Source organism: Mesorhizobium sp. 1M-11, from assembly GCF_001303895.1.
Lineage (GTDB): Bacteria > Pseudomonadota > Alphaproteobacteria > Rhizobiales > Rhizobiaceae > Mesorhizobium.
The window spans coordinates 331241-387644 of sequence record NZ_LJSD01000037.1 but is presented as its reverse complement, the minus strand read 5'-3'; the positions used below and the strand labels follow the sequence as shown (position 1 = coordinate 387644).

Sequence of the window (56404 nt, the reverse complement as noted above, 5' to 3'; positions counted from 1 at the left end):
AGCCGCCATTGGCGTCGGTCACGTTCTTGAAGGTGACGTTGCCGATCTTCAGCGGTTCTTTGTCGCCGGCAGGAGCGACCGTCACACCTTCCAGCACCATGCTGGAAGTGTCGCCGGAAACGCCGGTCCAGGCGAGGGTCACACCCTGGTTCTCGAAAGAAGCCTTCAGGCGCTCGGCCACCGCCTTGGTGTCGGCCGCAAAAGCCGAATTGAGTGGCAGGGTGAGAAGAAGCGCCGAATAGGCGAACTTGCGAAGGGTTGAGCGGTGGATAGTCATCGCGTGCTCCAAAGTGACAGAGTCTGTCTAGAAAAATATCTTCATTTTGCGCCTTCACCCGTCCGCAACGAACTGGGCCGGAAGAAGGCATTCCCGCCAGAAAGGCCGACATTCACGGAAAAAGACAGATCCGGCAAGTCAGGCAGCGGCAAGGCGCGGTCCTTACGTCATGGCAGCTGTCCACGCAACATCCCGCATCGATGCGCCGCGCTTAAACGGCTCATGTTACGGTTTCATGGCGACGGTTTGGTCGCTGCCGACTGGGAAATATAGCGGATGCGCTTGCCAACCGCTTTTCGGAACGAGACCTGGAATGACTTGACCCACGCGCCTCTTGTCGCGAATCAGCCTCTCGGTTAGTCCAAACCCATGGGAAAGAGCCTTTTGCCGCCTGACGATGGCGGCCACGACAACATCGAATCGGTCGACCTGAAGAAGGCGTTGGAAGATCGTTATCTTTCATACGCGCTTTCGACGATCATGAACCGCGCTTTGCCGGATGTGCGCGATGGCCTGAAGCCGGTGCATCGGCGCATCATGCATGCCATGCGGCTGTTGCGCCTCAACCCCGACCAGGGTTTTGCCAAATGCGCCCGCATCGTCGGCGAGGTGATGGGCAAATTCCATCCGCATGGCGACCAGTCGATCTACGATGCGCTGGTGCGTCTCGCGCAGGATTTCTCCATGCGCTACCCGCTCGTCGACGGGCAGGGCAATTTCGGCAACATCGACGGCGATAACGCCGCCGCCATGCGTTACACCGAAGCACGCATGACGGATGTGGCAACGGAACTGCTTGCCGGCATCACCGAGGACGCAGTCGACTATCGCCCGACCTACAACGAGGAGGACGAAGAACCCATCGTCCTGCCGGGCGCGTTCCCGAACCTGCTGGCCAATGGCTCTTCCGGCATCGCGGTGGGCATGGCGACATCGGTGCCGCCGCACAACGTTGCCGAGCTCTGCGATGCCGCTCTTCACCTCATCGATCACCCTGACGCTTCTGTCGCCAAGCTGGTGGAGTTCGTACAGGGACCTGACTTCCCGACCGGCGGTATCATCGTCGATAGCCGTCAATCCATTCTCGATGCCTATGAAACGGGCAGGGGTGGTTTTCGCGTCCGTTCGAAATGGAACCAGGAGGACCAAGGCAGGGGCACCTGGGTGATCGCTGTCACCGAAATCCCCTATGGCGTGCAGAAGTCGCGATTGATCGAAAAGATCGCCGAGCTTCTGATGGCCAGGAAACTGCCGCTTCTGGAAGACATTCGCGACGAGAGCGCCGAAGACATCCGCATTGTCCTGGTGCCGAAAAGCCGCACGGTCGCTCCAGGCCTCCTGATGGAATCGCTGTTCAAGCTGACTGAGCTCGAAAGCCGCTTTCCGCTCAATATGAATGTGCTGTCGCGCGGCAAGGTGCCGAACGTGCTTTCGCTCAAGGGCGTGCTGCAGGAATGGCTGGAGCATCGCCGCGAAGTGCTGGTGCGCCGTTCGAAGCACCGGTTGGGCGAAATCGAAAAGCGCCTCGAAATCCTGGCTGGCTACCTGATCGCCTATCTCAACATCGACGAGGTGATCCGCATCATCCGCGAGGAAGATGAACCCAAGCAGGTTATGATGGCCCGTTGGTCGCTGACCGACGTACAAGCCGAAGCCATTCTCAACATGCGGCTGCGTGCTTTGCGCAAGCTCGAGGAATTCGAGATTCGCAAGGAATACGACGGGCTTTCGGAGGAGAAGAAGCAGATCGAGTCCTTGCTCGCTTCGGTGGAGAAGCAGTGGAAGACGATCGCCTGGGAAATCCAGAAGATCCGCCGCGATTTCGGTCCTGAGGAAAACAAGGAACTCGGCCCGCGTCGTACCCAGTTCGCCGATGCACCCGAACACGACCTGACCGATATCGCGCATGCGATGATCGAGAAGGAGCCGGTGACGGTGGTGGTGTCGGAGAAGGGCTGGCTGCGCGCCATGAAGGGTCACCTGACCGATCATTCGCTGTTCAGCTTCAAGGAAGGCGACGGGCTGAAGCTCGCCTTCCACGCCCAGACTACCGACAAGATTCTCGTCTTCACCACCGGCGGCAAGTTCTACACGATCGGCGCCGACCGATTGCCGGGCGGTCGCGGCCATGGCGAGCCGATCCGCATCATCGTCGACATGGAGAACGACCAGGACATCGTCACGGCTTTCGTCCACGATCCGAAGCGCAAGCTGCTTCTGGTCTCGCATCAGGGCAATGGCTTCGTGGTTTCCGAAGAAGAGGTCGTCGCGAACACCCGCAAGGGCAAGCAGGTGATGAACGTCAAGGCGCCTGACGAGGCGAAACGATGCTTGCCGGCTGTCGGCGACCACGTCGCAATCGTCGGCGACAACCGCAAGATGCTGGTGTTCGCACTGTCTGAGATTCCCGAGATGGCGCGCGGCAAGGGCGTTCGCCTGCAGAAATACAAGGATGGCGGTGTTCTCGATGTGAAGACCTTCGTCATGGAAGGCGGTCTGTCCTGGCAGGACTCCGCTGATCGTACCTTCACCCGGCCACGCGAGGAATTGACCGAATGGATCGGCAACCGCGCTGCCGCCGGTCGGATGGTGCCGAAGGGCTTTCCGCGTACAGGCAAGTTCGGCTAGCCACTTTTTATGCGAAGCGCGAATCCTTTTGCCGGTTTCGCGCCTCTTGTCCCTGAAGCCGGCACGGTGCCGGTGACAGGAGAGACAAGACATGGCCTTCTACCGAAAGAATATCGGCAGCCTGCATCAGGTGGTGAGGATCGTCATAGGGGCTGCGGCCGCTGTTGCCGCGTTGGCATGGTTCGCAGCGCCCGCCAGCTATTTGGGAGCCACGGCCGGTGTCGCCCTGGCGCTGTCGGGACTGTTCGGCTATTGCCCGATTTGTGCCGTGGCAGGGCTCGGGCGGCAACGATAGGCGCCAGATGAACGGCGTGCCTTCCCATCTCTTCGATGCTGCGCGACTGGGGGATCGCGAAGCAATCGTCAAGGTGCTCGAGATCGCCCAACCCGACATTCGCCGTTATGCCCGCTCGACATGCCGGGGTTCCGCCGATGCCGAGGATGCAGTGCAGGAAGCCTTGTGGCTGCTGTCACGCAAGATTGGCACGATCCGCTCGCTGACCGCGTTCTCCGCCTGGCTTTTCACGGTGGTGCGGCGGGAGTGCACGCGGCTGGCGCGTGCCTTGCGGCTGCAACCACCGCAATCATTGGCGGAGCTCGATCTCGAGCGCTCCTTCGGCGCACGCCCGCAAGCCGAGCTCGCGCTGGATATTGCCGCCGCGATCGAAGCACTGCCGCCGCATTATCGCGAGGTCGTGCTGCTGCGCGACCTGCGCGAGATGACGATCGACGAGATCGCGGCGAGTCTTGGCGAGACACGTCAGGGCATCAAGGCAAAACTCCATCGCGGCCGCTTGTTGGTGAGGGAATATCTTTCGGACTGAAACGGTCGTTCGCACCTGGTGTACGCCCTACGCGAGCCCGGAACCCCATGCTGAAAGGTTCTGGGATAAGTCCGCGACATGCCAAAGATGCCTACAGCTTCTTGACGCTTGCGGCCGGCTCTCTACCTTGATCCGCGAATATTCGAGGGTGGAGCGTTTGTTTTATGCCGGCAGTCTTGTGTGCGGCCCTGTTCCTGGTGCTGGCCGCGTGCATGCCGGCCAGCGCTGTCGAACGGACCATCTTCCTCACTTTCGATGATGGCCCACTCAACGGCACCAGGAACGTCCTGGATGTTCTGGAAGCCCAGCAGGTGCCGGCTACGATGTTCATGGTGGGGCAGCATGTACAGGTAAATCCTGAGCGCGGAGCTCTGCTCAAGCGCGCCAAGTCGCTGCCGCTGGTGACGGTGGGAAACCACAGTTTCAGTCACGCCAACAACCGCTACGAGCGTTTTTACGCCGATACCGAGAACGTCGTCGCCGATATGCTGAAGGCGAACGCAGTCCTCGGGCTCAGCGCACCGCCGCCCATTCCGGCGCGATTGCCCGGGCGCGATGTGTTCAGGCTGCAATATATGTCGCGCGATGATTTCGGTCTCGGCCTGGAACAGGCGCAACGCGAGCAAGTGGACTTCGAGTTCGTCGCTGCGTCAGGTTTCCATCTCTATGGCTGGGACTTCGAGTGGGTTCATGACGGCAGCGGCAAGCCGGTGCAGTCGGTCGAGCGGCTGATCGATGAGATCGGACACTTGTTCGCGGCGCGCAGAACGGTCGGCAAGAACAAACTCATCCTGCTCATGCATGATGAGATGTTTCAGGACGTCTTCCAAGGCAAGGACCAGCTGTCGGCCCTGGTCACCGGCCTGAAAGCCAAAGGCTATGCCTTCGGTCATATTGCTGACTACGACACCGAGACGAGCCCGTAGAGCAATTCCAGGAAAAGTTAGAGCGTTTCCGCGTTCCTAGAAAACGGAAACGCTCCAGGCCCGTCTCGGACGAAGCATCGAGATTGCTCAGGCCGCAATGCCAGGCAGAGCGCGGACGACGGAATCGGCTTCACGTTGCTTCGATAGCGGCCCGTACTGTTCCGACCATTCGACCAGCGCCTTGAAGGCCGGCTTCAGCCGCTGTGCGACTTCGCTGACCTCATATTCCACTCTCAGTACATTTTCCGGGTAGACGGTGCGGCGGATGAGGCCGTCCGCTTCCATCTCGCGCAGTCGCAGGGTGAGCATATGCTGCGTGATGCCGGGCAGGCTGCGGCGCAATTCGCCGAAGCGATGCCTGCGTTGGGCAAGGATCCAGAGGATCTCGATCTTCCACTTGCCGGCGAGGGGACGCATCGCCTCGATAAGTTTCAAATAGGGCGCGTCGCCATTCGCGATCGGGTGGGGATCCTGATCGTGTGATGGGTGCATCGGTCTCATCTCTCGCTGCAATGGATAGAATGTAATAAGCGCTATGAACGAACTCGCGCGATTTTCGTTGCCTGACTTTTGTCAGGAGTGTTTCGCGCAGCTCAACGTTGACCGAGAATGATCGCTCGCATAAATTGAGAATGATCATTCGCATTTCGGAAATAGCAATGAAAACCGCGCTTGGCAATATCGAGATTCTGCTGGAGGCCGAGATCGACGAGGGACGGACGCTGTCACGCGCCCAGCGCCGCGAGCTTCAGGTGCAGCGTGTCCTCGATGCCGCCAAGACTTGTTTCGCCCGGGAAGGGTTTCAAGGTGCGTCGATGCAGCAGATCTGCGCCGAGGCCAGCATGAGTCCCGGTGCGCTTTATCGCTATTTCGTTTCCAAGGAAGCGATCATCGAGGAAATCTGCGCGGCCGCGCGACGCGATGACGAAGAGAAACTCGCGGAAATGCTGACGAAGCGCGATGTCATCGAGGGCATGGTTTTTGGCTCGATGACCCATATCCGTTTTGTGCATGAAACGGACGCTTCTGCGTTGATCGCGCAATTTCACGCCGAGGCGACGCGCAGCGAGAGCGTGCGCGCGATCTATTGCAACCATCTCGCCGAGGTGCGCGGCATCTTCCTCAACTATCTGGGTGCGGCCCTCGGCCGCGGCGAAATCGATCCGCTGTTCGACCTCGAAACGCTGGTGCCGGCGCTGATGGCGATCATTCAGGGAATCGCCAACAACGATTTGCCTGCAAACGGCATTGAATTGGAGAAGCTGGAGACGATCGTCCGCACCGTGATGGTTGCCATGCTGCGACCGACCGGCAAGACTGCCTGAACCTTTCTCTTGCCCGTGACGGCGATGGCTGGCAGGAATTCGCCTGCAATTGGCTTATGGTCACGATTGCTGCACTATCGTTCGGCATAATGACGAATGGCGTGGGTCTTTGCTGCGCCGTTGTCGATTCGGGGTATCTGTTTGAAAACATCGCAGACGAGACCAAAGGAGCCGCGCCTCTTCGGTGTGCCTGCGCCGATGCGGGCCGCCGTTATTCCGCCGCTGTCGGCCGCGCGCTGGCTTCTCGTCCTGGTGGCTGCCGCCGGTGTCTATTTTTTCTATGGGTTTCTGGTCCCGGTTCTGGCGGCACTCGTCATTGCCTTCGCCAGTTGGCCGCTCTACCGACGTCTGCTCGCCGCGGTCAACGGTAACCGTACCATTGCCGCGACGATCGCGTTGCTGCTTATCCTCGCTTTCCTGGTAATCCCGATCTCGTTGGCTGGAACCTATGTGATCAATGAAGTGCGCGAATGGATAACCTGGGCGGTCGGAACCAATCGCCACGGTGCTCCGACGCCACAATGGATCGCCAGCCTGCCTGTGATTGGGGAGTGGCTGAATGAGCAGTGGACGAAGAACATCGGCCATCCCGGCGGTATCGGCCAACTGATCCAACTGGTAAGCGGTGCCAACATCCGTTCAATCTACCAGACCGCGCTTGTCGCTGGAGGCAGCGCGTTTTCTCTGCTGCTGACACTCCTGTTCATGCTGATTGCGTTGTTCTTCGCCTATCGCGATGGCGAAAGCTTTGCGCGTCAGGTCGATACGCTGGGAGAGCGCATCCTGCCGGTGCGGTGGGAACGCATCTCGCGCGTGGTGCCGGCAACCATATCTTCGACCGTCACCGGCCAGACCGTCATCGCCATTGGCGAAGGCGTGGTGCTGGGCATCGCCTACTGGCTGGCCGGCGTACCGTCACCGGTGACACTGGGTGCGCTGACGGGGGTGATGGCACTGATCCCCGGCGGTGCCCCGCTCTCGTTTACGCTGGTGTCGCTCTATCTGATCGGTTCCGGCTCGACTGTGGCGGGCGTGGCACTGTTTGTCTGGGGTTCGGTGGAACTCTTCATCGTGGACAAGACGATCCGTCCCAAGCTGGTGGGCGGACCCATCAAGCTACCGTTCCTGCCGACCTTCTTCGGCCTGATCGGCGGCGTGAAAACCATGGGCTTCCTGGGTCTGTTCATCGGCCCTGTATTGATGGCGCTGCTTGTCGCCATCTGGCGCGAATGGCTGCATGAGGTGGAGGTGGTCGACAACCTGCCGGCAGAGACACCGTCCGCCGAACCGGAAGCAAACGCATCGGTCGCGGCGGAGCCAGTCGTTCTGGAAGCGAGGAAGGTTCAGGCCGGGTGACGCACGGCCAGTGCCGCGCGGCGCTGGCGGCCAAGGCGCAATTGCCAAAGCGAATGCGCAATCAGTGCAATGATCAGGATCGCGCCCCCGATCAGCGTGTCGCGTGACGGCACCTCGTTGAACACCAGCCAGACCCACACCGGCGCCAGTACTGTTTCCAAGAGATAGAACATCGCCGCTTCCGGGGCCGAGATGTATTTTGGGGCGGTTGCCAGGCAGAAGAACGAGATCGGAATGACAACGCCGCCGTTGAACAGGATCCACCATGGCGCATTGACCTGGAACCCGGTGTTCCAGACCATGTAGGTCGCCACCAGGAAGGGCAGGACCACGCCGATCAAGGCTGGAAAGCCCATATCCTTGCCGCTACGACGTGAAATCGTGATGGCGGAAGCGATGCAGAACGCCGACGTGGCGGCGAGCAGATCGCCGAACAGGTGGCCGGAGCCGATCGAGCCGCCGACGATGATGCCGACACCGACGATCATCGCCGCCATGGCTGCAAACGTGGCCGGGCGCGGGCGTTCACGAAGGAACAGCCAAGACAACAGCGCCGCGAACATGGTGTTGAAGGCGAGGATGAAGACGAGGTTGGCTGTTGTGGTGTTGAAGACTGCGGTGATGAAGGCGATCGAGCCAAGGCCATAGAGTGTGGCTACGGCAAGGCCAGCGCGGCCGGGGATCAACTTTGGCGCGCTTGGCGTCCACCAGCGCCACACGGCCCACACGATCAGGCCGGCAAGCAGCGTGGTGCCGCTGCGCAGCATCAGGATCGTCCAGGGGGCGCCGTCGGCAAGGCGGATCAGCGGGATGTCCACCGTCAGCGCCATGCCGCCGACCGCGGCAACCAGCAGACCCTTGGAATGGTCGTGAGAAACAGTCACGTGCAGCCCCCCGCCTCAAAGCAACGGCAGCGTTAGGAGCCTCGGAAAGGCTGGACGGGCCGATTGTTCAGAGCGGAATGCGATGGCTCGGCATTCCGCTTCTCTCTTGTCTTATCGCGTGACCTGGCTCCGAAAAGTCTGCAACTTCTTCTTCGCTGACCTTCGGGATCACGCTCAGCCGCCAAAGCGTTCCCAGCCCTTCGGACCGAGATGCTCTTGCGGCATGAAACGCATCTTATAATTCATCTTGCGCGAGCCGTTGACCCAATAGCCGAGATAGACATGGGGCAAGCCCATCGCCTTGGCGCGCTGGATATGGTCGAGGATCATGAAGGTTCCCAGCGAGCGCTCATCCAGGTCAGGGTCGAAGTAGGAATAGACCATCGACAAACCGTCGGCCATCTTGTCGGTCAGCGCCACTGCCACCAGTGCGCCCTGACCCTTGCCGGTGATGAAGGTATCCGGTCCGCGCCGTCGATATTCGATGATCTTGGTGTCGACATGGGTGTCTTCGACCATCATGGCGTAGTCGAGCACCGTCATGTCCGACATGCCGCCCTTGCGGTGGCGGGCATCGAGATAGGCGCGGAAAAGTGAATATTGCTCGGTCGACGGTTCGGCGTCGTGCATGACGCCAACGAGATCGGCATTATGCTGTTCGACGCGGCGCATGTTGCGGCTGGGTTCGAACTCCTGCGCAAGGATACGCACCGAAACACAGGCCCGGCAGTTCTCGCAAGCCGGGCGATAGGCGATGTTCTGCGACCGGCGAAAGCCTCCCTGGGTCAGAAGGTCGTTCATCTCCGAGGCTTTGTCACCGACCAGATGGGTGAACACTTTCCGCTCGAACTGACCTTCGAGATACGGGCATGGCGAGGGCGCGGTCAGGAAGAATTGCGGAGACTGGGTAGGATGCTGCGTCATCGCGCGTCGAAAAATGCTCCCACGAATTACCCTAGCTTGGCGCGCGCGCCAAAAAATTCAACAGGATAATCGTGCCGAACGGCCTTCTGGCCCATATATTCGATGGTTGGGCAGGACAGTGTGGACAAGTCCTGCCTCAGCGGTCGGTGCGGCTGACGACTGTGCCAAGCAGCAAGTCGTGCAGTGTGCGCTTGCGGTCGGAAAACAGCGTAACCAGAAGCACCAAGGGAGTGAGAATCACATTGGCGGCCCAGAACAGCACGGAATGCACGACCGCGGTCATGCCGTCGATCGGCGCGCCATCCAGCCTGTCCAGGCGAATGCCCATCGCTTTCATACCGAGCGTGGCCTGATCGCGGCCACCCAACGTATTCCAGATGTAGATCACGGCGACTGCTGGCACCAGGACCGAAAACAGCATCCAGCCCAGGCCCAGTGTGATGATGCCGAGCAGGAACACCAGGATGGCAAAGGGGATGGTGAGCAAGCCGACCACGAGGTAGTCGATGATGCAGGCAAAGACACGGCGCGTGCGCACGCCATCATAGGCGCGGACATCGTCCAGCCTGGAAGTGATGATCTCACCGTCAAGAACGCGCGCGTTCATATCCTTTCCTTCTCATCCTTGTCGTTGGCCGGCGGCTGCCGCTCTTACTCATCAAATGGTGTAATGGCCGCTTCGGTTCAAGTTTGAGTGGCCGATCGCAGTCCACTCAGCCACTTTCCAATGATATCGCCGTCCACTGCGCCGAATTCATGGCCCGCGGCGACGGTATGGGCGTCGATACGCGCACCATGTCCTCGCAGCAACGCAACGAGAGGCGGCGCAAACGGAAAATAGGTGACGTCATTGGCGCCGGCAATCATCAGGATCTGCGCATCCGATAAGTCGGCGGCGGGCACTTGATCCAGAACCGGCATGGCGCGCAACAGCACTGCGCGTTCAATGGGACCAGGGTGCAGCAGCATCGTGCTGGAAACCAGATTGGCGCCGTTCGAATAGCCGATGAAGACGATACGCGCCGGTTCAAGGTCGTGAAGCGCCGTCAGCTCACCGACGAAATGCGCAAAGGCAGTTGCTTCCTCACGGATGCTGGCCTGATCGAACCGTGTCGGCGTGATCCGCCTGAACCAGCGCAGATCGCCATCCTGGACGATGCGGCCGCGCACCGCGACCAGCCTTGCTCGCGGGGCGATCGACATCGCCAAAGGCATCAGCGTTGTCTCGTCCGCGGCGGAACCATGGAGCAATATCAGCGTGTCGCAATTGGCGCCGTGCGGGACATGGAGGCGATACGAGAAGGATAGGTCGCGGCGTAATGCCGCCATTTGGGCATTTTGTCGGCTATCTGTTCCAGCCATTTGTTTTTCAAACATTTTATCTCTTTTTGCCGGCTTCAAAACGAAACATTTTTGGGTCGTCCCAAAAGTGATTGAGCCTGCTCTGTTTTTGGTCGCTTTCGCACTGATATGGAATATCCAGCGGTTCCGTGACGGGAGGCGAGGATCGAACCGCTCACAGTATGAACCGTTGCGGAGTCCTAATCATGACCACGCCGCTCTCATCCGAACGAGATACCCGCATCGATGTTCTGCGTGCGCTCGCTCTTTTGATGATTTTCATCGATCATGTGCCGGGCACCGTGTTCGAACTCTTCACCTACAAGAATTTCGGCTTTTCAGACGCAGCCGAAGCTTTCGTGCTGATTTCGGGCATTGCCGTCGCGCTTGCCTATGGCCGCAAGTTCCAGCCTGGGGACCGGTTGCTGGCGACGCTCAAGATGTGGCGCCGCGCCGGTGTTCTGTATGCCTCCCACATCGTTACGACCATGGCCTCGGTTGCCATCTTCTGCGCGGCTGCCCTGTTGGCCAAGCGACCCGACTTCCTGACGCAAATCAACATCGGTCCGCTGATCGAACGCACGCCCGAGGTGCTGCTCGGGATCGCGACGCTTGGCCACCAGATCGGCTACAACAACATTCTGCCGCTTTATGCAGTGTTGCTTCTGGCGGCGCCTGCGCTTCTGTTTTTTGGCGGACGCTGGCCGTTTCCGACCCTGGTGGTTTCCGGCGTGGTGTGGCTTTGGGCCGGCCTCTATCAGGTCGCGCCGCTGAACTATCCCGAACAAGGGTTCTGGTTCCTCAATCCGCTGTCGTGGCAGTTCCTGTTCACCATCGGGGTTGTCGGCACGTTACATGTGCGCCGTGGTGGCAGCATCCCGGTCAATGGCTGGCTGCTGGGTTCTGCGGCTGTCTATGCGCTGATCGCCCTGGTCTGGGTTCGTGGCCCTTGGTGGGGCCAGGATACCTGGTTTGGCTTGCCGGCGGTTCTGGCTGGTTTCGACAAGACCTTCCTGTCGCTGTCCCGGCTGCTGCACGTGCTTTCCGTTGCCTACCTGATCGTGGCTCTGCCGGCGGTCTCGGCCTTCTTCCGCAAGCCGCTCGATCATCCGCTTGCCATTCTCGGCAAGCGTTCGCTGCCGGTGTTCATCGTCGGTACGATTCTCGCCATTGTGGCGCAGGTGTTGAAACTCGTGCGGCCCGGCGGTTTTTCCTATGACGCCATGCTCGTCGCCACCGGCATCGCGGCACAATTCGCATTCGCCTACTATCTGGAATGGCTGTCACGACTCGGATGGACGAGCCAAGCAAAGGCGTCACAGCAGAGCCGAGGTTTTGCTGGACAGCTGGTCAGCGTGCGCTGACGGGACCTGCCGATTCACGCACGACCAGTTCGATCGGCATTTCCTGCCGCCGTTCGGCCTGACCAGGGTCGAGGATAGCGTGGGCCGCGCGGCGGCCCATTTCCCGCATCGGCTGCGCGATGGTGGTCAGTGGCGGCTTGCACCATGCGGCTTCCGGCACGCCGTCGAAACCGACGATGGAGACATCGCCGGGCACCGACATGCCGCGTTCCTTCAGCCAGTCGATCGCGATCATGGCAATGCGGTCGGACATGGCGAGCAGCGCCGTCGGCGGCTCGGGCAGGCTGAACATGTAGTCGAGACTGGCATGAACAGTGGGTACATCGTTGCCGGTTTCGTAGATCGGAACGCCGGCTGCATCGATCCCGGCCTCGGCGAGCGTCTCCAGATAGCCGTAGAGGCGGTCGCGCGTACCGGAATAGGTGGCGCCTTCCGCGCGCAAGGCGGTCATAGGCCCGCTGCTTCCTTCATCAAAATTCAGCGCCAGAACGCCGAAACGGCGATGCCCGAATGCCAGAAGGTGGTCCGCTGCCAGCCTCGCGCCGGCCTTGTTGTCGATGCCGATGGCCGAAAGGGCGCCTTCATCGTAACCGAAGTCGAGTACCACGAAGGGGAGTTTTCGTTCTCGTGTCAGGTATACCGGCTGCCAGTTGCCTTCCACGCAGAAGACGATGAAGCCGTCGACCAGTGCGCTCTGGATGTTCCAGGCGAGATGTTCGCCATTGATCGCCGATACCAGCGACAGGCCGGCACCCGTGGCGTCGCAAATCTCCGAAATGCCTGACATGACCACACGGGCGAAAGGATCGTCGAAGAAATAGGAGAGGGGTTCTGCCGTGGCGACGCCAATGGCATTGACCTTGCCGGCGCGCAGCAGTCGCCCCTTGGGGTCGGGGCCGGCATAACCCAAGGCGTCCGCGGCCGCCTTGACGCGTTCGCGCACCTCCTCACGCACGATCTCGGGGTGGCTGAAAACATTCGAGGCGGTTCCGTGCGAGACGCCCGCAGCCTTGGCGACATCCGCCAATCTGACCGGTTTGATCGCAGTTGCCCGTCTTGCCATCAGCCATCCTTCTCATTGACGGACGCAGCGAAGGTCCGAGTGTCTTCCAACGGCCTGATGATCACAGGCAACTGACCTTGTATCACAATTGTTGGATCGATCCATATTTGCCTTGACTTCGTGCGGTTGAGGGATGAGGATTTGAATCGATCCAAAATTTTTTTATCTCGATCTTGGATCGATTCAATCATGATGCAAACCAAATCGAGAAGGTGAGGCAATCATGCATCCGATCGACTACCTGTTTAAAGATATCTATCGCAACTATTGGGGCATTCCGTCAGTGTCGGCCAAGCGCGCCTCGGAGCGCCACGAAAGGCAGGTCCGGCCATTCAGACTTGGCCGTGGGCCGGCACGTCGTGGGCGGAACCGGTAGATTGCTGATTGATTTGCAAGCGCGGATCGCCACTCAGGCGGCGACCCGCGCGCTACCCTTCAAGGTCAGCAGCGGGACACACAGAAGGTAAAGGGCTGCACCGCTGATCCACACCAATCCGGGGAAGGTCGAGCGCGTGGCGAAATAGGTGGTGGAAATCGCCAGCGGCGCGATGATGGAGGCGAGACTGGTCAAACCGGCAATCACGCCTTGCAGCCGGCCTTGATTGTTCTCGTCCACTTTCGCCGTCATCATCGACTGTAGCGCCGGTGCACCGATGCCGCCGAGACAGAGCATCGGCAGAAGTGCGAAGGCCATCCAGCCGTGCGTTGCCAGGCCGATCAGGACATAGGCTGTGCTGTCGGCCGCGATGGCGATGGCAAGCGCTTTCTTTTCGCCAAGTCTCTCACTGATGGGCCCGGCCACAAATGCCTGCGCCAGGGCGTGGAACAGGCCGAACAAGGTCAGCGAAATGCCGACTGTCAGCGGGTTCCAGGCGAACTTGTCTTCGACGTAGACAACCCAGATCGTGCCGCCGACTTCACCGACCATTGTCAGCAGGATGGCCGTGCCAAGCAAAGGCAGCAGCAATGGAAAGCCGAATGCCCAGCCCAAAGGAGCGAAGGGATTGAGGGAAACGGCAGTCGCTTCGCTGTTCTGACGTTTTGGCTCCTTCAGAACCAGCAGGGCAATCAGCAAGGTGACGAGATTCAACGCCGCGGCGGCAAGGAATGGCGCGCGTGTCCAGACACCGCCGAGCAAACCGCCGATTGCCGGGCCTGCGATGAAACCGATGCCGAATGCCGCCCCCAGTTGTCCAAACCGTCGAGCGCGCTGATCTTCAGATGTGACGTCGGCAATGTAGGCCGAAGCGACCGCCGAAACGGCGCCAGTGATACCGGCTATCGCGCGGCCGATGAATAACAGCCAGAGCGTGGGGGCAAATGTCATGAACAGATAGTCCACTGTGGCACCCGCCAGCGACATCAACAGCAAAGGCCTGCGCCCGAAACGGTCTGACAACGCGCCGAGCAGGGGCGAGAAGACGAACTGCATCAATGCGTAAAGCGCCAGGAATGCCCCGTAGCGCCAGCCGAGATCGCCGGTGTGGCCTACTTCACGCAGCAACTCTGGAATGACCGGCATGGTGAGTCCGATGCCGGTTGCGGTGAGGGCGACCGTGGCCAGAATAATGGCGATCGAGCGGTTCATGATCCTGTCCAAAATTTATCAGTGATAAATTCACTTATCATTGATAAATTTAAGATGCAATACGAGTGACGTCCTGAATGGAGGCGGCAATGAAGGTCGACCGCGCGCGTATCGTCGAAGAGGCGCTGAAACTGCTGAACGAAGTCGGCGTGGATGCGCTCTCGACGCGGCTGCTTGCCGAGCGGTTGCAGGTGCGACAGCCGGCACTGTACTGGCACTTCAAGAACAAGCGTGCGTTGCTGGATGCGATGAACAAGGAGATACTGGAGCGCAGCCATAATAATAGGCTGCCGCGGGCCGGCGACGACTGGCGGCAGTATCTCCTGGAGAACACGCGCAGTTTTCGGGCAGCGCTGCTCGCTTATCGCGATGCCGGCAGGGTGCATGCAGGCACCGAAGCCGAGCCCGATGAATTACAGGATGTCGAGATGAAAACCGCGTTTCTGGTCTCACAAGGCTTCGACGCGGGCGAGGCCATGATATTGTTCATAGCGCTCGGTCGCTACACGCTCGGTTGCGTGATCGAAGAACAGTCCGACTATCCAAAAGGCCCAGGCAGAGGGGCTGAGCTCGATATTGCGGCGCGCGATTATCCTTTGTTGGCAGCGGGACTGGCGCACTATCGCGAAGGTGGTCACACGGCCCTGTTCGAAACGGGGATCAGCCTTATCCTGGACGGTGCCGACATGCGGCTTCGTGGCAAGACGGCACCGTCCGGCGCTTAGGTTCTTGGTCTGGCGAATGCCGAAGCCGCGATTGTCAGCCAGCCCAGGATCAACAAAGTGCCGCCAGTCGGCGCTGCGAAAGGCAACAGCCGTCCACCCAGGAAGTCGCGGGCAAGCAGATCGCCGCAGAACAGGACCAGTCCTACCAGAAGCACCAGTCCGCCAAGGCGAAGTACCCTGTTGCCACCGACCAGTCCGACTGCGAGCAGCGCGAGCGCGTGGGTGAGCAGGAACGAAGCGACTGTGGCGGTGAAGGCGCCACCGACATGCGCTGCCGCTGCTGACAACGCCACGCCTGCGGCACCGCAGAGCCCTCCGGTCGATACGAGAGGCGCGCATGGTTCAAAGGCAAAACGGGAAGAATTCATCGTCAGTGTTCCATCGAGGTAAACGCTGAAATCTGGAAGCCAGGCTATTTCTCTGACGAAATCGCCAGGAGACCCTGCCAAGATCGCATGGTTTGAGCGTTACGCGGACTGCGGCTGTTCGTAGCGGCTGCGTACGATCCAGTTGAAAAGCGCGCCTAATGCCAGCAGCACCGCAGTGAACAGAAAAACCGCGCGCATGCCGAAATGACCGCCAATGAAACCACCAAGAACCGGGCCGGCGACCTGACCGACATATTGCGCCGAGATCGAATAGCCCAGAACGTTGCCGCCGATCCCATCTGGTATGTTGTGTCGGATGACGCTGGTGACGGAGGGCAGCAGACCACCCAGCGCGAGGCCCATCAGAAAGCGCAGGACGATCAGTTGCCAGCTTTCGGTGACGAATGCCTGCGGAATGAGCAGCAGCGCGGCAGCCAACAGCGCGCCGACAATGACGCTCCAGTGGCCGACGCGATCGGCGAGCTTACCGAGCCTTGGCGCGGACAGGATCGCGCCGAGGGCCGCTGCTGACATGACGAAGCCGGCGACCAGCGTTACCTTCGTGGAATCCGCCACCAACTCCGCGACATAGACGGTGATGATCGGTTCGATCGACATGGTGGCGAACATCAAGAGCATGCCGGTTGCCAGCATCGCCATCACCGGCCGTTTGTCGGGAATTTGTGACCAGCCCCCGCTCACCTGCTTCTTCGTGCTCGCAATCGCCGGCCGGCGATCTTCCTTGATCAGGAAGGTGGTGGCGAGAAAGGCCAGGAAGATGACGCCGCCAGCAATCAGGAAGGTCGCGCGGATACCGATCCTAGGCGGCAAGGCGCCGCCAATCAAAGGCCCGACGAGGTTGCCGGCCATGATGCCGGCCGAAAGCGTGCCCAAGGCCCAGCCGGAGCGGTCCTTTGGCGTCTGCATGGCGACCAGAATGGTCGAGCCTGACGAATAGCCACCGGCGAGCCCGACCAGAAGGCGCAAGGCAACCAACTGCCAGACATCCTGCACCATGCCCATGAGCGACATGCACACCGCCATGCCAAAGCTTGCGCGCACCAGCATCAGCTTGCGGCCGTAGCGGTCGCCCAGCCGTCCCCACAGCGGCGCGACAAGTGCTGCCGCCAGAAACGTGGCGCCGTAGGCGATGCCAGACCATTGCACTATTCCCGTATGATCGCTGACACCCAGTTCTTCCACATAGAGCGGCAGGAAGGGCAAAAGCAGCGTCATTGCCACGAGCGTGCTAAAGGAGCCGATGAAGCAGACGATGAGATTGCGACGCCAGTGGACATTGTAGCCTGCTTCCCCGGAGGTGGTGCTTTCACTCGACATGGCGTTGCTCTTCGCTGTGTATGCTTGCCTTGTATCCCGGTTTGGGATACCAAAATGGTATCCGTATCGGATGCGGACTTTACGAAGTCAATGGGCCAGTGAAAGGGAGAGCGGCTGCGATGTCGCAGATGCAGCAGGTCGAGCGCCAGCTTCGTGAAATGATCCTCGGGCTCGACATCGGCCCCGGGGAAAAGTTGACCGAGCGCTGGATCGAGAGCCGTTTCGGAGCTTCGCGCACCCCGGTGCGCGCTGCTCTGCTCAGGCTGGAGACAGAAGGGCTTGTTGCTCGAGACGGTCGGGGCTGGACGGTTTCGCCGATCAATCTTGCTGAAATCGAGCAGATTGCCGTCTATCGGCAGGCTGTTGAGGCCGCGGCGGCACGGCTCACGGCGATGCTCACCGACAAGAGTGGTCTCGATGCAATCGAGGCGATGCTTGATTCTTGCGGACCGGACACACCGAGAGAGGAATGGCATCGGGTCGGCACCGATTTCCATGTCGAACTGGCGCGCCTGTCTGGCAATGAGTTCCTGTTTCGCGCTGTACGCGACGCCATGACCCGGCTGTCACGGGCGCGCTGGCTGGAAATCCGCGATGAGGCCGCATCCGCGCGGGCCTGGGCGGAGCACGGAACCATCTTGACCGCTCTGCGGGCAGGGCGAGGTGACGAGGCAGCCGATCTTCTGATCCGGCATATCGGCGGCAGCCGTGACCGGCTGGTCGGCTCGCTGCAAACCGAGCGACGTGGTCTGCGAGCCCGTGGCTTCGCCGTCGTTGCTGCCTAGAAAAACCGTGCCTCTTGAGAGGATCCACCGTCGCTATTCTTTGATAATGTTTCGTCACATTCTTTGACTGTTTTTCACCGGGATTATCTGGCGCGGCAACGACCATGACGCTAAAAGCCTGCGCGGGCTTTTGCGTTGGAATTTCGATGCGTAATCTTCGTCGCAGGACTGGCAAGGTCTTCTATTACGCGCGCAATATTGTTCGCGACAGCGCGCCGCAATTGCTCTTCCGCCATCGGTTGGATCAGGCGCTCGCAACCGCGATACGCCGCGGCCCCGCGCTTCTTGACCGGCTCAATTACTACAACAAACTGCGGGATCCGTTCGCGCCAAGCCCGGCAGCAGTGACGGTCGCGACGCTGCCGCGCCGTCCGTCGATGTATTATTACGATCTCAAGGAGTTCGCCCGCTACTTCGATGCAGATCTGCGTCTGGACCTTGAGTTCGGTGACGTTCGCGGGCTTCCGCCGGTTCCCTCCATTGTCAAGAACCGCCCGATTGGCGCGGACAATGCCAACGGCGTTCTGTTCAAGATGGACAAACTGCGACATTTCCAGTTGCAGGCGGATCCGATGCGGTTTGCCGATAAGCAACCCAGGGTCGTCTGGCGGGGCGACATGAACAATCCGATGCGTCTGGTTTTTCTGGACGCCGCACAGGGACTGCCGTTCTGTGACGTCGGATCGCCGGCCACCCATGCGCCCGAGCGCCACCGCAAACCATTCATGAGTGTCGAGGACCAGAAGCGTTATCGCTACATCGTCTCGCTTGAAGGCTACGACGTGGCAACGAACCTCAAATGGATCATGAGCTCGAATTCGCTCTGCCTGATGCCCGAACCGACCAATGAGATCTGGTTCTGCGAGGGGCATCTCAAGCCGGATCAGCACTATGTGCAGCTCGCGCCCGATTTCTCCGATATTACCGACAAGGTCGCGTTCTTCGAGCGCCATCCCGAACAGGCGGAGCGCATCATCGCATCGGCGCAGGCCTATTGCCGCCAGTTTCTGGACGAGCCGACCGAAAGGGCTTTGTGCTTCCTCGTGCTCTACAAATATTTCGTCCTCAGCGGACAGATCGAGCCCGATGAGAAGATTTGGCGCTTCGTTTCGGCATAGACGCTCTTTGGTTTCGCAGGTGCAATAAAACCGTCATTGCCTGCGGATATTGGTCGGCTCACGGTGCGAACGCGGAGCGACATCATGACCGAACTGGAACGCAATTCCCCCGCCGCTGACTGGCTCGAGGCAGAACTGGCGGACACGCTCGATGAAGATTACGAGCTCGAACTGTCGGAACCCGCGCTTTCGGAGGAAATCGCCAAGATATACAAGCGGACGCATCCGCCGTCCGTCGAGCGCCAGGTCTATTTCCGTGAATTGCTCAGATTGCAGTCGGAATTGATCAAGCTGCAGTCATGGGTTGCCCACACGAAAGCCAAGGTGGTGGTGCTGTTCGAAGGACGCGATTCCGCCGGCAAGGGCGGTGTCATCAAGCGGATCACCCAGCGCCTCAACCCTCGCATCTGCCGTGTCGTGGCGTTGCCGGCGCCAACCGAGCGCGAGCGTTCGCAATGGTATTTCCAGCGCTATGTGCCTCACCTGCCGGCCGGCGGCGAGATCGTGCTGTTTGACCGTTCCTGGTACAACCGTTCCGGCGTCGAGCGGGTGATGGGCTTCGCCACGCCGGATCAGGTCGAGGAGTTCTTCCGCGACGTGCCGGAATTCGAGCGCATGCTTGTGCGCTCCGGCATCATCCTGGTGAAATATTGGTTCTCGATCACCGACGAGGAGCAGCAGATGCGCTTCCTCATGCGTATCCACGATCCGATGAAGCAGTGGAAGCTGTCGCCGATGGACCTGCAGTCACGCGTGCGCTGGGAACAATATACCAAGGCCAAGGAAGAGATGTTGTCACGCACCAACATCCAGGAAGCGCCCTGGTTCATCGTTGAAGGCAACGACAAGAAGCGGGCACGGCTGAACTGTATCGATCACTTGTTGCAGCAGGTTCGATATGAGGAGGTGCAGCACGATGAGATCACGCTGCCCGACCGCGTCTTCAATCCGGAATACGAACGTGCCGTGCTGCCGCCGGAACTTTACGTGCCGCAGAAATACTGAGGCCGATCATTCGGCCTTGCGCTGGGCGACAAAGAAGGCTTTCAGCGCCTCGACCTTTTCAGCCGTCCATCCGGACGGCTGGGTGACGGCCATCCAGGCGTCGATATAATGTTCTGGCGCGTAGACATGCCCATAGCCGATCGGCGTTGTCGTGCCGAGTCCGATATCGACGGTCAACTGCAACAGCGTGACGATCGGGAACCAACGGAAGCGCGGTGAGACATCCGGTCCACGTTCGCCCTTCATCCAATCTGGCCTGCTGTAGGCCGCATAAGGGTCGAAGAAGACGATCGGGTCGCTGGCATATTGCAGATAGACGACTCGTATCGGTCCCCATGGCGCACCATCGAGATCGAGGGCATTGTGCTGGCTGGTGAAGCGGATGACCGAACCGTCGCGGAAGCGTGGCAGCCATGCGGGTGAGCCGGCGACCCGGCCTGCAGTTGCAATTTTCCAGGTTCGGCTGGGGAAGGGTGGCCCCGCCCATACTGCGCCCTGGTACGGGTCGGCGACGACATCATAGATATCGCTCGACAGATCGGAATTCATCGCGCCGAGGCTAAGGCCGTAGAGGTAGAGTTTCGGGCGCCGGTCCTTCGGCAATTTCTTCCAGTATCCGTAGACCTGCGTGAAAAGCGCCCGTGAGGCTTCTGAGCCGTAACCTGGCTCGATCAGCAGCGAGAGCCAGCTCGGCAGGTAGGAATACTGGATGGCGATGCTCGCGATGTCGCCATGGTGTAGATATTCTACCGGGTCGATGCCGGCTGGATCCACCCAACCCGTCCCGGTCGGGGTGATGATGACAAGCGCTGTGCGCTCGAAGCCGCCAACGCGCACGAGTTCCTCAAGCGCCAGCCTTGCCCGCTCCTCGACGGTTTCGGCGGAGTTCAGGCCGGCATAGACGCGGATCGGTTCCTTCGCGCTTTCACCAGTTTGGGACCCGATTTCCTTGCCGGTCGGTGCCGAGGCGATGTAGCTGCGCCCCATCTTGCCGAGCCCTTGCCAGTCGATCAGCGAGGCAGAACTGCCGGTCTTTTGAGGATCGCTTGGCGGACGCAGGTCAGCATCGATGATCTGGTCCAGTTCCCGATAGGACGAGTCCATGGCCCGAATTGCGAAACGCAGGAGCACGCCATCAACCACCGACCAGAAGAGAAGGGCGGTGACGGCAAGCCCGACAACGCCAGCAACGCGGCGTGGCACATAAGGGCGCAGGCGCCCTGCAACGATGCGGAAGATGCGAGCGAGAAGCCGGGCGATGAGGATCACGAACACAAAAGTCACCAGCGCGATCAACGCGACCTGTATCGGTCCGATCTTGTCTGCCGGTTCCATGCCCATCAGGACGCGGATGGAGTCCTGCCAGCTGGACGCCTGGATCAGGAAGAAGACTGCACCGGCGAGACAGGCAAGGATGGTCACTCGTGACGCGCTGACCAGCCGATGCGGGTCCGCCTTGGGCAACTCCATATAGCTCCAGAGCGCACGCAGGGCGACGCCGACACCATAGCCGCAAGAGAAACTCAGCCCCGACAGAACGCCTTGTGTGATGCTGTCGCGTGGAATGAGGCTGGGCGTGAGCGACGCGCAGAAGAATAGCGTGGCGAGAGCCAATCCGGTCAGCGAGAAGGCGTCGATTGTCCTGGCTGCCCACCGGAACACCATGCGCGGGTTCAGCCTTTCAGGATTTCGGCCACCCTCGGCGCGAAATAGGTGAGAATGCCGTCGCAGCCGGCGCGCTTGAATGCCAGCAATGATTCCAGCATCACCTTTTCGCCGTCGATCCAGCCATTGGCGGCGGCGGCCTTGATCATCGCGTATTCGCCGGACACCTGGTAGGCGAAGGTCGGTATCGCGAACTCGTCCTTCAGGCGGCGGATGATGTCGAGATAGGGCAGGCCAGGCTTCACCATCAGCATGTCAGCCCCTTCGGCGAGGTCCTGTTCCGCCTCCCGAACAGCCTCATCGCTGTTGGCGTGATCGATGTAATAGGTCTTCTTGTCGCCCTTGAGCAGACCCTGCGTGCCGATCGCCTCGCGGTAGGGGCCGTAGAAGGCGGAGGCGAATTTGGTCGCATAGGACATGATGGCGACATCCTGGAACCCGTTGGCATCCAGCGCATCGCGGATCGCCCCGATGCGGCCGTCCATCATGTCCGAAGGGGCGATGATGTCGGCTCCGGCGGCGGCCTGCAATACGGCTGCAGCGGCCACCTGCTCGACCGTCTCGTCATTGACGATGATGCCTTCGCGCAGGATGCCGTCATGGCCGTGGCTGGTGAACGGGTCGAGTGCGACGTCGGTGATGATACCGATCTGCGGAACGGCTGCTTTGATCGCACGCGTCGCGGCGTTGATCAGGTTGTCCGGATCGAGAATGTGCGAACCAGCCTCGTCCTTGCGCCCGGCCTCGATATTCGGGAAGGTTGCGATCGCAGGGATGCCGAGCTTCGCGGCACGTTCTGCTTCACGAACCGCCTCGTCGATGCTGAGGCGGAAGACATCCGGCATGGCGTCGATCGGTTCGCGCACATTCGTTCCACTCGTCAGGAAGATCGGCCAGATCAGGTCGTCGACGGTCAGGCGGTTTTCCTGAACGAGGCGGCGCGACCAATCGGCCTTGCGCATGCGGCGCAGGCGGCGCGAGCCGGTGATCTCGTCGACGCTGCGTGCGCCAGCTGGTTTTGTGGGGGTGAACTTGTTCATGGCCAAAACTCCGATCGGTGGTTTTCTAACATGCGCTGGCCGCAGCGACCAATGCGGCATGGTTGTGCCAGCAGTTGCGCGGATGGTCGCAGTCCATTCTGTCCGCTTGCCTGGGGCCGAACCGGTCGAAAAGGGTGGGCGGCATTGACGCGCCAGAGGGGGGCGCTTAGCACTTCCAGTGCATACGAATGAGGATTCTATGGCAATGGACTTTGGCGGCGGCGAGGAAATCCGCTTCGAAAGGATGGGCCGCGCCGGCATAGTGACGATGACCCGTCCGCAGGCACTCAACGCCATCACGCACCGCATGATCAACGCGCTTTCGCGGGCGCTGGACGCCTGGGAAACCGATCCCGCGATCGATCTCGTGCTGCTGAAGGGAGAGGGCAGGGCGTTTTCGGCCGGCGGCGACATCATGGCAGTCTATGAAGGCGGCAAGGCTGGCAAGCCGCCCGTCGAGTTCTTTGCCGACGAGTACAGGCTGAACGCGCGCATTCCCCGCTTTCCCAAGCCGTATGTGTCGTTGATCGACGGGATCGTCATGGGTGGCGGCGTCGGTCTTTCCTTCCATGGCTCATATCGGCTGCTTACAGAAAACGCCCAGTTTGCGATGCCGGAGGTCGGCATTGGCTTCTTCCCCGATGTGGGCGGCAGTCACCTCTTGCCGGGTCTGGAGGATAGTTTCGGCGTGTATCTGGCGTTGACCGGCGAGCGCATCCGCTATGGCGATGCCTTGTGGTCGGGCTTGGCCACCCACGCGATCAAGGCGGCCGACCAGGCAGACATCATCCGGCGTCTGACCGAGACGGGAGATGTGGACGCGGTACTGCGCGACCATGCCGTCCGCCCTGACGCCGAAACCGGACCGCCTGCGCGCGAGGCGATCGCAAGGCATTTCTCCAAAGGCACACTGGCGGAGGTCACCGCCAGCCTCGAAGCCGAGGCCACCAGCGACGAGTTCGCTTCCAAAACGCTGGCTACCATTGCGCAGCGTTCGCCGACCAGCCTCAACGTCGCCTTCCGTCAGATCCGCGCCGGCCATTCCTTGTCGATGGACGATTGCATGCGGATGGAATTCCGCATCCTGGTGCGCATGCTGGAAGGCCACGACTTCTATGAAGGCATCCGCGCTGCGATCGTCGACAAGGACCGTCAGCCGAAATGGCGACCCGCCGGGCTTGGTTCGGTCGCGCCGGGGGACGTCGATCCATATTTCGCGTCGCTCGGCGAGCGGGAATTGGCGCTGTGAACGACGCCGCGCAAAGCCGCGTGGTTCTGGAACCCTCGACGACGGAACTCGTCTTCGAATGGTTCCAGCGCATCGTCGCCGTCTATTGCCTGATGTTCGGCGTTCTCTACTGGATTCGGCTCATCGGCTTCTACCCAGGGCCACTATGGCGCTTCGACCTGATGCCGGTGCACTGGCAACTCGCCGCCGCGATCCTGGCCGTCTTCTTCCCCTTTGCCGCCGCAGGCCTGTGGATGCTCGCGTCGTGGGGACCCGTCATCTGGTTCATCTGCGCCCTGACCGAAACGATCATGTATGTGGGTTACCCGCAGCTTTTCGGCGAACGCTGGCCGATCGTCGCAACACATGCCGCCGTGGCTTTGATCTACGTTGCACTCAGGCTCGTCGTGCATTTCCAGAGACGCCGCCGGCGCGCATGATTTCGGCCTTTTGGCCATTCGCTAAATCTTTAGGTTAATTTTCTTCCCTCGGCGGGGTTTTTATTAACCCTCTCTCGAAACCTCTTACCGGTAAGCTCTTGTTAGCCTTGGCGTTTAAGTCGAATTTTATAGGTATTCGATAGTGTCGCGATCAAGGTGACAAAAAACAAAAAATCACCGGGCGACAAACGAGAGGCAAAGACAATGATCAATTCGCGTCCAGTGGCGAAGACCGCCAACGTTATCGATGAACGCCGCGAGTCCATCCGCACGCTTTACATGGAATCCCTTCAGCTGGTCGAGCGTTTGCATCGGCGTTTGCTTGATGTGATCAAGGATGAGTTCGATCGCAATGGTCGTTCCGACATCAATGCTGTCCAGGCTCTGCTGCTGTTCAACATCGGCAACGCCGAACTGACCGCCGGTGAGCTGCGCTCGCGCGGTTACTATCTCGGTTCCAACGTATCCTATAACCTGAAGAAGCTTGTCGACCTGGGCTTCATCAACCATCAGCGCTCGCGCATCGACCGTCGTTCGGTTCGCGTCAGCCTGACCGACAAGGGCAACGAGGTGGCAGAGGTGGTAGCCGGTCTCTACGAGCGACACATCGGCTCGATCGAGCATGTCGGCGGCATCAATCAGGACGAGTTCAAGCAGATGAACCGTGCCCTGCAGCGCCTCGACCGCTTCTGGAACGACACCATCGCCTACCGTATGTGAGCGGCTGTCTTTTGGGTTTGCCCGCCGGTAAGGCCGGCGGGCTTTCTCTTGCGCGACGCTTCGGCGGCGCAGTTCAATACCACGCCAAAGAGCGGGGAGGAGGAGACCAAAAAATCTCCGGACTGGGCCGGTGCCGAAAAGGCACTGGCCCATTCTTTCGTGCAACATAGGTCTAAAGCGCGGGCTTCACGCCCAATTGCCGCCATATTCCGGTGAAAGCGAGAAATCGGACGGTGCAGTCGGGTTTGGCTGACTGGTCTGCTCTCGCGAATGTGCGTTTTCCGGCAGCGAGATACGAGATATGGTTGGCTAAATGTTAAGGATGGCAACCATAGAGTGCGGGCCGCTAACCAGGCCCAATGGCCGATCGTCGAATTGTTGAACAAGTCTGGAACGCTCATGAACACCAGCCGCCGCCTGTTTCTCACCGGAGCTTCCGCGCTCGCCGTGGCTTTTGCCGCCGGTGCCGCCAGCGCTCAGGACGCCGTTGACGGTATCCTGAAGGCGGCAGGGCAGGGCAATTGGGACGACACCTTCGATGCGCGCGCCACCCAAAGTGGCAAGGTCGCCTCGACGCTGCCGATCTTCAGCCCGCAGACCGTTACCTATACCGAGCAGGCCATCGCCCAGTATCGCGAGATCGTGGCTCAGGGTGGGTGGCCTGAAGTGCCGGCAACCAAGAAGCTGAAGCTCGGTGTTTCCGACGCCGATGTCGTGCCGTTGCGCAAGCGGCTGATGGTATCAGGCGACCTGTCGCAGAGCGCCGGTCTGTCGGAATCCTTCGATTCCTACGTCGATGCGGCACTGAAGCGGTTCCAGACCCGTCATGGGCTGCCGGCTGACGGCGTCACCGGCAAATACACCTTTGCCGCGATGAATATTTCGGCGCAGGTCCGTCTCGGTCAGCTCGAAACCAATCTGGTGCGCCTGCGCGCGATGGGCGGCTTTCTCGGCAACCGCTATGTGATGGTCAACATCCCGGCCGCACAGATCGAGGCGGTGGAGGGAGACCGCGTCGTGCTGCGTCACACGGCAATTGTCGGCAAGATCGACCGCCAGACGCCGATCGTCAATTCGAAGATCAACGAGATCATCGTCAATCCCTATTGGAATGCGCCGGTGTCGATCGTCCGCAAGGACATCATTCCACTGATGCGTAAGAACCCGGATTACCTCAAGGACAGCCACATCCGCCTGCTCGCGCCGGACGGCACAGAGGTCGATCCGACCACCGTGGACTGGTCGACGGAAGACGCCGTCAAGTATCGCTTCCGGCAGGATCCGGGCACGGGCAACGCCATGGCGTCGGTCAAGATCAACTTCCCGAGCCCGGACGGCGTCTACATGCACGATACGCCGCAGCAGAGCCTGTTCGGCAAGCTGATGCGTTTTGATTCATCGGGCTGCGTGCGCGTTCAGAATGTGCGCGACCTCGTCACCTGGATCCTGCGCGACACCCCGGGCTGGAGCCGCCAGCATTTCGAGGAGACCATCAAGACGGGTAACAGCACCCCGGTTGCCGTCACGAATCCGGTTCCGGTCTACTTCACCTACGTCTCGGCCTGGTCGACGGGTACTGGTGTCGTGCAGTTCCGCGACGACATCTATCGTCGCGACGGCGTCGATGAGTTGCAGATCACCTCGTCGCTCTAAGAAGAGCCGATCAGATTTCATCATGGCCATCGGCGGCAACGCCGGTGGCTTTGTCGTTTCCGGTACAAACGTCGCGCACGCAGCCGCGCAGCCAGCGATGCGCCGGGTCGGCGTGGAGCCGCGGATGCCACAAAAGAGAAATGGTGATTTCCGGCAGTGCGAAAGGCAGCGCGAAGCGGTACATGCCATCTCTCAGATGGCCGGTGTAACGCTCTGGAACGCTGGCGATCAGACCCGCCGCTCGCGCGAAGACGAGTGCCTCCAGGAAGCCGCTGACGGTCGTGGCAATTTCCCGCTGCAATCCCAGCATTTCCAGCGCATCGTCGATCGGCCCCTTGTCGAGATTGCGGCGCGAGACGAGAACATGCTGTCCGGTCGCGTAGCGTTCGGGGGTGACGGTGCCTTCGCACAGGGGGTGTCCAGTACGCACAACACCGACAAAACGATCGCGAAAGAGTGTCTGCGCCCGGATTTCCGGTCCGGTGGTGGTTCCGATCACACCGGTTTCCAGATCCACGCTGCCGTCACGTAGCGGTGTGCTGTCCTTGTCCGGCTTCGGCACGAAGCGCATCCGCACACCGGGTGCCTCCCGGGCAATGCGTGCAAGCAAGGCTGGGCCGAAGTTTTCGACAAAGCCGTCGGAGTTCCTCATCGTAAATGTCCGCGTGAGCCTTGTGAGATCCAGCTTTTCGGCGGGACGGAGGATGGCTTCGGCATCTTCGACGATACCGCCGACGCGTTCACGCAGTTCAAGCGCACGCGGTGTGGGGACAAGCCCGCGTCCGGCTCGAACCAGGAGCGGGTCGCCTGTCGTTTCGCGCAGCCGCGCCAGAGCGCGGCTCATCGCGGAGGCGCTGAGCCGCAGTCTCTTGGCGGCGCGAGCGACACTGCCTTCGGCAAGCAGCACATCGAGCGTGACCAGGAGGTTGAGATCCGGATGCGACATGGGGCGATCATAACGCATCTCCTTTGTTTTGATGAGGCGTCATATGCATGAATACAGTGCAAATGATGCGTCTTCCGCTATGCAATGTGCAGCGCTACCTGTCTGGCCGTGGTTTCAGATCCGGCGAAGGCAGAGGACATCATGCAATCGAATGCTGTCGAACGTGGTGCAACAACAGGACAGGCTTTTGACGACAGCGGACGCTGGGCGCTGATCAGCCTGGCGCTGTCGATGCTGCTTTCCTCGCTGGGCATCAGCATCGCCAATGTTGCACTGCCATCGCTAGCGGAAGCCTTCGATACGTCTTTCCAGCGCGTGCAATGGGTTGTGCTGGCTTATCTGCTGACGGTTACGATCACGATCGTCACTGCAGGGCGGCTTGGCGATCTGATCGGTCATCGGCGCATGCTGATTGGCGGCATTTCACTGTTCGCACTGGCCTCGGGGCTGTGTGGTGCCGTCTCTTCGCTCTGGTTGCTGATCGCAGCGCGCGCTTTGCAGGGGTTAGGCGCCGCGGTTTTGATGGCACTCAGCATCGCATTCGTGCGCGACACGGTCGCCAAGGACAGAACGGGAAGCGCGATGGGCCTGCTCGGCACCATGTCGGCGATCGGCACCGCACTTGGGCCCTCGCTGGGTGGCGTTCTGCTGGCTGCGGCAAGCTGGCGGGCGATCTTCCTGGTGATGGTGCCGCTCGGTGTGCTGAACCTTCTTCTTGCCTCTCGCTTCCTGCCCGCCGGCAAGCCGACTGGAAAGGGTGGTGGCTTTGACAGTCTCGGCACGCTGTTGCTTGGCCTCACGCTCGCTGCCTATGCGCTCGCCACGACTGTCGGTGGTGCGCATATGGGATGGCCGAATGTGGCGTTGCTCGTGGTGGCCCTTCTCGGTGTCGGGCTGTTCGTCATGGTCGAAGCAAGGGTGGCTTCGCCGTTGATCCAGCTTTCGGCATTCCGCGATGCCTCCTTGAGCGGCAGCCTGGTGATGAACGCGCTGGTTTCCACCATCATGATGGTCACCTTCGTCGTCGGGCCTTTCTACCTTGCCCGCGCACTCGGGCTGAATGCGGCCCTCGTCGGTATGGCGATGTCGGTTGGCCCGGTGATCTCCGCCCTGACAGGCATTCCGGCCGGCCGCATCGTCGACCGGCTCAGTGCTTCGCTCGTGGTCATCATCGGGCTGGCCTTGATGACGGCCGGCGCGTTTGTCCTCGTCGTGGTTCCGACGTCCTTCGGTGTCGCCGGCTATGTCGCAGGCATTGCCATCCTGACGCCCGGTTATCAGCTGTTCCAGGCAGCCAACAACACGGCGGTCATGATGGACGTCAGCCCGGATCGGCGCGGCGTCGTTTCGGGCATGCTGAGCCTGTCGCGCAATCTCGGACTGATCACCGGCGCATCTGTCATGGGCGCCTTGTTTGCCTTCGCCTCAGGTACCGTGGATGGGTCGACTGCGCATCCCGAGACCGTTGCGGCAGGGATGCGGGTGACATTTGCAGTGGCGGGGATGTTGATCCTTGCCGCAACCGTTGTTGCCCTCCTGGTGCGCGGCAGCGTTGCGAACGCGGCGACGGTAAAGGAATAGCCGCGATCCGCGACGCGCCAGGTTTTGTCGGATGCGCCTCGGTAAAGTTTCGCACGCCTGTCATCTTAGCGTTATGAGCGGCCACTAGCGTTTTTTCACGGACGTAGGGGACGCTCGTGAGACATTTTTCAGGGGTATGGGCATTTTGCCTGGCGATCTTGTCGGCGTTGCCGGCGGACGCCGAACCAATTCGCGGCGCGGGATCGACTTTCGCTGCGCCGGTGATCTCGGCCTGGGGACGGGCCTACAAGGATGCAAGGGCAGATGGGGGTGACTATTTTACCCTCGACTGGACTGTCGACTACGAGCCGGTCGGCTCGCTGGCCGGCGTCATGCGACTTTCGCACCCGGATATGGATTTTGCCGCAACCGACGCGCCACTTTCGCCGGAGGAAGTTGCCAGGCGCAATGTGGCGCAGTTTCCGATCGTCATGGGCGGTATCGCTGTGGTCGCCAATGTCGCTGGTGTCGAGGCCGGCAAGTTGCGACTGGATGGTCCAACTCTGGCCGACATCTTCTCCGGCCAAGTCAAAAGCTGGTCCGACCCGGCGATCGCCACGCTCAATCCGGACATCCAACTGCCGGACCGCGTCATCAAGGTGCTGCGGCGCCAGGATGGTTCCGGCTCAACATTCGTCTTTACCAGCTATCTATCGAAGACCAGTTCCCAGTGGCGCGAGAAATTCGGTGCGGCAACGCTGATCAATTGGGTCGTCGGGCAGGGCGCGGAAGGTACCGGCAGTCTGGTCGCCTTGGCTGGGACGACGGCCGATAGCATCACCTATCTCGAATATGGTCAGGTGGCGCGCGCGGGCTTGCCAGCTGTGCAGTTGCGGAATGAGACAGGGGCGTTTGTTGCGCCCACTGCCGAAAGTCTTGCCGCTGGGCTGTCGAGCGTCGGATGGAATGCTTCCCGGCATTTCTTTGCCGATACGACCAACATGCCGGGCCCCGCTGCCTACCCGATGGCCGCCGTCACCTATGCGGTGGTGCCGAAGGATCGCGGTATGGAGCGGACCAAGCGCGTGCTTGACCTGTTCCGGCTGGCTTATTCGGCGGGCGCCAGCGACGCGCGTGCACTGGGTTACATCCCAGTGTCGCCCGAACTCGCCGACCAGGTCGACCGCTATTGGTCGCAGACCCTCACGAACCTGAACAACTAGAGCGCCCCTAAGGCGTCGGCATTGTCCACACAGGAAGGCACACCGACATGCAGGTCGACATCTTCAAGGACATCCTCGTTCCCGTCATCGGCGGTCTGGGCATCTTCATGCTCGGCCTGGAATTCATGGCCAACGGCATTCAGGCACTTTCCGTCAACAAGATGCGGGATTTCCTGGCCAAGGCGGCCGGCACGCCGATCAAAGGTGTGCTTGCCGGTACCCTCATCACCGGTGTGATCCAATCGTCGACGGCGATGACCGTGATGGTCGTCGGCCTGGTCAATGCCGGGGTGGTGGCGCTAAGGCCCGCCATCAGCGTGATCATGGGCGCCAACATCGGCACCACGCTGGGCAACGGTCTGATCGCCCTGCCGCTCGGGCCGCTCGGGCTGATCCTGGGGGGCATCTTTGCGCTCATCTATTGCTTCGCGAAGAGCGAGAAAGTGCGCAACATCGCGCTTGCCTGCATGGGCTTCGCGCTGATCTTCTACGGCCTCAACCTGATGACCGGCGGATTGCGTCCACTGCGCAACATGCCTGAAGTGATGGAACTGCTGCAGACGCTGAGGGCGGATTCCTACTTCAATCTGCTGAAATGCGTCCTGATCGCCGCCGGCGTCACTGCAATGATCCATTCGTCGTCGGCCACCATTGGCATTGTCATGGGCCTGGGCGCTGCCGGTGTGCTCGACTGGACCACTGCCGTCGCTTTTTCGCTTGGTGCCGATCTCGGCACGACGATCACTTCGTGGATGGCCTCGCTCAACCTCTCCAAGAACGCCAAGCGCGCGGCCTACGCGCATATGTCGTTCAACGTGATCGGGGTTTTCGTCACCGTCCCGCTGTTTTTCGTCTCGATCGAGGTGCTGCGCTGGGCCATGCAATGGTTTGGCGGCGATCCGAGCGTGCCTGTGGTGGTGGACGGCAAGGACACGTTCCCGCTGGTTCCCGTTGCGGTCGGCCTCTATTCGACCTTCTTCAACGTTTTCAACACGGTTCTGCTGTTTCCATTTGTTGGCGTGTTCGAACGTGTTCTGTCGCGCATCGGTCACACAGAAGCTGATGACGTTGAAGATTTCTCGGTGCCGAAATACCTCGATCGCCGTTTCTCGACCGATCTCGGCCAGGCAGTACCTGCGGTGGAGCAGGAGACGATGCGTCACCTCAAGGCGGGGGCTCTGTTCCTCGATATTGCCCGCTCCAGGGCGAGCGCGCCGAACGATCCGGGCGAGCACTATCTGGCGACCGATATCCTGTCGCGCGATATCCGCTCCTATTCAGCCGCACTGCTGTCGTCCGATATGCCGATGGACCAACTCGACCTTGTCGCCAGCCTGATCGAAGAGGCGGACTTCACCGCGGCGCTCGCCGAGCAGCTTCATCAGGTGGCGCGCCGGGTCCGTCGCGAGACTTTCGGCCAGCAAGGCAAGGTGATCGTCGACACCGCGCTCGACAAACTGGATTTCGACCTTCGCGAGATCCTGCCCGACTTCGGCGTGAAGGCGCCGCAAATGCCGGCCGGCCATGTCAACTTCCCCGAGGTCGAGCAGCTTCGTGGCCAGACCTTGACCGCGGGCGCAGGGATCGCTCCCGGTGAACGCGGCGCGTTGCTGGCGCTGCTGGGCAGCGTCGAGCGCGCCGATCTGTTGATCAAGCGCATCGATGCCGAGCGCAAGTCTGTCAACCGCCGGGCGGTCATCGCGCGTGCGAGGACTCAACGTGAACAGCGCGATGAAAAGGGTGGTGCTTTTGGCGGCGATCTGGCGCCGGTGCCGGGCGAGTAGCAGGTCTCTCGCCTTGCGTCAGCCCGGCGCATATCCGGGCGTGGTGACGTGCGGATTAATCAGGGAAGTCTGCGCTGAGCGTCGTTTCGGCCCAGGCGTCGAAATTCTCCCGCAGCACATCGAGCCGCTGTCGGGCGATCTTCAGGGCGGCGGCGCCGAGCAAGAGCCGCAAGGGCGGTTCGCTTGCTTCGAATGCCGAGATGATCGCCGTGGCCGCGCGCACCGGGTCGCCGGGTTGCCTGCCTGACACGGCGCGGGTCGCTTCACGGCGCTTCCCAGCCGTTTCGGCATAGTCGTCGATGATCGTCTCGGATTCGACCATCGAGCGGCCAGCCCAGTCGGTGCGGAACGCGCCGGGTTCGAGGATGGTCACGCTGATCCCGAGCGGCTTGACCTCATGTGAAAGCGATTCCGAAAGCGCTTCGACAGCAAATTTCGAGGCGTGGTAGTAGCCGGTAGCGGCGAAGGCCACGAGACCGCCGAGCGACGAGACGTTGAAGATGTGTCCCCGGCGGCGGTTGCGCATGCCAGGCAGGATGCGCTTCGTGACAGAGACAAGGCCGAAGACGTTCGTTTCGAACTGGTCGCGGATTTCGCGATCAGCGCCTTCCTCTATGGCGGCCAGATAGCCATAGCCTGCATTGTTGACCAGTACGTCGATCACGCCGAATTTTGCCTCTGCGGTTGAAACGGCCCGCTCGATTGAAGCCTTGTCGGTGACGTCAAGTTGCAAGGCGAGTGCGCGTTCACCGTGCCTGGATGCCAAAGCGGTTAAAGCATCGGGACTACGGGCGGTTATCGCGGCGCGCCAGCCGCGTTCCAGCACTGCTTCGGCGAGCGCCTTGCCGAGCCCGGAGGATGCTCCGGTGATGAACCATACGGGATTGGTCGTCGTCATGGTGGATTCCTTTCAGCCGAGAGCCGGTCGTCTCTCGGCATTCATTGGCGGCGCAGGATCATGCCGCCGTGGTGGAGGGTGTTTTCGTCGACGAAGTCGCCGTCGGCGGTGAAGCCGGTGTCGTCCCAGTATTCGATATGGGTGCCGGTCACTTCGTAGCGGCCCCGATAGGCGCTTTGCCTGCTGCCGCGCGCTTCGTCATAGCGCCCGTCGGGCAGCAGTTCGTGGCGGATCCGGCCATCATCGGTCACCCACATGCCGACATAGGGATGTTGTGTCATCTGTCGTTCCTCGACCTGGTTGCTTGAGTTGACGGTGCTTTCGGATGCCTGTGCCGGCGGCGCCGAAAGTGCCGCCAGGATCAGGAAGGGCAAGACATGTCCTTTGCTGCGTGCCGTCATCGTTCGATCTCCGGTTCAGCCTTGCGTCATGCGACGTTGCTTACGTCCTGACTGGTACGGAGAACATAGGAGCGTTGATTGGCGTGATCGACTTGCCAATGCGAAACAGCTTGGTTAGTAATGCTAACCAATGGTGGATGATTTCGAAGGCATTTCGGTGTTCCTGGCCGTGGCGGAAGTGCGCAATTTCCGCCTCGCGGGAGAGCGCCTTGGCGTCACCCGCTCGGCCGTGAGCCAGGCATTGCAACGGCTTGAGGATCGGATCGGCACCGCACTGGTGCAGCGGACCACCCGCAGCGTCAGCCTGACGGAGGCCGGGGAGATGTTCTACGACATGGTCAGACCGTCAGCGCTGGACATAACCGAGGCCGTGCAGGCGGTTCGCGAGACGCAAATGCGTCCCTCCGGCCTGCTGAAGGTTGCCGTGTCCTCGATTGCCGAACGTTTCATTTCCGGGCCGTTGCTTGCCGCTTTCCTCGCTGCCCACCCGCAGGTGAGGCTGGATATCACCATCACAGACGCTGAGTTCGATATCGTCGCCGAGGGTTACGACGCCGGTGTCAGGTTGGGCGAGGTGATCGAACAGGATATGGTCGCGGTGCCGGTTTCAGCGGAACAGCGGCAATGTGCTGTCGCTTCGCCCGGCTATCTGTCCCGGTATGACCGGCCACTTCATCCGCGCGATCTGGTGGATCATGTCTGCATAGGCTGGCGACCGCGGCCCGATGCAGCACCATATCGCTGGGAGTTCACCGAAAACGGCCGTGATTTCGAACTGGCGGTCGAGCCGGTGATGACTACCAACGAGATGGGCATGATGATCCGCATGGCTTGTGCCGGCGCGGGCATCACTTTCGGCATGGTGGACACGTTCGAACCCTATTTTGCACGCGGCGAGTTGGTGCCGCTTCTGGAAGACTATTGCCCGCCCTTCGCCGGGTTCTATCTCTATTTTCCAAGGCGCCATCGCCAGCCGTTAAAGCTGCGGGCGCTCGTGGACCATGTCCGCACTTTTCGGAGAGGCGAGGTCTAGAGCGGATTGGCTGCTCGAGTTGAGAACTTGAATCATCGTGCAGGTTCAAGCCATTGGGTGGAAAAAGGAAACGGGCTTCGAGCCCTTTGCCGAAAACATGAGGAAAGTCGGTGCCGTTGTTCCTTGAGCTTTCCTCGTCATGCCAAACGGTCTAGGTCGGACCGGTCACTGTTGGAGAAATGCTTGGCCGTCGCGACCCTGATTCTGTTGCTTCTGGTGCTGGTCGCCGCATCCGGCGTGCTGGTGCGCTTCCTGCCATTGCCTTTGCCGATCATCCAGATCGGGCTGGGTGTTCTGCTGGCATGGCCGATCGATGGATTGCGGGTTGAGCTCGAGCCGGAGCTGTTTCTTCTGGTATTCGTACCGCCGCTGTTGTTCATAGACGGCATCATGCTGCCGAAGCGCGAATTCGCCGAGCTTGCGCCGCGCATCTTCGGCCTGGCTTTCGGTCTCGTCTTCTTCACCGTCGTGGTCTTCGGTTATGCGCTGAACTGGCTGCTGCCGCAGGTGCCGCTGCCTGTCGCCTTCGCGCTTGCCGCCGTGCTCTCGCCGACCGATGCGGTCGCGGTTTCGTCCATTGTCGGGCGCGATCTGGTTCCGGCACGCGTGCGCCACATCCTGGAAGGCGAGTCGCTGCTCAATGATGCCTCCGGCCTTGTCGTGTTGCGGTTCGCGGTCGCTGCCGCACTCACCGGCCAGTTCTCGCTCGGCGAAACGGCCCTGACATTCGTGCTGGTCGCAGCCGGCGGTGCGCTGGCCGGTTTTGCGACACTGTGGGCGACGGCCAAGGTGCTGCGTATCGTCGCCAAGATCGGCGACGTTCGACCGGAGGTGGAGGTGGTCATTTTGATCCTGCTGCCTTTCGCAGCCTATCTTCTGGCCGAAAAATTCCATCTTTCCGGCATCCTGGCGGCAGTGACTGCCGGTCTCTTTATCGCCCGCGCCGGCTTGTTCGGCTCACTGTCGTTTCCGGCGCGCATGCAGAACATGGCGCTGATCGAGATGCTGTCGTTTACCTTCAATGGCGTCATCTTCCTGCTGCTCGGCCTGCAATTGCCGACCATCATCCGCAACGTGCCGCCGGAACTGTCGCTCTACGGCACGGTCTGGGAGCCGGTGCTGGCGGTGATGACGCTGACACTTATCCTGCTTGCCATCCGCTTCGCCTGGATCGTCTTCGGGTCGACGGCGCGGGGTATCGTCGAGCGCTGGCGCGGCCACAAGACATTCAGGCTCACCACGCGGTTGAAGCTGGTCATGACATTGGCCGGTGTGCGTGGCGCAATCACCCTCGCTGGTATTCTCTCGCTTCCGCTCGTCATCTCCGAGAATGGTCCACCATTTCCGGCGCGCGATCTCGTGATTTTCATCGCCGCCGGCGTCATCATCTGCTCGCTTGTGCTGGCCAGCGTGACGCTGCCGATCGTGGCGCGTGGCATCCCGCTGGACGAGGACGAGGAGAGCGCCATCGAGGAAAGGATGGCGCGACAGGTCGCGGCGGAGGCAGCGATTGCGCGCATCGAACAGATGGTGGATGAGGCGCGCGCGACCCCCGCACTCTATGAGGCGCGTTTGGCCGCCGCGCAGCAACTCATCCCGGCCTATCGACAACGCATCGTTGCGGGAGAGGAGGAGGATACGACCGTGAAGGACATACAGCCGGCCTTGCAGTCGATGCTGGACGCTGCTTTCACCGCCGAGCAGGCCGCCCTGCGAGGACTCCTGCGCGAACGCAAGATCGACGAGACCACCATGCGCGCGGTGGCCGGTGAGGTGATGCTCAATCAAGCGCTGAACGCTCGCCAGCAAGCGAACAAGCGGGCCAGTTCGAAAAAGCCGTCCGCAAAAAAGGCGGGCGCCAGGAAATAACGGCGTCCGCCCAGTTAGAGCGTCTCCGTTCACGGAAACGCTCTAACTCCTTGTTTTTACGCAATTCCGGACGAAAAGCCGTCACGCACTTTTCCTGGAATTGCTCTAGCTTCAGTTCTCGTCCCCGGACACGGCTGCAAAGAAATTCTCCGGTCCATCCACTTCGATCAGCTTGCGATTGTCGATCTGCCAGAAGCGATTGCCGACCGTGCGCACGAAGCTGCGGTCGTGCGAGACGAGCAGGCAGCTTGCCTCATGCGCCATCAGTTCGGTTTCCAGCGCCTCCTGGCCCTCGATGTCGAGGTGGTTGGTGGGCTCGTCGAGCAGATAGAAGTTGGGATTGGTAAGCCTCAGCACCAGCATTGCCAGCCTGGCCTTCTGCCCACCGGACAGCCTGCCAATCGCTCGCTCCTGCATGTCGATGCCGATGCCGGCACCCGCCAGCAGCGACCGGAGCCGCTGATCGCCGAATTCGAAGCGGCGACCAATAGCAGCCATGGGCGTGTCGGTATTGCCGAGATCCGCCAGTGCCTGGTCGACATGGCCCAGCGCCAGCGACGGCGTGGCACGAATTCCGGGTTGGACCCCACCACCTTCGGCAATAGCGTCGCGCAGCATGCCAACCAGTCGCGATTTGCCGGAACCGTTGCGGCCGAGCAGCACGATGCGGTCGCCCTGGCAGATCCAGCGTTTGCCTGTCTTGAACAGCAGTGTTCCATCGGGCGTTCTCACTTCGGCATCGTCCAGCATCACCAACTGCCTGGCATGAGTGCCCCGATTGGCAAGGCGGATGGCGCCGGCAGAGCGTTCCTGGTGGGCCGGGCGGGCAGCATCCTCCAGCCGTTCGGCACGGTCCTTCAACTGCCTGGTTTTGATGACCAGGAGATCGCTGCCGGAATTGATGCCGATGTTGTTCAATTTGGCTGCCTGCCGGCGAAGTTGCTGCGCTGCCTTCATGTCACGCTGATATTGCCGCTCCTGCGAGGCGTCGATCTCGTCCAGCGCCACCCGAGCCCTCGAGTAGGGCAGGGCAAAGGTCTGGCTCCGGTCAGCGCGCAGGAACAGCGTGCGGTTGGTGACGGCGTCGAGGAAGGCGCGGTCGTGGCTGGCCACGATCAGTGGGACGCTCTGCGGCAGGCTGTTCAACCAGTCTTCCAGCCAACGGATACGGGCGAGGTCGAGGTGGTTGGTAGGCTCGTCGAGCAGCAAAGCGTCGGGGTCGTTGACCCAGGCTCGCGCCAATAGGGCCAGCCGCTGCCAGCCACCGCTCAAGGCGCCGAGCGGACGCTCGCGCAGTTCATCGGGTACCTCGAAGGTCTCCAGTACCACATCGGCACGCCAGCTTTCGCTTTCCGCTTGTTCCGGCGGCAAAGCCTGCCGCACGGCTTCATGGAAGGGCAGGGTAAGCAGCGCCGGCGCCATGTCCTGCTCGACGTGGCCGATGGTGAGGCCGCGCGCTTTGGTGACGTCGCCATCCGTGGGTTCAAACGTTCCGGCGATGGTGCGCAGCAGCGTCGACTTGCCCCTGCCGTTGGCGGCGACAATGCCGATGCGGTCACCGGCCTCCACGGAGAGGTCGAGATTGGAAAACAGGCGAGCGCCAAGCGTGACGCCGAGTGCCTTGAGATTGATCAGTGCCATTGGGTGTTCTCTGGTCTGTCGCGAGCTTCGCCGGTGGCCGGGCATGTCCGATGCCAGGCAGGTCGTACCGGATTGCGTTGGCTCGTTGTTGCAACGATGGGCGAACAGGCCGGCATTGAGCCGGTGTCGCGCTACCCCTTGGGGCAGACCAGGTAGAGATGCTTAGGTGCGATCGTCTCTTGGTCAGCCCTGCAAACGCATTTGCAGGGCCTGGATCGGGCCACGCTGACGGTGTTGATCATGTCTGAACACGCAGCCCTCCTTTCTTCTCGACGGTTGCTTGGCCTAGATAAACGCGGCTGCGTGTCGATGCAAGCGGGCTGCGGGCCGATCAAGCCGCAGCATAGCGCAAAAGCACGACATCCTGCGGCAGGATTTGCTGCCCGAGGAACCGGAGTTTCGGCGTCGTGCCGGCGAAGAACGGTTTGCCGCCGCCAAGCACCACAGGGTAGATGTAAAGGTGGTACTCGTCGATCAGGCCCAGCCCCTCCAGGCTAGCGGCGAGCTCGGCGCCGCCGACATCGATGATACCTTCTGTCTCATCTTTGAGATGCTTCAGCGCTCCGACGGCATCTTCGCTGACCAGCCTTGCATTCGGGCCGACTTCGCGCAGCGTCGTGGAGCAGACGAGCTTGGGTGTCGCGCGCCACAACGGCGCGAATTCTCGCGCCTCGTCAGGCCAATCAGCCTGATCTTCTTCCCAGTAGCGCATCACATGATAAAGCTTGCGGCCGCAGACGCTGATCTCGGTGCCCTGCATCAACTGGTTGAAATATCGGTGCAGTGGCGCTTCCGGCACTGGCAGTTGCGGACCGCCTTCCGGTCCAGTGATGTAGCCGTCCAGTGACGCCATCATGCCGAAGATCATCGTGGCCATAGCTTTCTCCAATCTGATTGCATTTTGCAATCAGATTGTGTGATTGGCAAGGGCGAACCAAGGGTACCTGACTCGCCTGGTTTTGCCGGGCTTGGCGGTTCAAAGAAACGGCGCGATCCGGCCAGAGGATTTCGCAGCGTAAACGTGGCAGGGCCGGGACAACTGTGTTAATGGCGCCATGTCTTTTCCGACTGTGAGGATCCCAAGTCCATGGCGACAACAACGGCCGTTTCGAACTCTCTCGAAGCCTTCTTTGGAACACCGCTCGCGGAGGTCGATCCGGAGATCTTCGGTTCCATCCGCAACGAGCTCGGTCGCCAGCGTCACGAGATCGAATTGATCGCCTCGGAGAACATCGTCTCGCGCGCCGTCCTGGAGGCGCAGGGCTCGATCATGACCAACAAGTATGCCGAGGGTTATCCGGGCAAGCGCTACTACGGCGGCTGCCAGTTCGTCGATGTGGCCGAAGAACTGGCCATCGAGCGCGCGAAGAAGCTGTTCGACTGCAAGTTCGCCAACGTTCAGCCGAATTCCGGCAGCCAGATGAACCAGGCAGTATTCCTGGCGCTGCTGCAGCCGGGCGACACTTTCATGGGGCTCGACCTCAATTCCGGTGGCCATCTCACCCACGGCTCGCCCGTCAACATGAGCGGCAAGTGGTTCAAGGTCGTCTCCTACGGCGTGCGCAAGGACGACCATCTGCTCGACATGGACGAGATCGAGAAGCTCGCTCAGCAGCACAAGCCCAAGCTGATCCTGGCCGGCGGCACCGCCTATTCGCGCGTCTGGGACTGGAAGCGCTTCCGCGAGATTGCCGATTCGATCGGCGCCTATCTGATGGTCGACATGGCCCATATTGCCGGGCTCGTTGCGGGCGGCGTACACCCGAGCCCGCTGCCGCATGCGCATGTGGTGACCACCACCACGCACAAGTCGCTGCGCGGCCCGCGCGGCGGCATGGTGCTCACCAATGACGAGGATATCGCCAAGAAGATCAATTCGGCGGTGTTTCCCGGCCTGCAGGGTGGTCCGCTGATGCATGTCATCGCTGCAAAGGCGGTGGCCTTTGGCGAAGCGCTGAAGCCGGATTTCAAGGTTTATGCGCAGAACGTCGTGGCCAATGCCAAGGCGCTGGCGGAGAGCCTTAAGGAAACTGGGCTGGATATCGTCTCGGGCGGCACCGACAATCATCTCATGCTGGTCGACCTGCGGCCGAAGAACGCCACCGGCAAGCGCGCGGAAGCGGCGCTCGGTCGCGCCAACATCACTTGCAACAAGAATGGCATTCCGTTCGATCCGGAGAAGCCGTTCGTCACCTCGGGTGTGCGTCTCGGCACGCCGGCCGGCACGACGCGCGGCTTCGGCCAGGCTGAATTCCGGGAAATCGGCAAGCTGATCGCCGAGGTGCTGGACGGTCTCAAGGTGGCCAATTCCGACGAGGGCAACGCCTCCGTCGAGGCTGCTGTGAAGGCCAAGGTGGTGTCACTGACCGGACGCTTCCCACTCTATCCCTATCTCGGCTGAACGAAAAAATAGAGAAAACCCGCCGGGCAACCCTTTCAAAGGGCTGCCGGCGGGTTTTGTTGTCGTGGCATATGATCTGTCGAAGGACCCGGGATCGCAAATCCGACAAAAGATCGGAAATGCCGATCCGGCCTTTCATTTTGCACATTCATCGCGAAAATGACGCCCAACTCGTTCGGAGGATTCGGTATGCGCCCTAACAGGCTGTCTCTCATTCTGTTTTCCGCCTTGGCGGCGCTGTCGCTCGCTTTCGGGCCGGTCAGCTCGCTGGCGCAGGAGAATGCGCAGCAGCCGCCGGCCAAGAGCGAGCCCGGCCTTTCCGATGTGCTGACCGACCTCCTGCACGGCGTCGAAGGCGAGAACCCGACCGCCGGCCCGGACAAGCGTGTGCCCTTCGGCCGCGAGGAGGTGCAGCTCTCCTTCGCGCCGCTGGTCAAGCAGACAGCGCCCGCGGTGGTCAACGTCTATGCCTCGCAGACCGCGCGGGTACGCTCGCCTTTCGACGGCGATCCCTTCTTCGAGGAATTCTTCGGCCGTTCCGTGCCGCGTGCGCAATCTTCGCTGGGTTCCGGCGTGCTGGTCGATCCGAGCGGCATCGTCGTCACCAATTTTCACGTCATCAAGAACGCCGATGAGGTCAAGGTCGCCACGTCGGACGGGCGCGAATTCACCTCCAAGGTCATGCTGAAGGATGAAACGCTCGATCTCGCGGTCCTGAAGATTTCTGCCGACAAGCCGTTTCCGGTGGTTCCGATCGGCGATTCCGATGCGCTTGAGGTCGGCGATCTTGTGCTGGCCATCGGCAATCCGTTCGGCGTTGGCCAGACCACGACCTCCGGCATCGTTTCAGCGCTTGCCCGCAGCCATATCGGCATTTCGGATTCCGGCTATTTCATCCAGACCGACGCCGCCATCAATCCCGGCAATTCCGGTGGTGCGCTGATCAACATGGGCGGCCAGCTGGTTGGGATCAACACCGCCATCTACAGCCGCAGCGGTGGTTCGATCGGTATCGGCTTCGCGATTCCCGCCAACATGGTGCGCGCTTTCGCCGAGGCCGCCAAGGCAGGCAGTGATTTCTTCGAGCGTCCCTATATCGGCGCCGAATTCGAGGCTGTGACGCCGCAGATCGCTGAATCGCTTGGGTTGGAAAAGGTCGGTGGCGCGTTGGTCTCCTCCGTGGCCGAAGGTGGCCCTGCGGCCAAGGCCGGCCTGAAGCCCGGTGACGTCGTCCAGACGCTGAATGGTGCAGTGATTGAAGGCATAGAAGCGCTCGACTACCGTATGGCGACACTGACGATCGGCGCGAACGCCACGTTCGGCGTTCTCACCAAGGGTCAGCAACAGCAGGTGGCTATCGCGCTCGAACGCGCGCCGGAAGGGCTAACCACCGCGCAGATCCTGCTGCGTGGGCGCAGCCCCTTCGCGGGCGCCAGGGTAGCGGAACTCTCGCCGCGTCTCGCTCAGCGGCTCGGCCTGCGCAGCGACGCCAAGGGCGTGGCTCTTGTCGATGTCGCAAGCGCGTCGCCGGCGTCCGATTTCGGCTTCCAGCCGGGCGACATCGTGCGCGAGGTGAACGGCGTCACCATCGATTCCGCCAAGCGCCTGGAAGAGGCTGCACTGCAAAGCACGCGCTGGTGGCGCTTTACGGTCGAGCGGGGTGGGCAGACACTGCGGCAAGTCCTACGTTATTAGGCTTGCCCCTGGAGCGTTTCCGTTTTTCACGGAGACGTGAAACGCTCTACCTCTTTGTTTTTACGCAATTCCGGACGGAGAACCGTTGCAGACTTTTCCTGGAATTGCTCAAGGAGCGTGGAAACACGCCTGACGTTGCCCCATGGCCGATCTGTTCGGAAGCGATGAAGTTGAGAAGGCTCCACCCGGCCGGCCGCTGGCCGACCGGTTGCGGCCGAAGACACTTGCCGAGGTTGTCGGTCAGGAGCACCTGACCGGATCGGACGGCGCACTCTCGCGCATGATCGCGTCGGGCTCACTGGGCTCGATGATTTTCTGGGGACCACCCGGCACCGGAAAGACGACGGTGGCGAGGCTTCTGGCCGGCGAAACCAGTCTGGCCTTCGAACAGATTTCGGCGATCTTCTCCGGCGTAGCGGATCTGAAGAAGGTGTTCGAAACCGCGCGCCTGCGTCGCTCCAACGGGCGCCAGACCCTGCTGTTCGTCGATGAGATCCATCGTTTCAATCGTGCCCAGCAGGACAGCTTCCTGCCGGTGATGGAAGACGGCACCGTCGTGCTGGTCGGCGCCACCACGGAAAACCCGTCCTTCGAACTGAACGCAGCTCTTTTGTCACGTGCCCGCGTACTGGTATTCCAGTCGCTGGGCGAAGACAGCATCGCCAAGCTGCTGGCCCGGGCCGAGGAGACGGAAGGCAAGCCGCTGCCGCTTGACGGAGAGGCGAGGGAGGCGCTTATGCGCATGGCCGACGGCGACGGCCGCGCCTCATTGACCCTGGCCGAGGAGGTATGGCGTGCCGCCAAGCCCGGCGAGGTTTTCGATGCTGCCGGCCTGCAAGGCGTGGTGCAGCGTCGTGCGCCGATCTACGACAAGGGCCAGGACGGCCACTACAATCTGATCTCGGCGCTGCACAAATCCGTGCGGGGCTCCGATCCGGATGCCGCGCTCTATTACCTGTCGCGCATGTTCGACGCTGGGGAGGATCCGCTCTATCTCGGCCGCAGGCTGGTCCGCATGGCGGTCGAGGACATTGGCCTGGCCGATCCGCAGGCGCTGGTCATCGCCAATGCGGCGAAGGATGCGTACGACTATCTCGGCTCGCCGGAAGGCGAACTGGCGTTCGCGCAGGCCTGCGTCTACCTTGCCACCGCGCCGAAATCGAACGCGGTCTACAACGCCTTCAAGGCGGCGACGCGCGCGGCCAAGGAAAATGGGTCGCTGCTGCCGCCCAAGCATATCCTGAACGCGCCGACCAAGCTGATGAAGGAAGAGAGCTACGGCGCCGGCTATCGCTACGACCATGACGAGCCGGACGCCTTTTCAGGCCAGGACTATTTCCCCGAAAAGATGGGCCGGCAGACCTTCTACGACCCGCCGGAGCGCGGCTTCGAGCGCGAGATCAGGAAACGGCTGGAGTATTGGTCGAAACTGAGGAAGGAGAGAGGTGAGTAATTCCTCGCAGCGGTGGCACGCAAGCTAGGCTAACCGGCCGCTTTCCTTCCTGAACCTCGCAGTCCATTCGCTGCTTGTACCATCGGCCAGTTTCGCCGTTCCGACCCTGACGGCCTTGGCAAGTTCTGGATCCTTGCCAAGCGCCGACAGCACTTTCGACAAGGCCAACTGCGGGTCGGCGGACATCGTCTCGTATGTCAGCCGCAGTGGGTCGATGCTGCGGGATTTGAAGAAATCCGCCCAGCAAGCATCGTCTTCTTCCAGTTCCTTCACGACCCGGCCGATATGCTCGCCATCGTAGGCGACTGGCCGCTGCGTCTCTTCGCCCTCGAGCACGGTGCCGTCGCTGTTCCGATGCCATAGGCCGCTCTGCTGGGCGCGGATCAGGGAAACGGCTTGCGCAACCTTGTCCAGGCGTGAAAGATGGATGTAGAGCGTCGGTCCGAAGGTTTCTTCCAACCTCGCAGTTATATCCGCCCTGTCGCCGGCGATGTTGTCCAGTCGTCGCGAAGCTTCAGCGACACTGACCCACATCAGGCGAAGGCCGAAAGTGCCCGTGTCGTCTGTGCCGACCCGCCGCATCGCGGCAACGTAGTCCCTGTCGAAACGCACGTCGTCCGGATCTCGTGCCGGCTCGACACCCCATTCCTGTGCCCACTCCGCGATGTCCTGCTGCCGGAAATATGAATGAGGTCGTCCCGCCACGCGGGTTTCGGTCAGCATGGTGCAAAGCAGGGTGCTGCCTGAACGGGGTGTGCCGCAGATGATGTAGGAGGAGAACTGCATTGTGGCGACACCTGTAGCGTGATCGCTCAGGCCCGCGCGACTTGAGCGAGATGGCAATTATCCTGACGCTACGAACAAGTCATGGGGCCAGCAGATGGTCGAAGAGTATCTTCGCGCCAAGGCCGATGAGGGCAAGGCCGCCAACGATTTCGGCATACCGGCCGAATCGCGCTCCCAGATATCGTCCGGCGAGCACGCCGCCTGTCGACATCACCATGGTTGCCAGCCCAATCGCAGCCGCGATCACGAAGATATTGACGTTCAGAAAGGCCAACGAGACGCCGACAGCCATGGCATCGAGGCTTGTTCCGACAGCTGTTGCCAGCAGACCAAACGCCGAGGGGCTGTTTTCTTCCCGAGCGGTGTCCTTTCGCGACAGGGCATGGATCGTCATCCTGCCGCCGACGGCTGCCAGAAGAATGAAGGCGACCCAATGGTCGATCGCCTGGATGTATTGGCTGGCGGCAACACCAAGCGCCCAGCCAATGATGGGCGTCAGCATCTCCACGATGCCAAACACAAGTCCGGTTCTAACCGCTTGCGACAATGTCGGGCGTACAGGTGAGGCGCCGCGCCCCAGCGCGGCAATCAAGGCGTCGACAGACATGCCGACAGCCAGCACGGCAATGGAAACGGGTGACATCGCTGATCCCGGAGTTAGGACGTTGGCCGGACGAGCAGGGCTTTCCTGTCCAGGAAAAGCTTTCGTCACGGTCTTGCCGAGCGTCAAAGCGCCGGCCGCACCACGCGAGAACGCGAGTATGTTGATGCGGCCCCGTTTCCGGTGGCTACTCCCCGATGGCCGCTGACCTATCAAAGGGGATTTGGATCGTCAATGTCTTCTGAGATTTAATTAATAATTTTCAATGGTTTAGCTTTGGCTATCTTTGCATGACGAAGACAAGAAACCTCGACATGGTGAAGCGGAACCGCGTCAGGAAACGGGTGGAACGTCAAGCAAGCGTAGCCGAGGATCGGGCCTTACTCGCAAAGGAGCCCTCGCGATGGAAGCCTTCGTGTCACTGCCGGAGCACGCGACCTTGAAACACCGCCGCTTGCTTGCCGCGCGCCGGGTCGAGCGCGAGCGGCTTCGGATGGAGTTGCTGAGTTCTTGCTTGAACAGCCTCAATCGGGCAGCGGAGCTTCGCGCGTGGATTCAGTGGGTCGGTGATAGAGATCGCGCGGAGCCGACGGTGCAGCGCATGCTGGCATGGGCAAAAAGCCAGGCATCCATCTTGGAAGCACAAGCAGCGGTGGAGGTCGATCAAACGAGGTTCGGTGACCTCTTCCCCGAAGCTGACGATCTGCACGATCCGCTTGGCGATCCGGCGCCGAAACATGCCTGGGGCGCCTGAAGCGGCTTTGAAACGCAGTCACCGCTCCGGCTGCCGGAGCGGCGGCTGCGCGCGTGGGGTCAACTCGGGGCTCGTTGAGGTAGGTCGTGGGCTTCCCGAACTTTAACTCTCGCCTGGAGCGTCTCAGGGAATACGCGCGATGACTTTGATCTCGAAATCGAAACCGGCCAGCCAGTTCACGCCAACCGCGGTCCAGTTCGGATAGGGCGCCTTGTCGAAGATCCGGTTCTTGACGGCCATGATGGTCTCGAACTGGTTCTCGGGATCGGTATGGAAAGTGGTGACGTCGACAATGTCGTCGAACGTGCAGTTCGCTGCCTTCAACGTCGCCCGCAGGTTTTCGAAGGCCAGTTCGACCTGGCGCTTGAAATCGGGCTCTGGAGACCCGTCGGGGCGGCTGCCAACTTGTCCCGAGACGAACAGGAGGTCTCCGGAACGGATCGCTGCCGAATAGCCGTGCGCTTCGTAAAGCGCATGTCGGTCAGCCGGGAAAACCGGGTCGCGTTGTGCCATCTTTTGTCCTCTTCCAGTTTGTCGCGCAGCACCATCAGCAAGGGTGCGGTTCGCATCAATTGACATACGGAGCGTATGTAAGGCCTGCGAGGAGTGTTTCAATACACATACGCTACGTATGTGAGGACACGGGCAATTGGCTGGGTGGTTTTAGGATAGCCGGGGCCGCGAACGGCTCCGGCTTCCGTACGGCTAAAATGTCAGTCCGCAAGCTTGGCGGATGGCGATCTGGACCGGCGAGGGTGGCAAGGCCGGATCGAACTCGCCCCTGGGCAGCAGAGGCGGTTGCGCCAGGAAACGCGGTTCCTTGCCCCGGTGCGGCTGCGCGGCATGCACGAGGAAGGGGTGGCACAGATAGACCGTGCCCGCCGCACCCGTTGCCAGTTCGATTTCGCAGTCTTGCGTGGATGCGTAGCCTTCGACGGAAAGCTGCCGCAAAGTGGCGCCCGCTTCGCCATAAGGCAACAATTCGCGGGCGATTGTGCTGTGGGAGCCCTTTCGGATCTTTGTCGGCGCATCGTCCGGTCCGACATCCGAGAACAGGAACAACATCAGCAAGGCGCGGCCGCTGCTTTTCACATTCACGCGCCATTCCATGAAATCCGGATTGTCGGTGCCGAAGCTCACGTCCACGTGCCAGCCGTCGTCGACGGGTGCCTGTAGCGACGGGAAGCGGATTGGAAAGGTCCCGAGCGCCTTGGGTGCAACCCAGCGGCCTTCGCCGACGATCTGGTCGTAAGCGCGGTGCAGGCGAGGGGTGTTGGCCGCCTTGACAAATGTCGGCGAAGCCATCGCCCCTACACGGATCACCGGTCTTGTCCACGTTTCGGGTTCATGTGGTGAGAGGCCGATTTGAGCCCATAACTCGTCCCGGCATTGCTGGGCGAGGTCGGTGTTGAAAGCGTTCTCTATTCTGATGAAGCCATTATCGATGAAGTTCTGGACCTGACTGGTCGTCAGGCCAATGGGTTCGGTTTTGGGCATGACATTCTCCGTTCGCCACCGTATCGGCGGCGTTGTGATCCGAGCGGCGCGGATGCGCCAAGCGACCATGTCGTTCAGAAACGACCGGTGCGGCTCAGATCAGCGGGAAGAATGTGGACATGAACATTGTGACCGGAACCTATGGCCTATCGCGCCGGAGTGCAAGATCGGCGTGTGACCCTCGGCGGAAGGCTGTCGCACTCACTCACGGTAGCCGACCAGCAACCCAATCAGCCTGGAGGATCGACCGCTATGGCGTCGCACCTTGCCATCGCCCACTGCAAGTCGGTCGTGTCACCTGCTACGGCGCATTCAAAAACCTGCTGCAGGCCGATGCGAAGCTGATAGCAGCGCAGGGCTTGCGCGTTGCTCATTATGTCCAACCGGTGCTCTTCGAAGAAGCGCGCCTGCGCTTCCATGCAGGCAAGCCAGGGACGCCAGAAAAAGATGTTGGCGACGTCGTAGAGCGGATCGCCGAACAGCGCCTCGCTCCAGTCGATGACACCGGTAATGGCCAGGCTGTCGGTCAGGACATTGTTCGAGCCGAAATCGCCATGCACGAGGCCTCTGGTTTCCGGACACTGCGAGATGAGAACGCCGAGCAGGTGCAGATGCCGATCGACCCAGCGCCTTTCGACCGCCGGTTCGCATCCTTTCCAGTCATGACGCCGCGGATCGGCAACGGCCGCCAGGAAGCCGCGCCAGCTCTCGTGCTCCCCAATGCCGTTGGCATCGAAACGGCCGAAACCTTCGGTTCCGTGCAGCGGCGCTTCCGCAATGGCTCGCATGACTTCATCGACCCGCGCAACCACCGGCGGCAGCTCAGCCGGCGACAGATCCTGCAGGGTTTTGCCTGCGGCGCGCCGTGATACGCAATAGGCATGACCGTCGACCTCGCCGATCGACAGGATTTGCGGGATCGGCAAGCTGGCGGAGGTGAAGTGCCGGTAGCAAAACGCCTCCTTTTGAAAGCCTTCGGTAAGCCGATTGATGCGCAGGATGAGGTCTTCATCAGCAAGCCTGATGCCGAAAGCCTGTGATTCCTCGCCTTCGGACACCGAGGTCCAGGTCGAGATTGGTCCCAGGTCGCGTTCTACGGCCGATGCAATGGCTTGAGGGGACAGTTTTGGCTTCATGTTCTTCCCGGTTTCTGGGTGCTCGACGTCGACCCCACCAATGCGATGCAATCATCTGGAGGAAAAGGCGGAAGTGGCTATTATGGTTTTGGTTGACTCTGTGAACTAAATAAGTTCACTTTATCAACTATAATCAATCTGTCGTTCGTATAGGCGCATCTCAGGAGCCGAGATATCAACCGTGCAAACATACGACTATATCGTGGCCGGCGCAGGATCGTCCGGCTGTGTCCTGGCGAACAGGCTGGTGTCTGCTGGCAAAAGCGTGCTTCTGCTTGAAGCTGGGCCCCGCGACAACACGCCGTTCATCCACGTTCCCGCCACCTTCGTGCGCGTGCTTGGAACGAAACGCACGTGGATGTATCAAACCGAGCCGGAGCCCGCAGCGAATGACCGTGTGATGACGATTCCGCAAGGGCGCACGCTGGGTGGTGGATCGTCCGTCAATGCCATGATCTACATTCGCGGGCAGGCGGAGGACTATGACGAATGGCGCCAACGCGGCTGCCGCGGCTGGGGCTACGAGGATGTCTTACCGGTCTTTCGCCGCTGCGAGGACAATGAAACCTACTCGAATGCCTTTCATGGTGTCGGCGGGCCGCTGAAAGTCTCCGAGCCTCGTCACAGGCATCCGATCAGCTCTGCGTTCGTGCGGGCCGCGCAAGAGGTCGGTCTGCCGTTCAATGCGGATTTCAATGGGGCCCAACAGGCCGGCATCGGCTTCTATCAGACGACCACGTTCGCGCAGCGAAGAGGCTCGACTGCGGCAACCTATCTGAAAGCCGTGCGCAGATCGCCCCTGTTGACCCTGCGTACCGGCTGCACGGTGCTTGGGCTGGACCTCGAGAATGGAGCTGCCAGCGGAATCTGCTATCGCGCCGACAACGGCGAGAATGGCAGGGCAGCGGCCAGGGAGGAGGTCATCCTGTGCGCCGGAGCGCTGGCAACGCCGAAGCTTCTGATGCTGTCCGGCGTCGGTCCTGCAGCGGAACTGGCTGCTTTTGGTATTCCGGTCGTTCGTGACCTGCCGGGGGTCGGAGAGAATTTTCAGGATCATATCACCGCTTCGGTCTATGGCATCACTGAACGACCAATCTCTCTCAAGGGGCAGGATCGCGGCTGGCGAGCGGCTGTGAATGCCCTGCAATATCTCTGCGGCCGCGGCGGCCTTCTGGCCTCGAACGTTGTCGAGTCAGGGGGATTCGTCGACACGTCGGGTTGCGGCAGGCCGGATGTGCAGTTCCATGTAACGCCTGCTTTGGTCGGCGATGCGACGCGCCAACCTATGGAAGGGCACGGCGTTTCCATCAACCCATGCATATTGCGACCGGTTTCGCGGGGGAAAGTAACGTTGCGGAGTGCCGAGCCGCAGGACGCTATCCGGCTCGTCGGCAACAATCTCGCGGCGCCGGAGGATGTCGATACGCTGTTGCGCGGAGTGAAGCTGGCGCGGGCCATTCTCGCCGCGCCGTCAATGCAGGCGTTGGGATTCAGTGAACTGACACCTGGAGATGTCGGTGACGCGGAGACCGTGTCTTATATCCGCTCGCTGGCCAAGACGGTCTACCATCCTGCCGGCACCTGCAGGATGGGCAATGATCCGCTGGCGGTGGTGGATGACCAGTTGAGGGTGAAAGGCGTGCCGAGATTGAGGGTCGCCGATGCGTCGGTCATGCCGACGCTGGTCAGTGGGAACACAAACGCTCCCTGCATCATGATCGCCGAACGCTGCGCCGATTTCATATTGGCTGCATAGAGCCGCCGGCGTCGTACGAGCGCACCGGTCGATGCGGATACTAAAAAGGTGAGTATTCCAATCCAATTTTTTGAGATGCTTGCTGGTACGGGTTTTGTGCCGTCTTGTGCACGACAGCAATTGAGCCTATGCAGCCGTCACTGGGGTGAATGCGCCGCGGCCGAGGGCGCGGCGAACTCTTAAAAGGGTGGCGCCAGGCGCCAGGCTCACATGACCAAAGATCAACGCAAGGCAATCCGCAAAGCCGCCATCGCCGTCGTGCTTCTGGGGCTCGGTTTCTACTTTATCCCGATCATCACGCTGATCTGGCTTGTTTGCGGGCTCATCGACGTGCTGCGCAACAAGAACAAGGACCAGCGGCTGTTCAGCCTCTATTTCACCGGCAACGGCATGTTCACCTGGTTGCTGTCCCCCTTCAACCTGCTGGTCGACCTGATCAGCTACAAGAACTGGGGCGTGTGGAAGCTGGAGCAGTTTCCGGCTGACTATCAGCGCGAAGTCAACGAGGTGCTCAACGTCTTCAAGGAGCGCCGCAACGAGATCATCGCCGACATCGACGCCAATTTCGGCACCGGCCGGCGCGGCATGTACGTCTACCAGTGGTATGGCAAGCACAAGATCGACAACGTGCCGGAGTTCAACAAGGACTTTAAATATGTGAAGACGATCGCGGTGTCGGTGTTTTCGGGGCGCGAATCGACGTCCTGGCATTTCGGCCCGCTGCGCCTTTCGCTGCGCGTGCTGTACAACCTGATCCCGGTGAACGCTGAAATCTTCGTCGAATGCCAAGGCGCCAGGAACTATTGGCACGACAGTCCAATGTATATTTTCGACGACACGCTGCTGCATCGTTCGGTCAACGAATATGACGGCCGCCGCTATTGCGTGTTCATGGACATCATTCGTCCTTCCCCGGTTCCCGGTGTCGTTGCCGGCTTGCTCACCATCGTTTCGATGAGCGTCGAGCGCATCAATTCCATGTTCTACAAGAACTGGAAGATGATCTCGTCGAGCAAGGGCAAGAAGGCTCAGGCCTAGGCCGTCGCGCTGACGGGATCGGTGCCGATGTACCATCTTCTCCTCGTGGCAGTCGGTGGCGCGATCGGCGCCGCCATCCGCCATCTCTTCAACCTCGGCGCGCTCAGGCTGATCGGCCCCAATTTTCCCTGGGGCACGATGGCGATCAACATCATCGGCTCCTTCATCATGGGCGCCTTCATCGAGACGCTGGCGCGCCGCTATGGCGGCGCCTCGGCGGAATTGCGTCTGTTCGTGGCCACAGGCGTCCTCGGCGGCTTCACCACCTTCTCGGCCTTCTCACTGGATTTCGCCACCCTATGGGATCGCGGCGATGTGGTTCCGGCAGCGGGTTACGCGCTGGTGAGCGTCATAGGCGCGATTCTTGCACTGTTCCTCGGGCTTTGGCTCGTAAGAACGATGTCATAGTGCTATTGGCGCGTTTCGAAACGGACAGCTGAGGCAGATGGCAGGCGTCGAACAGATCACGGTGGAAGCCGGCGAAACGGGTATGCGGCTCGATCGCTGGTTCAAGAGCCACTATCCCGGATTGAGCTTCGTGCAGTTGCAGAAGCTGCTGCGTTCCGGTCAGGTGCGCGTCAACGGCGGGCGCGCCAAGACTGATACCCGTGTTGAACCGGGGCAGGTGATCCGCATCCCGCCGCTCGATGTCGACAAGAAGGGCGGAGCCGACCAACTCACCGGTCATTCGATCCGCAATCAGGGCGACGCCGATGTGCTCGCCAAGATGCTGCTGCATGAAGACGACAAGGTCTTCGTCTTCAACAAGCCGGCAGGCCTTGCCGTGCAGGGCGGCTCGGGCGTGACACGCAATGTCGACGACATGCTGGAGGCATGGCGTAACAAGAAGGGCGAGAAGCCACGCCTGGTGCACCGGCTGGACCGCGATACGTCGGGCGTGCTGGTCATCGCGCGCACGCGGCTGGCCGCCATGAAACTGTCCGAAGCCTTCCGCGCCCGCGAAACGAAGAAGACATACTGGGCGCTGGTCAAGGGTGTGCCGCCGAAGCGCGAGGATAAGATCTCGACCTGGCTGATCAAGGAACCGACCCCGGATGGCGACCGGGTGCGGGTCGCCAAGCATGGCGAAAAGGGCGCCGACCACTCGGTTTCCTACTACCGCATCGTCGAGCAGGCGGCGCAGTCGCTGTCGTGGCTGGAGATGGAGCCCTATACAGGCCGCACGCATCAGTTGCGCGTGCATGCTGCCCATATCGGCTGCCCGATCATCGGCGATCCGAAATATTTCGAAGCCGACACCAACTGGGACTTTCCGGGTGGCATGCAGAACCGGCTGCATCTGCACGCCCGCCGCATCATCATCCCACATCCTGACAGGGGCGTGATCGATGTCACCGCACCGATGCCGCCGCATATGCGCCAGAGCTGGAACCTGCTCGGCTTCGACGAGGCGAGCGCCGAGGACGATTGATGTGCCCACCGGTTGCTGCGGTGAACCACCGCTCGGTGCTGCTTGGACCATGCCGTGACTGCTGCCGTCTTGTAGGGCTGTAGCGACGCGGCTGAGCCCGCGCGGGGGGAGCTCATGAGCACAGCAAGTCACAGCTTTGACCGGCGCGATGCCGTCGACGCCGCGGCGGTCGCCTTCATGCTGGTGCTGACATTTTCGTGGGGACTGAATGGCGTTGCGGCAAAGCTCACCAATGTTGGCTACAACCCGATCTTCCTGAACGTCGCACGTTCGGCGATCGCATGCGTGCTTGTATTCCTGTGGTGCCAGTTCCGCGGGATTCGCCTGTTCGAACGTGACGGCACACTTTTCGGCGGCATCCTTGCCGGCCTGCTGTTCGGAACCGAATTTTCCCTGGTGTTCGTGGCGCTCGAATACACAACCGTGGCGCGCAATTCGCTGCTGGTCAACACGATGCCGTTCTGGGTACTCGTCGGCGCGCATTTCTGGCTTGGCGAACGCATGACAATGCAGAAGCTGGTTGGGCTGGTGCTCGCCTTCTGCGGGGTGATCGTGATCTTTTCCGATCGGTTGGGCGGCGGCGGCCAGTCGACATTGTTCGGGGATCTGCTCAGCCTCGCCGCTGGCCTGTTCTGGGCGCTGACGACGCTGACGATCAAACGTTCCAAACTGCAGACCGCGAGTGCGGAGAAGGTGCTGCTCTATCAGCTCGTCGTTTCGGCGATCATGGCAATCCCGCTGGTGCCGCTGGCGGGGCCGGCGCTCCGCGACGTGACGCCGCTGGCCACCGGAGCGCTGCTGTTTCAGGCTGTTTATATCGTCACGATCACCTATATCGTCTGGTTCTGGCTGATGCGCCGCTATCCGGCGGCAGGACTGTCGAGCTTCGCCTTCCTGTCGCCTGCATTCAGCGTGATATGTGGCTGGCTGATCCTGGGAGAGCCGTTGACCTGGACGATCTTCCTGGCGTTGGGGCTGATCGCGGTAGGCTTGAGCATCGTCAATCGTCCGAGGCGGCCGAAAACGGCATAGGGGTATACCGGCAATGCGCGATATTCTGAGCGATCTCGAGGCGGGCAAGCAGCTTTCCGATCCGGACCCGACGCGACGCGCCCAGATCCAGATGCGCACGCCGCTGCCGAAGCGCTTCTACAAGGCCGCTTCCATTGCGCCTTCGGAGACCGGTTTTGCCGTGCATCTCGACGGCAAGCCGGTGCGCACCCCCGGCAAGGCGCTGCTTGCCTTGCCGACCGAAAAGGCTGCCGCGCTGGTGGCGGCCGAATTCGAAGCGCAGGAGGACGTGATCGATCCGGTGACGATGCCGGTATTGCGTCTCGTCAATACCGCCATCGACGGTGTTGCGACTGATACGCAGGCGGTGCTCGAGGACATCCTGCGCTTTGCTTCATCCGATCTGCTTTGCTACCGCGCCGATGGTCCGCAGGGACTGGTCGATCGTCAGAACACGTATTGGGACCCGGTCATCGACTGGGCGCTCACTTCGCTCGGCGCGCGCTTCGAACTCGCTGAAGGCGTCATCCACGTCGAGCAGCCGCGTGAAAGCATTGCGGTGCTCGGTGCACATCTTGCCCGCCGCAACGGCCCGTTCCGGCTGGCAGCCATCCATGTCATGACGTCGATCACGGGATCTGCGTTGCTGGCGCTGGCGGTGGAGCAGGGCGGGCTTGCTGCTGAGGCGGCATGGACGGCTGCCCATGTTGACGAGGACTGGCAGATCGAACATTGGGGCCAGGATTCGGAAGCGGTGGCGCGGCGCGCCTTCCGCAAGCGCGACATGATGGCAGCAGTGGCGCTGCTCGGGGCGCTGGGCGATCGCATCTAGCGGCTCGTCTCGTTAGAAGAGTGCTAGGCATCGTGTTTTCCGAAAATCGAAACTCATTTTTCGGGCCGATGCATTAGACCAAAGTCATAATCCCAATTGCTCGGTCCCCACGAGGGGGGCTTTCTGCCAGATTCCTTGGTGATGGCCGGGCCCGAGTCTGCATCCGGAGGAGGGCGCAGACGGCCGGCATCGAGGGCATTTGGGAGGAAGCTCATGGCAATGGCACAGACCGCCGGCAGAACTGGCCGCGGCATGACGCGAGAGGAGAAGAAGGTGATCTTCGCCTCTTCGCTCGGTACCGTGTTCGAATGGTACGATTTCTATCTCTACGGTTCGCTCGCCGCCTTCATTGGCGCGACCTTTTTCACGCAGTATCCGGAAGCGACCCGCAACATCTTCGCGCTGCTGGCTTTCGCTGCCGGCTTCCTGGTGCGTCCGTTCGGCGCGCTGGTGTTCGGCCGCATCGGCGACCTTGTCGGGCGCAAATACACATTCCTCGTCACCATCCTGATCATGGGCCTGTCGACCTTTCTGGTCGGTGTCTTGCCCGGAGCGGCGACCTGGGGCATCGCGGCGCCGATCATCCTGATCGCGCTGCGCATGCTGCAGGGACTGGCGCTTGGCGGTGAATATGGTGGTGCCGCGACCTATGTCGCCGAACATGCGCCGGATGATCGCCGCGGCTACTATACCTCGTGGATCCAGACCACGGCGACGCTTGGCCTGTTCCTGTCGCTGATCGTCATCCTGGTCGTGCAGAGCTGGCTCGGCAAGGATGCCTTCGCGGCCTGGGGCTGGCGCGTCCCGTTCATCCTGTCCTTCGTCCTGCTCGGTATTTCGGTGTGGATCCGGCTTTCGCTGTCGGAATCGCCGACTTTCCAGCGCATGAAGGAAGAGGGCAAGGGTTCCAAGGCGCCGCTTTCGGAAGCCTTCGGTCAGTGGAAAAACGCCAAGATCGCCATTCTGGCGCTGCTCGGCCTCACGGCTGGTCAGGCTGTTGTCTGGTATTCCGGCCAGTTCTACGCGCTGTTCTTCCTGCAGAACGTGCTCAAGGTCGACGCCTACTCGGTCAACGTCATGATCGCAGTGGCGCTGGCGCTCGGCTCGATCTTCTTCGTCGTGTTCGGCTGGCTGTCCGACAAGATCGGCCGCAAACCGATCATCATGGCAGGCCTGGCGCTGGCCATCGTTACTTACTTCCCGCTGTTCAAGGCGCTGACCTGGGCGGCCAACCCGGCTCTGGCTACCGCGCAGCAGAACACACGGGCGACCGTGACCGCCGCCCCGGGCGACTGCAAATTCCAGTTCAACCCGGTCGGTACCGCCAAGTTCACGACATCCTGCGATATCGCCACCGACTTCCTCACCAAGAACTCGGTGCCGTATGACGTCGTCACCACGGCGGCACCCGGTACCGCAGCCTCAGTCAAGATCGGCAATGAAACCGTCGAATCCTACGACGCTGTTGCCGCCGGGGCCGACGCTGCAGCGAAGAATGCCGCACTCACGAAGGCACTCTTCAACTCGTTGCAGGATGCGGGCTATCCATTGAAGCGGGATCCTGCAAAGGTTGTCGACCAGAAGCTCGATGCGCTGGTTGCCTCCAATCCGAAGCTGGCTTTGGATGCCGCGGCTATCCGCGGCGGCGACAAAGCGACATTGCCGGTCGCACAGGCAATCAAGGACAAGCTGATCACCGCCGAGGAAGCAGCCGGTGCCACCGAATTCGCCGTCTACACCGTTCCTGGTGCAGGCGCATTCAAAATGGTGGCCGATCCGGCACAGGTGAACTGGCCGATGGTCATCGGTATCCTGTTCATCCTCGTCCTCTATGTGACGATGGTGTACGGTCCGATCGCGGCGATCCTGGTCGAGATGTTCCCGACCCGCATCCGCTATACTGGCATGTCGCTGCCCTATCATATCGGCAACGGCTGGTTCGGCGGTCTGCTGCCGGCGACCGTATTCGCGATGAGTGCGGCAAAGGGCGACATCTACTACGGTCTCTGGTACCCGATCGTGATCGCAGCGATGTCGCTTGTCATCGGCATGCTCTTCGTCAAGGACACGCTGGGTACGGACCTGAACGCCAAGGATTGAGCGACCGGTCA

Annotated in this window: 53 protein-coding genes and 1 riboswitch (1 of these 54 only partly in view); of the genes, 31 read left to right on the top strand and 22 right to left on the bottom strand. The window is 61.1% G+C overall.

Translation table 11 applies throughout. The annotated features are described in order from the left end of the window. On the bottom strand, positions 1 to 277 hold the beginning of the coding sequence (locus tag AO692_RS16910; RefSeq protein ID WP_054311191.1) for a hypothetical protein. It extends 917 nt beyond the left edge of the window; the window shows 277 of its 1194 coding nt (coding positions 1-277); the start codon lies at positions 275 to 277; its stop codon lies beyond the left edge, outside the window. Between the two features lie 369 nt (positions 278 to 646). On the opposite strand from AO692_RS16910, the gene parC reads away from it, so the two are divergent. The 4 genes from parC to AO692_RS16890 all read left to right on the top strand — a co-directional run bounded on the left by parC (position 647) and on the right by AO692_RS16890 (position 4655). Then, positions 647 to 2905: a DNA topoisomerase IV subunit A gene (gene parC, locus AO692_RS16905; protein WP_054311190.1), complete on the top strand. Its 2259-nt coding sequence runs from the start codon at positions 647 to 649 to the stop codon at positions 2903 to 2905. Between the two features lie 91 nt (positions 2906 to 2996). Continuing rightward, positions 2997 to 3200: a DUF2892 domain-containing protein gene (locus AO692_RS16900; RefSeq protein ID WP_054311189.1), complete on the top strand. Its 204-nt coding sequence runs from the start codon at positions 2997 to 2999 to the stop codon at positions 3198 to 3200. Between the two features lie 7 nt (positions 3201 to 3207). Beyond that, the gene (locus tag AO692_RS16895) at positions 3208 to 3729 is read left to right on the top strand and encodes a sigma-70 family RNA polymerase sigma factor (RefSeq protein ID WP_054311188.1); all 522 of its coding nucleotides are present in this window, start codon (positions 3208 to 3210) and stop codon (positions 3727 to 3729) included. A 164-nt stretch (positions 3730 to 3893) separates the two neighbouring features. Next, complete coding sequence (locus AO692_RS16890; RefSeq protein ID WP_054311187.1) at positions 3894 to 4655, top strand: polysaccharide deacetylase family protein; 762 nt, start codon at positions 3894 to 3896, stop codon at positions 4653 to 4655. Between the two features lie 87 nt (positions 4656 to 4742). On the opposite strand, the gene AO692_RS16885 is transcribed toward AO692_RS16890, so the two are convergent. Further along, positions 4743 to 5147 (bottom strand): helix-turn-helix domain-containing protein, encoded by a 405-nt coding sequence (locus AO692_RS16885; RefSeq protein ID WP_054311186.1) that lies wholly within the window; start codon positions 5145 to 5147, stop codon positions 4743 to 4745. Positions 5148 to 5314: 167 nt separating this feature from the next. Here AO692_RS16885 and AO692_RS16880 point away from each other — a divergent pair, with 167 nt between their 5' ends. Together AO692_RS16880 and AO692_RS16875 are read left to right on the top strand one after the other, a co-directional pair. Continuing rightward, positions 5315 to 5980 (top strand): TetR/AcrR family transcriptional regulator, encoded by a 666-nt coding sequence (locus AO692_RS16880; protein ID WP_054311185.1) that lies wholly within the window; start codon positions 5315 to 5317, stop codon positions 5978 to 5980. A 198-nt stretch (positions 5981 to 6178) separates the two neighbouring features. Further along, positions 6179 to 7336 carry an AI-2E family transporter gene (locus tag AO692_RS16875; protein ID WP_244483383.1) on the top strand — a complete coding sequence of 386 codons (1158 nt, stop codon included), beginning with the start codon at positions 6179 to 6181 and terminating at the stop codon, positions 7334 to 7336. Here the strand turns inward: AO692_RS16875 and AO692_RS16870 are convergent. From AO692_RS16870 to AO692_RS16855, 4 genes are all read right to left on the bottom strand, one after another. After that, positions 7324 to 8220, bottom strand: a complete 897-nt coding sequence (locus AO692_RS16870) for a DMT family transporter (RefSeq protein WP_054311184.1) — start codon at positions 8218 to 8220, stop codon at positions 7324 to 7326. The two genes, AO692_RS16875 and AO692_RS16870, sit on opposite strands and share 13 nt — an antisense overlap. 174 nt (positions 8221 to 8394) lie before the next feature. Continuing rightward, positions 8395 to 9144, bottom strand: a complete 750-nt coding sequence (locus tag AO692_RS16865) for an arginyltransferase (protein WP_054311183.1) — start codon at positions 9142 to 9144, stop codon at positions 8395 to 8397. 136 nt (positions 9145 to 9280) lie between these two features. Next, positions 9281 to 9751 (bottom strand): RDD family protein, encoded by a 471-nt coding sequence (locus AO692_RS16860; protein WP_054311182.1) that lies wholly within the window; start codon positions 9749 to 9751, stop codon positions 9281 to 9283. Positions 9752 to 9828: 77 nt separating this feature from the next. Next, on the bottom strand, positions 9829 to 10545 hold the full coding sequence (locus AO692_RS16855) for an alpha/beta hydrolase (RefSeq protein ID WP_244483377.1): 717 nt from the start codon (positions 10543 to 10545) through the stop codon (positions 9829 to 9831). Between the two features lie 146 nt (positions 10546 to 10691). On the opposite strand from AO692_RS16855, the gene opgC reads away from it, so the two are divergent. Further along, positions 10692 to 11849 carry an OpgC domain-containing protein gene (gene opgC / locus AO692_RS16850; protein ID WP_054311180.1) on the top strand — a complete coding sequence of 386 codons (1158 nt, stop codon included), beginning with the start codon at positions 10692 to 10694 and terminating at the stop codon, positions 11847 to 11849. Here opgC and AO692_RS16845 read toward each other — a convergent pair. Together AO692_RS16845 and tet are read right to left on the bottom strand one after the other, a co-directional pair. Then, positions 11836 to 12912, bottom strand: a complete 1077-nt coding sequence (locus AO692_RS16845) for a LacI family DNA-binding transcriptional regulator (protein WP_054311179.1) — start codon at positions 12910 to 12912, stop codon at positions 11836 to 11838. The two genes, opgC and AO692_RS16845, sit on opposite strands and share 14 nt — an antisense overlap. A 409-nt stretch (positions 12913 to 13321) precedes the next feature. Continuing rightward, positions 13322 to 14500, bottom strand: coding sequence for a Tet(A)/Tet(B)/Tet(C) family tetracycline efflux MFS transporter (tet, locus tag AO692_RS16835; RefSeq protein ID WP_054311177.1), 1179 nt, complete (start codon positions 14498 to 14500; stop codon positions 13322 to 13324). Positions 14501 to 14589: 89 nt separating this feature from the next. On the opposite strand from tet, the gene AO692_RS16830 reads away from it, so the two are divergent. Then, a complete protein-coding gene (locus AO692_RS16830) occupies positions 14590 to 15225 on the top strand; it encodes a TetR/AcrR family transcriptional regulator C-terminal domain-containing protein (protein WP_054311176.1) in 636 nt (211 codons plus the stop codon). Here AO692_RS16830 and AO692_RS16825 read toward each other — a convergent pair. Together AO692_RS16825 and AO692_RS16820 are read right to left on the bottom strand one after the other, a co-directional pair. Further along, on the bottom strand, positions 15222 to 15593 hold the full coding sequence (locus AO692_RS16825) for a DUF423 domain-containing protein (RefSeq protein ID WP_054311175.1): 372 nt from the start codon (positions 15591 to 15593) through the stop codon (positions 15222 to 15224). The two genes, AO692_RS16830 and AO692_RS16825, sit on opposite strands and share 4 nt — an antisense overlap. Positions 15594 to 15692: 99 nt before the next feature. Then, on the bottom strand, positions 15693 to 17003 hold the full coding sequence (locus AO692_RS16820; RefSeq protein WP_082407401.1) for a multidrug efflux MFS transporter: 1311 nt from the start codon (positions 17001 to 17003) through the stop codon (positions 15693 to 15695). A gap of 47 nt (positions 17004 to 17050) precedes the next feature. On the opposite strand from AO692_RS16820, the gene AO692_RS16815 reads away from it, so the two are divergent. The 3 genes from AO692_RS16815 to ppk2 all read left to right on the top strand — a co-directional run bounded on the left by AO692_RS16815 (position 17051) and on the right by ppk2 (position 19839). Then, entirely contained in the window at positions 17051 to 17716 is a 666-nt protein-coding gene (locus AO692_RS16815) for a GntR family transcriptional regulator (protein WP_054311173.1), read from the top strand. Positions 17717 to 17862: 146 nt separating this feature from the next. Beyond that, positions 17863 to 18834: a glycosyl transferase family 90 gene (locus AO692_RS16810; RefSeq protein ID WP_054311172.1), complete on the top strand. Its 972-nt coding sequence runs from the start codon at positions 17863 to 17865 to the stop codon at positions 18832 to 18834. An 84-nt stretch (positions 18835 to 18918) separates the two neighbouring features. Beyond that, on the top strand, positions 18919 to 19839 hold the full coding sequence (gene ppk2 / locus AO692_RS16805; RefSeq protein ID WP_054311171.1) for a polyphosphate kinase 2: 921 nt from the start codon (positions 18919 to 18921) through the stop codon (positions 19837 to 19839). A gap of 6 nt (positions 19840 to 19845) precedes the next feature. Here ppk2 and AO692_RS16800 read toward each other — a convergent pair whose 3' ends face one another. Further along, complete coding sequence (locus tag AO692_RS16800) at positions 19846 to 21504, bottom strand: alpha/beta-hydrolase family protein (protein WP_054311170.1); 1659 nt, start codon at positions 21502 to 21504, stop codon at positions 19846 to 19848. An 8-nt stretch (positions 21505 to 21512) separates the two neighbouring features. Next, the gene (hemB, locus tag AO692_RS16795) at positions 21513 to 22544 is read right to left on the bottom strand and encodes a porphobilinogen synthase (RefSeq protein ID WP_054311169.1); all 1032 of its coding nucleotides are present in this window, start codon (positions 22542 to 22544) and stop codon (positions 21513 to 21515) included. 205 nt (positions 22545 to 22749) lie between these two features. Here hemB and AO692_RS16790 point away from each other — a divergent pair, with 205 nt between their 5' ends. The 4 genes from AO692_RS16790 to AO692_RS16775 all read left to right on the top strand — a co-directional run bounded on the left by AO692_RS16790 (position 22750) and on the right by AO692_RS16775 (position 26585). Continuing rightward, positions 22750 to 23793: an enoyl-CoA hydratase/isomerase family protein gene (locus tag AO692_RS16790; RefSeq protein ID WP_054311242.1), complete on the top strand. Its 1044-nt coding sequence runs from the start codon at positions 22750 to 22752 to the stop codon at positions 23791 to 23793. Next, entirely contained in the window at positions 23790 to 24212 is a 423-nt protein-coding gene (locus AO692_RS16785; RefSeq protein ID WP_054311168.1) for a DUF6163 family protein, read from the top strand. The genes AO692_RS16790 and AO692_RS16785 overlap by 4 nt, the downstream gene beginning before the upstream one ends. 204 nt (positions 24213 to 24416) lie before the next feature. Then, a complete protein-coding gene (locus AO692_RS16780; RefSeq protein WP_054311167.1) occupies positions 24417 to 24932 on the top strand; it encodes a MarR family winged helix-turn-helix transcriptional regulator in 516 nt (171 codons plus the stop codon). Between the two features lie 399 nt (positions 24933 to 25331). Next, positions 25332 to 26585 (top strand): L,D-transpeptidase family protein, encoded by a 1254-nt coding sequence (locus tag AO692_RS16775; RefSeq protein WP_054311166.1) that lies wholly within the window; start codon positions 25332 to 25334, stop codon positions 26583 to 26585. A 10-nt stretch (positions 26586 to 26595) separates the two neighbouring features. Here AO692_RS16775 and AO692_RS16770 read toward each other — a convergent pair whose 3' ends face one another. Next, positions 26596 to 27531 carry a LysR family transcriptional regulator gene (locus AO692_RS16770; RefSeq protein WP_054311165.1) on the bottom strand — a complete coding sequence of 312 codons (936 nt, stop codon included), beginning with the start codon at positions 27529 to 27531 and terminating at the stop codon, positions 26596 to 26598. Positions 27532 to 27672: 141 nt separating this feature from the next. On the opposite strand from AO692_RS16770, the gene AO692_RS16765 reads away from it, so the two are divergent. From AO692_RS16765 to AO692_RS16755, 3 genes are all read left to right on the top strand, one after another. Then, the gene (locus AO692_RS16765) at positions 27673 to 29112 is read left to right on the top strand and encodes an MFS transporter (protein WP_054311241.1); all 1440 of its coding nucleotides are present in this window, start codon (positions 27673 to 27675) and stop codon (positions 29110 to 29112) included. 116 nt (positions 29113 to 29228) lie between these two features. Further along, on the top strand, positions 29229 to 30275 hold the full coding sequence (pstS, locus tag AO692_RS16760; protein ID WP_054311164.1) for a phosphate ABC transporter substrate-binding protein PstS: 1047 nt from the start codon (positions 29229 to 29231) through the stop codon (positions 30273 to 30275). A 47-nt stretch (positions 30276 to 30322) separates the two neighbouring features. After that, on the top strand, positions 30323 to 32059 hold the full coding sequence (locus tag AO692_RS16755; protein WP_054311163.1) for a Na/Pi symporter: 1737 nt from the start codon (positions 30323 to 30325) through the stop codon (positions 32057 to 32059). Between the two features lie 55 nt (positions 32060 to 32114). On the opposite strand, the gene AO692_RS16750 is transcribed toward AO692_RS16755, so the two are convergent. Then, entirely contained in the window at positions 32115 to 32957 is an 843-nt protein-coding gene (locus tag AO692_RS16750; protein WP_054311162.1) for an oxidoreductase, read from the bottom strand. Positions 32958 to 32998: 41 nt separating this feature from the next. Then, on the bottom strand, positions 32999 to 33358 hold the full coding sequence (locus tag AO692_RS16745; RefSeq protein ID WP_082407400.1) for an Atu4866 domain-containing protein: 360 nt from the start codon (positions 33356 to 33358) through the stop codon (positions 32999 to 33001). Between the two features lie 130 nt (positions 33359 to 33488). Here AO692_RS16745 and AO692_RS16740 point away from each other — a divergent pair, with 130 nt between their 5' ends. Both AO692_RS16740 and AO692_RS16735 read left to right on the top strand, forming a co-directional pair. Beyond that, a complete protein-coding gene (locus tag AO692_RS16740; RefSeq protein WP_054311161.1) occupies positions 33489 to 34391 on the top strand; it encodes a LysR family transcriptional regulator in 903 nt (300 codons plus the stop codon). 183 nt (positions 34392 to 34574) lie between these two features. Continuing rightward, positions 34575 to 36260: a Na+/H+ antiporter gene (locus AO692_RS16735; protein ID WP_054311160.1), complete on the top strand. Its 1686-nt coding sequence runs from the start codon at positions 34575 to 34577 to the stop codon at positions 36258 to 36260. 111 nt (positions 36261 to 36371) lie between these two features. Here the strand turns inward: AO692_RS16735 and AO692_RS16730 are convergent, their stop codons facing one another. Further along, complete coding sequence (locus tag AO692_RS16730; protein ID WP_054311159.1) at positions 36372 to 37901, bottom strand: ABC-F family ATP-binding cassette domain-containing protein; 1530 nt, start codon at positions 37899 to 37901, stop codon at positions 36372 to 36374. Positions 37902 to 38232: 331 nt separating this feature from the next. Further along, a complete protein-coding gene (locus tag AO692_RS16725) occupies positions 38233 to 38778 on the bottom strand; it encodes a dihydrofolate reductase family protein (protein WP_054311158.1) in 546 nt (181 codons plus the stop codon). A gap of 210 nt (positions 38779 to 38988) precedes the next feature. Here AO692_RS16725 and glyA point away from each other — a divergent pair, with 210 nt between their 5' ends. From glyA to AO692_RS16710, 3 genes are all read left to right on the top strand, one after another. Next, positions 38989 to 40302, top strand: coding sequence for a serine hydroxymethyltransferase (gene glyA, locus AO692_RS16720; RefSeq protein ID WP_054311157.1), 1314 nt, complete (start codon positions 38989 to 38991; stop codon positions 40300 to 40302). Positions 40303 to 40491: 189 nt separating this feature from the next. Beyond that, on the top strand, positions 40492 to 41997 hold the full coding sequence (locus AO692_RS16715; protein WP_054311156.1) for a DegQ family serine endoprotease: 1506 nt from the start codon (positions 40492 to 40494) through the stop codon (positions 41995 to 41997). 142 nt (positions 41998 to 42139) lie between these two features. Next, positions 42140 to 43450 carry a replication-associated recombination protein A gene (locus tag AO692_RS16710; RefSeq protein WP_054311155.1) on the top strand — a complete coding sequence of 437 codons (1311 nt, stop codon included), beginning with the start codon at positions 42140 to 42142 and terminating at the stop codon, positions 43448 to 43450. Between the two features lie 24 nt (positions 43451 to 43474). Here AO692_RS16710 and AO692_RS16705 read toward each other — a convergent pair whose 3' ends face one another. Further along, positions 43475 to 44236, bottom strand: coding sequence for a Stf0 family sulfotransferase (locus tag AO692_RS16705; protein ID WP_054311154.1), 762 nt, complete (start codon positions 44234 to 44236; stop codon positions 43475 to 43477). Between the two features lie 79 nt (positions 44237 to 44315). After that, a complete protein-coding gene (locus AO692_RS16700) occupies positions 44316 to 44843 on the bottom strand; it encodes a manganese efflux pump MntP family protein (RefSeq protein WP_244483376.1) in 528 nt (175 codons plus the stop codon). After that, a riboswitch (yybP-ykoY riboswitch) is annotated at positions 44820 to 45045 on the bottom strand. (Overlaps the previous gene by 24 nt.) A gap of 195 nt (positions 45046 to 45240) precedes the next feature. Here AO692_RS16700 and AO692_RS16695 point away from each other — a divergent pair. Then, the gene (locus AO692_RS16695; protein WP_054311152.1) at positions 45241 to 45591 is read left to right on the top strand and encodes a hypothetical protein; all 351 of its coding nucleotides are present in this window, start codon (positions 45241 to 45243) and stop codon (positions 45589 to 45591) included. Between the two features lie 123 nt (positions 45592 to 45714). Here the strand turns inward: AO692_RS16695 and AO692_RS16690 are convergent, their stop codons facing one another. The 3 genes from AO692_RS16690 to AO692_RS16680 all read right to left on the bottom strand — a co-directional run bounded on the left by AO692_RS16690 (position 45715) and on the right by AO692_RS16680 (position 48224). Next, on the bottom strand, positions 45715 to 46104 hold the full coding sequence (locus AO692_RS16690; RefSeq protein WP_054311151.1) for a RidA family protein: 390 nt from the start codon (positions 46102 to 46104) through the stop codon (positions 45715 to 45717). Positions 46105 to 46296: 192 nt separating this feature from the next. Then, positions 46297 to 47088, bottom strand: a complete 792-nt coding sequence (locus tag AO692_RS16685; protein WP_054311150.1) for a phytanoyl-CoA dioxygenase family protein — start codon at positions 47086 to 47088, stop codon at positions 46297 to 46299. A gap of 230 nt (positions 47089 to 47318) precedes the next feature. Beyond that, positions 47319 to 48224, bottom strand: coding sequence for a phosphotransferase (locus AO692_RS16680; RefSeq protein ID WP_054311149.1), 906 nt, complete (start codon positions 48222 to 48224; stop codon positions 47319 to 47321). A gap of 181 nt (positions 48225 to 48405) precedes the next feature. On the opposite strand from AO692_RS16680, the gene AO692_RS16675 reads away from it, so the two are divergent. The 7 genes from AO692_RS16675 (at position 48406) to AO692_RS16645 (ending at position 56393) form a co-directional block, all read left to right on the top strand. Further along, positions 48406 to 49980, top strand: coding sequence for a GMC family oxidoreductase N-terminal domain-containing protein (locus AO692_RS16675; RefSeq protein ID WP_054311148.1), 1575 nt, complete (start codon positions 48406 to 48408; stop codon positions 49978 to 49980). Positions 49981 to 50190: 210 nt separating this feature from the next. After that, positions 50191 to 51018: an aspartyl/asparaginyl beta-hydroxylase domain-containing protein gene (locus tag AO692_RS16670; protein ID WP_054311147.1), complete on the top strand. Its 828-nt coding sequence runs from the start codon at positions 50191 to 50193 to the stop codon at positions 51016 to 51018. 27 nt (positions 51019 to 51045) lie between these two features. Beyond that, entirely contained in the window at positions 51046 to 51426 is a 381-nt protein-coding gene (gene crcB, locus AO692_RS16665; protein WP_054311146.1) for a fluoride efflux transporter CrcB, read from the top strand. Between the two features lie 37 nt (positions 51427 to 51463). Next, positions 51464 to 52450 (top strand): RluA family pseudouridine synthase, encoded by a 987-nt coding sequence (locus tag AO692_RS16660; protein ID WP_054311145.1) that lies wholly within the window; start codon positions 51464 to 51466, stop codon positions 52448 to 52450. Positions 52451 to 52564: 114 nt separating this feature from the next. Beyond that, entirely contained in the window at positions 52565 to 53482 is a 918-nt protein-coding gene (locus AO692_RS16655; RefSeq protein ID WP_054311144.1) for a DMT family transporter, read from the top strand. 13 nt (positions 53483 to 53495) lie between these two features. Further along, on the top strand, positions 53496 to 54293 hold the full coding sequence (locus tag AO692_RS16650) for an ATP12 family chaperone protein (protein WP_054311143.1): 798 nt from the start codon (positions 53496 to 53498) through the stop codon (positions 54291 to 54293). Between the two features lie 213 nt (positions 54294 to 54506). Further along, positions 54507 to 56393, top strand: coding sequence for an MFS transporter (locus tag AO692_RS16645; RefSeq protein ID WP_054311142.1), 1887 nt, complete (start codon positions 54507 to 54509; stop codon positions 56391 to 56393). Positions 56394 to 56404: the final 11 nt, after the last annotated feature.

Excerpts from the sequence above, each read along its gene's own strand:
- parC (WP_054311190.1), top strand. The coding sequence starts at position 647 with ATGGGAAAGAGCCTTTTGCCGCCTGACGATGGCGGCCACGACAACATC.
- AO692_RS16900 (WP_054311189.1), top strand. The coding sequence starts at position 2,997 with ATGGCCTTCTACCGAAAGAATATCGGCAGCCTGCATCAGGTGGTGAGG.
- AO692_RS16895 (WP_054311188.1), top strand. The coding sequence starts at position 3,208 with ATGAACGGCGTGCCTTCCCATCTCTTCGATGCTGCGCGACTGGGGGAT.
- AO692_RS16890 (WP_054311187.1), top strand. The coding sequence starts at position 3,894 with ATGCCGGCAGTCTTGTGTGCGGCCCTGTTCCTGGTGCTGGCCGCGTGC.
- AO692_RS16885 (WP_054311186.1), bottom strand. The coding sequence starts at position 5,147 with ATGCACCCATCACACGATCAGGATCCCCACCCGATCGCGAATGGCGAC.
- AO692_RS16880 (WP_054311185.1), top strand. The coding sequence starts at position 5,315 with ATGAAAACCGCGCTTGGCAATATCGAGATTCTGCTGGAGGCCGAGATC.
- AO692_RS16875 (WP_244483383.1), top strand. The coding sequence starts at position 6,179 with ATGCGGGCCGCCGTTATTCCGCCGCTGTCGGCCGCGCGCTGGCTTCTC.
- AO692_RS16865 (WP_054311183.1), bottom strand. The coding sequence starts at position 9,144 with ATGACGCAGCATCCTACCCAGTCTCCGCAATTCTTCCTGACCGCGCCC.
- AO692_RS16860 (WP_054311182.1), bottom strand. The coding sequence starts at position 9,751 with ATGAACGCGCGCGTTCTTGACGGTGAGATCATCACTTCCAGGCTGGAC.
- opgC (WP_054311180.1), top strand. The coding sequence starts at position 10,692 with ATGACCACGCCGCTCTCATCCGAACGAGATACCCGCATCGATGTTCTG.
- AO692_RS16845 (WP_054311179.1), bottom strand. The coding sequence starts at position 12,912 with ATGGCAAGACGGGCAACTGCGATCAAACCGGTCAGATTGGCGGATGTC.
- tet (WP_054311177.1), bottom strand. The coding sequence starts at position 14,500 with ATGAACCGCTCGATCGCCATTATTCTGGCCACGGTCGCCCTCACCGCA.
- AO692_RS16830 (WP_054311176.1), top strand. The coding sequence starts at position 14,590 with ATGAAGGTCGACCGCGCGCGTATCGTCGAAGAGGCGCTGAAACTGCTG.
- AO692_RS16825 (WP_054311175.1), bottom strand. The coding sequence starts at position 15,593 with ATGAATTCTTCCCGTTTTGCCTTTGAACCATGCGCGCCTCTCGTATCG.
- AO692_RS16815 (WP_054311173.1), top strand. The coding sequence starts at position 17,051 with ATGTCGCAGATGCAGCAGGTCGAGCGCCAGCTTCGTGAAATGATCCTC.
- AO692_RS16810 (WP_054311172.1), top strand. The coding sequence starts at position 17,863 with ATGCGTAATCTTCGTCGCAGGACTGGCAAGGTCTTCTATTACGCGCGC.
- ppk2 (WP_054311171.1), top strand. The coding sequence starts at position 18,919 with ATGACCGAACTGGAACGCAATTCCCCCGCCGCTGACTGGCTCGAGGCA.
- AO692_RS16800 (WP_054311170.1), bottom strand. The coding sequence starts at position 21,504 with ATGGTGTTCCGGTGGGCAGCCAGGACAATCGACGCCTTCTCGCTGACC.
- hemB (WP_054311169.1), bottom strand. The coding sequence starts at position 22,544 with ATGAACAAGTTCACCCCCACAAAACCAGCTGGCGCACGCAGCGTCGAC.
- AO692_RS16790 (WP_054311242.1), top strand. The coding sequence starts at position 22,750 with ATGGACTTTGGCGGCGGCGAGGAAATCCGCTTCGAAAGGATGGGCCGC.
- AO692_RS16780 (WP_054311167.1), top strand. The coding sequence starts at position 24,417 with ATGATCAATTCGCGTCCAGTGGCGAAGACCGCCAACGTTATCGATGAA.
- AO692_RS16775 (WP_054311166.1), top strand. The coding sequence starts at position 25,332 with ATGAACACCAGCCGCCGCCTGTTTCTCACCGGAGCTTCCGCGCTCGCC.
- AO692_RS16770 (WP_054311165.1), bottom strand. The coding sequence starts at position 27,531 with ATGTCGCATCCGGATCTCAACCTCCTGGTCACGCTCGATGTGCTGCTT.
- AO692_RS16765 (WP_054311241.1), top strand. The coding sequence starts at position 27,673 with ATGCAATCGAATGCTGTCGAACGTGGTGCAACAACAGGACAGGCTTTT.
- AO692_RS16755 (WP_054311163.1), top strand. The coding sequence starts at position 30,323 with ATGCAGGTCGACATCTTCAAGGACATCCTCGTTCCCGTCATCGGCGGT.
- AO692_RS16750 (WP_054311162.1), bottom strand. The coding sequence starts at position 32,957 with ATGACGACGACCAATCCCGTATGGTTCATCACCGGAGCATCCTCCGGG.
- AO692_RS16745 (WP_082407400.1), bottom strand. The coding sequence starts at position 33,358 with ATGACGGCACGCAGCAAAGGACATGTCTTGCCCTTCCTGATCCTGGCG.
- AO692_RS16740 (WP_054311161.1), top strand. The coding sequence starts at position 33,489 with ATGGTGGATGATTTCGAAGGCATTTCGGTGTTCCTGGCCGTGGCGGAA.
- AO692_RS16730 (WP_054311159.1), bottom strand. The coding sequence starts at position 37,901 with ATGGCACTGATCAATCTCAAGGCACTCGGCGTCACGCTTGGCGCTCGC.
- AO692_RS16725 (WP_054311158.1), bottom strand. The coding sequence starts at position 38,778 with ATGGCCACGATGATCTTCGGCATGATGGCGTCACTGGACGGCTACATC.
- glyA (WP_054311157.1), top strand. The coding sequence starts at position 38,989 with ATGGCGACAACAACGGCCGTTTCGAACTCTCTCGAAGCCTTCTTTGGA.
- AO692_RS16715 (WP_054311156.1), top strand. The coding sequence starts at position 40,492 with ATGCGCCCTAACAGGCTGTCTCTCATTCTGTTTTCCGCCTTGGCGGCG.
- AO692_RS16710 (WP_054311155.1), top strand. The coding sequence starts at position 42,140 with ATGGCCGATCTGTTCGGAAGCGATGAAGTTGAGAAGGCTCCACCCGGC.
- AO692_RS16705 (WP_054311154.1), bottom strand. The coding sequence starts at position 44,236 with ATGCAGTTCTCCTCCTACATCATCTGCGGCACACCCCGTTCAGGCAGC.
- AO692_RS16700 (WP_244483376.1), bottom strand. The coding sequence starts at position 44,843 with ATGTCTGTCGACGCCTTGATTGCCGCGCTGGGGCGCGGCGCCTCACCT.
- AO692_RS16695 (WP_054311152.1), top strand. The coding sequence starts at position 45,241 with ATGGAAGCCTTCGTGTCACTGCCGGAGCACGCGACCTTGAAACACCGC.
- AO692_RS16690 (WP_054311151.1), bottom strand. The coding sequence starts at position 46,104 with ATGGCACAACGCGACCCGGTTTTCCCGGCTGACCGACATGCGCTTTAC.
- AO692_RS16685 (WP_054311150.1), bottom strand. The coding sequence starts at position 47,088 with ATGCCCAAAACCGAACCCATTGGCCTGACGACCAGTCAGGTCCAGAAC.
- AO692_RS16680 (WP_054311149.1), bottom strand. The coding sequence starts at position 48,224 with ATGAAGCCAAAACTGTCCCCTCAAGCCATTGCATCGGCCGTAGAACGC.
- AO692_RS16670 (WP_054311147.1), top strand. The coding sequence starts at position 50,191 with ATGACCAAAGATCAACGCAAGGCAATCCGCAAAGCCGCCATCGCCGTC.
- crcB (WP_054311146.1), top strand. The coding sequence starts at position 51,046 with ATGTACCATCTTCTCCTCGTGGCAGTCGGTGGCGCGATCGGCGCCGCC.
- AO692_RS16660 (WP_054311145.1), top strand. The coding sequence starts at position 51,464 with ATGGCAGGCGTCGAACAGATCACGGTGGAAGCCGGCGAAACGGGTATG.
- AO692_RS16655 (WP_054311144.1), top strand. The coding sequence starts at position 52,565 with ATGAGCACAGCAAGTCACAGCTTTGACCGGCGCGATGCCGTCGACGCC.
- AO692_RS16650 (WP_054311143.1), top strand. The coding sequence starts at position 53,496 with ATGCGCGATATTCTGAGCGATCTCGAGGCGGGCAAGCAGCTTTCCGAT.
- AO692_RS16645 (WP_054311142.1), top strand. The coding sequence starts at position 54,507 with ATGGCAATGGCACAGACCGCCGGCAGAACTGGCCGCGGCATGACGCGA.